The sequence below is a fragment of the Streptomyces sp. NPDC053367 genome, assembly GCF_044545925.1.
In the GTDB taxonomy this organism is placed as follows: Bacteria; Actinomycetota; Actinomycetes; order Streptomycetales; family Streptomycetaceae; genus Streptomyces.
This window is the reverse complement of the sequence record NZ_JBITYN010000001.1, coordinates 838,133-893,419: the sequence shown is the minus strand read 5'-3', so window position 1 is coordinate 893,419 and position 55,287 is coordinate 838,133. Positions and strand designations below refer to the sequence as shown.

Sequence of the window (55,287 nt, the reverse complement as noted above, 5' to 3'; positions counted from 1 at the left end):
ACGACCGGCAGGGAGCGCCTGCCCGCGCCGCGCGCGACCGCAGTCAGCGGTACGGCGATCACCAGCAGCCCGGCCGCGAGCACCGCGCCCATCACCGGGAAGCCCGCCTGCGCGGAGAGCAGGCTGCCGGCGATCGGGCCGGCGGCCGTGCCCAGTGAGGACGCCGAGCCGGCGAGGACGGCCCAGCGTCCGCGGGCCGGGTCCAGCGAGGCGGCGAGGCCGATCAGGTACGAAAGGACGATCGGGTAGCAGGCGTTCCAGGCGATCTCGCCGCCCGCGAAGGTCGCCAGGTCGGTGGCGGACGCGCTCAGCACGATGCACCCGGCGATGAGCGCCGTACCGGCCCCGACGGGCAGGGCGCGGCCGAGCCGCGGTCCGAGCGCCCCCGCGCCGAGCACGCCGAGGAGCCCGGCGCCGAGCGCGACGGCGAACACCACGCCGACGACCGCCTCGGTGAGGTGGGCCTGGGTCAGGCCGATCCGGCCGCTGACGCCCCACAGCGCGTTCTGCGCGAGCGACCAGCACGGCATGGCGGCGACGAGGACGAGCCCGGCGCGCGGGTGGGGGAGCGGGGTGCGCTCGCGCCGGGTGTGCGGGGCCGCGCCGGCGGCGGGCAGCCGGCCGGTGAGCGGCCAGACGGCGAGCGCGGTCAGGGCGATGGCGGCGAGCGGCAGCCCGTGCCCCGGGCCGAGGTGGGGGACCGTCAGGTAGACCGCGCCCGCGAGCGCCGAGACGCCCAGCAGCCCCAGCGTGGAGGTCCGGTGCGGGTCCTTCTCGGCCGCGATGCGGGTCGCGGCGACCGCGGTGACGGTGCCGGAGCCGAACCCGCCGACGACCGAGCCCGCGACCACGGCCGGTACGGCGTGCACGAGCGCGGCGCCCCCGTATCCGGCGAAGGCCAGCGCCAGCCCCGCGCGGGCGAGTCGGCGGGCGCCGATCCGCTCGACGAACGAGGCCAGCAGGAAGCCGGCCGTGGCCGAACTCAGCAGCAGGGCACTGCCGATGGCGCCCGCCTGGGTGGCGGTGACGGGCAGATACGCGTCCAGCCGGCCGACGACGGTCGGCAGCAGGTACGGGGCGAGGTACCCGGCCGTGAAGAGGGCGAGGACGGGCCAGGGCAGGGAGGTGCGGGGGGAGGACACGGGCGTTCCCAGGGCATGCGAAAGAAGCGGCACAAAAGGGGGATTGGGCGACGACTGTCGACGGACAGGAACGCGCGGGCAATTTGTATCAAGTGGGGGCGGGCGCACGGGAGGCCGGGTGGTGTGATCTGGGCCACGTCTTGGTTTGGTGGAAGGGTGGCCGGGTAGGAGGGCGATCGTTTTTCATCCATTCGACCAGTGTTCTGATATGTGAACACCCTGGAGGCGCCCCGTGACCCACGCCCCGACCATCGCCGAGGTCCGGCTGACGCCCGTCCTGGTCGCCGACCCGCCCCTGCTCAACACCCAGGGCGTCCACCAGCCCTACACACCCCGCCTGATCGTCGAGATCGTCACGGACGACGGCACCACCGGCGTCGGGGAGACCTACGGCGACACCAAGTACCTGGAACTGGCCCGGCCGCTCGCCGCCCGGCTCCCCGGGCGCAGGCTCGACGACCTCAACGGGCTGTTCACGCTCGTGGACGAGGTCGGAGTAGACGCCTCACGCGTCGAGAACGCCGTCGACGTCGGCGGGCTGCGGGGCGTCCAGACCGCGGACAAGCTGCGGCTCTCCGTCGTCTCCGCCTTCGAGGTCGCCTGCCTCGACGCGCTCGGCAAGGCGCTCGGCCTTCCCGTGCACGCCCTGCTCGGCGGCAAGCTGCGCGACTCGGTCGAGTACAGCGCGTACCTCTTCTACAAGTGGGCCGCGCACCCCGGCGCCGACCCCGACGGCTGGGGCGCGGCCCTCGACCCCGCCGGAGTCGTCGAGCAGGCCCGCCGCCTCACCGAGCGGCACGGCTTCGGCTCCTTCAAGCTCAAGGGCGGTGTCTTCCCGCCCGAGGAGGAGATCGCCGCCGTACGCGCCCTCGCGGAGGCATTCCCCGGGCGGCCGCTGCGGCTCGACCCCAACGGGGCCTGGTCGGTGGAGACTTCCGTGAAGGTCGCCGACGCGCTCGGGGACGTCCTCGAGTACCTGGAGGACCCGGCCCTCGGCACCGACGCGATGGCCGAGGTCGCCGCCCGCACCGACGTGCCGCTCGCCACCAACATGTGCGTGACGACCTTCGCCGAGATACCCGAGGCGTTCACCCGCGGGGCCGTGCGGATCGTCCTCTCCGACCACCACTACTGGGGCGGGCTGCGCAACACCCAGCACCTGGCCGCCGTGTGCCGCACCTTCGGCGTCGGCGTCTCCATGCACTCCAACACCCACCTCGGCATCAGCCTGGCCGCCATGACCCAGGTCGCGGCGACCGTGCCCGGACTGCGGCACGCCTGCGACTCCCACTACCCCTGGCAGTCCGAGGACGTCCTCACCGAGCGCGTCCCCTTCACCGGCGGCCGCGTCATCGTGTCCGACGCCCCCGGCCTCGGCGTCGAGCTGGACCGCGACCGCCTCGCCTTCCTGCACCGGCGGTGGCGCGAGGACGACGGCCGGTTCCACGACCGCGACGACGCGGCGGCCATGCGGGTCGCCGAGCCGGGATGGACGACACCGGCCGTTCCGCGCTGGTAGCGGCGGCACACCGGCTCCCCGCCGTGGGCGTCGGCGTCCCCCGAGCGAGGTGGTGCACACTGGCCTGATCCGCACCATGCGTCAGGGAGCGCCATCGTGATCGCGTCCGAGGTGTCCATCGCAGGGGAGCCGCACCGCCGGTCCCAGGTCGACCCGCTCGCCGGGCTGCGCACGCCCGCCGATCCGCCCTGGGACGTCTACCTCACCGGCACCGTCTTCCTCGACATCATCTTCACCGGCCTCGACTCCGCGCCCGTGCGCGGCACCGAGTCCTGGGCCCGCGGCATGGGCTCCAGCCCCGGCGGCGTCGCCAACATGGCCACCGCCCTGGCCCGGCTCGGCCTGCGCACCTCCCTCGCGGCCGCCTTCGGCGACGACCACTACGGCGAGTACTGCTGGGACGCCCTCGCGACCGGCGAGGGCATCGACCTCGGCCCCTCGCGCACCGTGCCCGGCTGGCACTCCCCGGTCACCGTCTCCATGGCCTACGAGGGCGAGCGCACCATGGTCTCCCACGGCCACGAGCCCCCGCCCGAGGAACCCGCCCCCGACTGCCCGCCCCGCGCCCGGGCCGCGATCGCCTCCCTCACCCCGGGCCGGCGCGCCCCCTGGATCGCCCAGGCCGCAGCGAAGGGCACCCGCCTGTTCGCCGACGTCGGCTGGGACGACACCGGCGCCTGGGACCTCGCCGGGCTGGCCGACCTCGAACACTGCGAGGCCTTCCTGCCCAACGCCGAGGAGGCCATGCGCTACACCCGCACCAGCTGCCCCCGGGCAGCCGCCCACGCCCTGACCTCGTGCGTCCCGGTCGCGGTGGTGACGCTCGGGGCGGAGGGGGCGTACGCCGTGGACGGGCGGACGGGGGAGACGGCGGAGGTCCCCGCGATCGCCGTCGAGGCGCTGGACCCCACCGGGGCGGGCGACGTCTTCGTCGCGGGCTACGTCACCGGCACCCTGGCCGGCTGGCCGCTGGCGGACCGGCTGGCCTTCGCGGGCCTGACCGCCGCCCTGTCCGTCCAGGAGTTCGGCGGCTCCCTCTCGGCGCCCGGCTGGAGCGAGGTCGCCGCATGGTGGCGCAAGGTCCAGTCCGTCCAGGCCCAGGACCCCACGGCGCTCCAGCGGTACGCGTTCCTCGAGACGCTGGTCCCCGACGAGTGCGTACGGCCCTGGCCGCTGCGCCGGGCGGTCCCGACGATCGGCTTCGGCAGGTCGGCGTAGACGTGCCGGACGCGGGGGCCGCGACCGGCCGTCCGCGGCCCCCGCGAGGCCCCGGCCGAAAAGTCCTACGGCCTTCCCCGCACCCCGTCGTACCCTGGAAGCGCGAGGCCGCCCTCAGCCACGCGGCCGTGAAGAGGAGGAAACGCAGGCCTTCAGAGCCGGCCCATGACTCAGACACCCACAGCTCACAGCCCTGCGCAGGGGCAGGCACGAGCGCAGTTCACCGTCCCCGCCCAGCACCCGATGGTCACCGTGCTGGGGTCCGGCGACTCCCTGTTGCGCGTGATCGAGAAGGCCTTCCCGGCGGCCGACATCCACGTCCGGGGCAACGAGATCAGCGCGGTCGGCGACCCGGCGGAAGTCGCCCTGATACAGCGCCTGTTCGACGAGATGATGCTGGTGCTCCGCACCGGGCAGCCGATGACGGAGGACGCAGTGGAACGCTCGATCGCCATGCTGAGGGCGAGCGGGAACGGCGAAGGCCAGGAAGAGACCCCGGCCTCGGTGCTCACGCAGAACATCCTGTCCTCGCGCGGTCGCACCATCCGCCCGAAGACGCTCAACCAGAAACGGTACGTCGACGCGATCGACAAGCACACGATCGTCTTCGGCATCGGCCCCGCCGGCACCGGCAAGACGTACCTGGCCATGGCCAAGGCGGTGCAGGCCCTGCAGTCCAAGCAGGTCAACCGCATCATCCTGACCCGTCCCGCGGTCGAGGCCGGCGAGCGCCTGGGCTTCCTGCCCGGCACGCTCTACGAGAAGATCGACCCCTACCTGCGCCCGCTCTACGACGCGCTGCACGACATGATCGACCCCGACTCCATCCCCCGCCTGATGGCCGCCGGGACGATCGAGGTCGCGCCGCTCGCCTACATGCGCGGCCGCACCCTCAACGACGCCTTCATCATTCTCGACGAGGCCCAGAACACCAGCCCCGAACAGATGAAGATGTTCCTCACCCGCCTCGGCTTCGACTCGAAGATCGTGATCACGGGTGACGTGACCCAGGTCGACCTGCCCAACGGCACCCGGTCCGGCCTGCGCCAGGTCCAGGAGATCCTGGAGGGCGTCGAGGACGTCCACTTCTCCCGGCTGTCGTCCCACGATGTCGTCCGCCACAAGCTGGTGGGCCGTATCGTCGACGCGTACGAGAAGTACGACGACCAGCACGGCACCGAGAACGGCACGCACAAGGGCGGCCGGGGCAAGGCCGGGCACAAGGGGAAGTAGACCGAGCAGCACCATGTCGATCGACGTCAACAACGAGTCCGGAACCGAGGTCGACGAGCAGGCGATCCTCGACATCGCCCGCTACGCACTCGCACGGATGCGCATCCACCCGCTCTCCGAGCTCTCGGTGATCGTCGTGGACGCCGACGCCATGGAGCAGCTCCACATCCAGTGGATGGACCTGCCCGGCCCGACCGATGTCATGTCCTTCCCGATGGACGAGCTGCGCCCGCCGTCGAAGGACGACGACGAGCCCCCGCAGGGCCTGCTCGGCGACATCGTGCTGTGCCCGGAGGTCGCCAAGAAGCAGGGCGAGGAAGCGCCGACGCAGCACACCATGGACGAGGAGCTCCAGCTGCTCACCGTCCACGGTGTGCTGCACCTGCTCGGCTACGACCACGAGGAGCCCGACGAGAAGGCGGAGATGTTCGGCCTGCAGGCGGCCATCGTGGACGGCTGGCGCGCGGAGAACGGCCTGACCGGCCCCTCCCCGGCCCCGACCGTCTCGTAGAGCGGTCATGTCTGCGCAACTCGTCCTCGGGGCGATCCTCCTGGTCGTCGTCGCCTGGCTGGCCGCCTGCGCGGAGGCCGGCATCGCCCGCGTGTCCAGCTTCCGCGCCGAGGAGGCCGTCAAGTCCGGCCGCCGCGGCAGCGCCAAGCTCGCCCAGGTGGCCGCCGACCCCACCCGCTACCTCAACATGGCGCTGCTGGTCCGCGTCGCCTGCGAGATGGCCGCCGCCGCCCTCGTCACCTACGCCTGCCTGGAGGAGTTCGCCTCCACCGCGCAGGCGCTGCTGGTCGCCATCGCCGTCATGGTCCTGGTGTCGTACGTCGCCGTCGGCGTGTCCCCGCGCACCATCGGCCGCCAGCACCCGCTGAACACCTCGACCGCGGCGGCGTACGTGCTGCTGCCGCTGGCGCGGGTGATGGGCCCGATCCCGTCGCTGCTGATCCTCATCGGCAACGCCCTCACCCCCGGCAAGGGCTTCCGCCGCGGCCCCTTCGCCTCCGAGGCGGAACTGCGCGCGCTGGTCGACCTCGCCGAGCAGGAGTCCCTCATCGAGGACGAGGAGCGCCGCATGGTGCACTCCGTCTTCGAGCTCGGCGACACCCTCGTACGGGAGGTCATGGTGCCGCGCACCGACCTCGTCGTCATCGAGCGGTACAAGACCATCCGGCAGGCCCTCACCCTCGCCCTGCGCTCCGGTTTCTCCCGGATACCGGTCACCGGCGAGAGCGAGGACGACATCGTCGGCATCGTGTACCTGAAGGACCTCGCCCGCAAGACCCACATCAGCCGCGACGCCGAGTCGGAGCTGGTGTCCACCGCGATGCGCCCCGCGTTCTTCGTGCCCGACACCAAGAACGCCGGCGACCTGCTGCGCGAGATGCAGAAGGAACGCAACCACGTCGCCGTCGTCATCGACGAGTACGGCGGCACCGCCGGCATCGTCACCATCGAGGACATCCTCGAGGAGATCGTCGGCGAGATCACCGACGAGTACGACCGCGAACTGCCGCCCGTCGAGGACCTCGGCGAGGACCGCTTCCGCGTCACCGCCCGCCTCGACATCGGCGACCTCGGCGAGCTGTACGGCCTGGAGGAGTACGACGACGAGGACGTCGAGACCGTCGGCGGCCTGCTCGCCAAGGCCCTGGGCCGCGTCCCCATCGCCGGCGCCTCCTCCATGGTGGAACTCCCCGACGGCCGCAAGCTGCGGCTGACCGCGGAGTCCTCCGCGGGCCGCCGCAACAAGATCGTCACCGTGCTGGTGGAGCCGGTCGCCCCGCCCGAGACGGAGGAGCAGGAGGACGAGTGACCCCTCAGGAACTGCGCGCCCTCTGCCTGTCCTGCAACGCCGCAGTGGAGGACTTCCCCTTCCGGCCGGAGATCTCCGTCTTCAAGGTGCTGGGCAAGATGTTCGCCCTCACGGACCTGGGCGCGCGGCCCCTGACCGTCAACCTCAAGTGCGACCCCGAGGACGCCGTCCGGCTGCGCTCCGAGCACCCGGGCCTGATCACGCCCGGCTACCACATGAACAAGCGCCACTGGAACACCGTCACCGTCGACGGCGACCTGCCGGAGCGTCTGGTCCGGGAGCTCGTCGAGGACTCCTACGACCTGGTGGTGGCCGGCCTGCCCAGGGCGGACCGGCTGCGGCTCGACCGGCCGTAGTCCCGCCGCCCCGTCCGGCCGCCCGGCCGTTCGGTGGCGCTTATGAGGGTGCCCGCGCGGCCCGACCTCACCGTCGTGCTGCACACCCCGCCGGAGGAGGCGAACACCGCGGCCGGGCCGGAACGGCCGGCCAGTCCGGAGGGGCGGCGCGGGGCGATGTACCCCGTGGCGGGGTGAGGCGGAGCCGCCCGCGCACGCCTACGTATCCTCGGAGCATGACCGACACCAACGCGCTCGATCCCGAGGACCGCAAGATCGTCACCCTGGCCCGTTCGGCCCGCGCCCGCAACGGCGTGCCGGAGGGCGCGGCCGTCCGTGACGACACCGGCCGTACCTATGTCGCCGGGACGGTCGCGCTGGACTCCCTCCGGCTCAGTGCGCTGCAGACCGCGGTGGCCATGGCGGTGGCGTCCGGGGCGCGGTCGCTGGAGGCCGCGGCCGTGGTGACCGAGACGGAGTCGGTGCCCGAGCCGGACCTGGCCGCCGTGCGGGATCTCGGCGGCGCCGGGACGCCTGTGCTGGTGGCCGGGCCCGACGGTGCGGTGCGGGTGACGCTCACCGCGGGATGAGCGGCCCCGGCGGGGGTTTCGCGGGCGTGGCCGCCGGTGCCTACAGCGCGTCGGGACCGCGCTCGCCCGTCCTCACCCGTACGACGGTGTCGACCGGCAGCGCCCACACCTTGCCGTCGCCGATCTTGCCGGTCTGGGCGGCCTTGACGACGGCCTCGATGACCGCCTCGGAGTCGGCGTCCTCGACGACGACCTCGATGCGGACCTTCGGGACGAGGTCGATCTGGTACTCGGCGCCGCGGTAGACCTCGGTGTGGCCGCGCTGGCGGCCGTACCCGCTGGCCTCGCTGACGGTCAGGCCCTGGATGCCGAGTTCCTGAAGGGCGTTCTTCACCTCGTCGAGGCGGTACGGCTTGACGATCGCGGTGATGAGCTTCATGCCTGGGGCCTGACCTTCTGGGCGGTGGGGACGACGGAGTGGGCGACCGGGGCGCCGTGGCCCAGGACGCCGTGATCGTATGCGGTCTCCGCGTGCACCGTAAGGTCGAGACCGGTGTGCTCCTGCTCCTCGCTCGCCCGGAAGCCCAGCGTCTTGTCGATGAGCTTGCCGAGGCCGTAGGTGACGGCGAAGGCGTACGCCCCGACCGCCACGACGGCCACCAGCTGCTTGCCGAGCTGGCCCGGGCCGCCGCCGTACAGCAGGCCCTCCGTGCCGCCGGTCATGGACTCCACGGCGAAGACGCCGATGAGGAGCGTGCCGACGACGCCGCCGACCAGGTGGACGCCGACGACGTCGAGGGAGTCGTCGTAGTTCAGCTTGAACTTCCAGCTCACGGCGTACGAGCAGACGACACCGGCGGCGAGGCCGACGACGAGCGCGCCCAGCAGGGACACCGAGCCGCAGGACGGGGTGATGGCGACCAGGCCCGCCACCGCGCCGGAGGCGGCGCCCAGGGTGGTGGGGTGGCCGTCACGCCGCTGCTCGACGAACAGCCAGCCCAGCAGGCCGGTGCAGCCGGCCGCGAGGGTGTTGAGGAACGCGGCGGCGGCGAGGCCGTTCGCGCCGAGGGCCGAGCCCGCGTTGAAGCCGAACCAGCCGAACCAGAGCAGACCGGCGCCGAGCACCACCATGGGCAGGTTGTGCGGGCGCATGGCGTCCTTCTTGAAGCCCAGGCGCGGGCCCAGCACCAGGCACAGGGCGAGACCTGAGGCACCCGAGGTGATCTCGACCGGCAGGCCGCCCGCGAAGTCCAGCGCGCCCAGCCTGTCGAGGATCCAGCCGCCCGGGCCCCACACCCAGTGGGTGACGGGAACGTATACGAGCAGCGCCCACACCGGCACGAACAGCAGCCACGCCCCGAACTTCGCCCGGTCCGCGATCGCGCCGCTGATCAGCGCGGCCGTGATGATCGCGAAGGTGAGCTGGAAGGTGGCGAACAGAACGGTGGGGACCGTGCCCTGGACGCTGTCCGGGCCGATGCCGGACATGCCCAGGTGGTCCAGCCCGCCGATGAGCCCGCCGGCCGCGTCCTCGCCGAACGCGAGCGAGTAGCCGGCCGCCAGCCAGACGACGGTGACCAGGGCGATCGACACGAAACTCATCATCAGCATGTTGAGGACGCTCTTCGTGCGGACCATGCCGCCGTAGAACAGGGCAAGGCCCGGGGTCATCAGCAGGACGAGTGCGGTCGCGGCGAGCAGCCAGGCGGTGTCGCCGGTGTCGACGCGCTCCGCGGCGAGGGGCGCGGCCAGGGGCGCGGCAAGGGTCACGGTCGTCACGTGGTCTCCAACGCAGGGGGCTTGCGTCCGAGACTCACGGGTGTCGGTTTCCGCTCGCGTACGGGTGTGTTTCCGTGACGTTTCGTTGCGTACGGGTTTCCTGAAGCTCACCGTGGACCGCTTGGTACGGCGCGTGTCCCGGGATCAGGGAGAATGGGCGCATGAGCGTTCGCACCCAGTCATCCGAGCAGTCCTCCGAAGGCGTCCACCGGGCCGGCTTCGCCTGCTTCGTGGGCCGCCCCAACGCGGGCAAGTCCACCCTCACGAACGCTCTGGTCGGGCAGAAGGTGGCGATCACCGCCAACCAGCCGCAGACGACCCGGCACACCGTGCGGGGCATCGTGCACCGGCCGGACGCCCAGCTGATCCTGGTCGACACCCCCGGCCTGCACAAGCCGCGCACCCTGCTGGGCGAGCGGCTGAACGACGTCGTGCGGACCACCTGGGCCGAGGTCGACGTCATCGGCTTCTGCCTCCCGGCGAACGAGAAGATCGGTCCCGGCGACCGCTTCATCGCCAAGGAGCTGGCGGGGATCAAGAAGTCCCCGAAGGTCGCCATCGTCACCAAGACCGACCTCGTCGACTCCAAGGCCCTCGCCGAGCAGCTGATCGCGATCGACCAGCTGGGCAAGGAGCTGGGCATCGAGTGGGCGCAGATCGTCCCGGTGTCGGCGACCGCGAACAAGCAGGTCGACCTGCTGGCGGACCTGCTGATCCCGATGCTGCCCGAGGGCCCGGCCCTCTACCCCGAGGGCGACCTCACCGACGAGCCCGAGCAGGTCATGATCGCGGAGCTGATCCGCGAGGCGGCCCTGGAGGGCGTACGCGACGAGCTGCCGCACTCCATCGCGGTGGTCGTGGAGGAGATGCTCCCGCGCGAGGACCGCCCCGCCGACAAGCCCCTCCTCGACATCCACGCCAACGTCTACATCGAGCGCCCCTCCCAGAAGGGCATCATCATCGGCCCCAAGGGCAAGCGCCTGAAGGAGGTCGGCATCAAGTCCCGCAAGCAGATCGAGGCCCTGCTCGGCACGCCCGTCTTCTTGGACCTGCACGTGAAGGTCGCCAAGGACTGGCAGCGGGACCCGAAGCAGTTGCGCAAGCTGGGGTTCTGACCCGTCAGGGCCCGTCGGCCGTCATGCCCTGGAGGCCGACCACGCCCAGCAGGCGCAGCCCGGTCGTGGCGTTGTGAGTCAGTGCTTCAGCGACATCAACAGGTTCCTGAACCAGGCGTACGACGCCTTCGGAGTCCTCTGCCGGGTTTCGAAGTCCACGTGCACCAGGCCGAACCGCCGCGCATAGCCCTCCGCCCACTCGAAGTTGTCCAGCAGCGACCACACGAAGTAGCCGCGTACGTCCACGCCCGCCTCGATCGCGCGGTGCAGGGCGCGGATGTGGCCGTCCAGGTAGGCGATGCGGTCCTGGTCGTCGAGGCCGTCGTAGGAGCAGCCGTTCTCGGTGATGACGACGGGCGGGAGGCGGTCGCCGTAGCGGTCCCGGAAGTCCGTCAGCAGCTCCGTCAGGCCCTGCGGGACCACCGGCCAGCCGAAGTCCGTGAGCGGTACGCCGTCGATCTGCCGGACCGAGAAGGGGAGTTCGGCGGGCATGCGGACACCGCCGAAGTCGATCTCCGTGCCCTGGGGGGCGCCGACCTCGGTGGGGGCGTAGTAGTTGACGCCGTACCAGTCGAGGGGCTCGGCGATGACCTTCAGGTCGGCCGCCACGTCCCCCGGCATCAACTCGCCGACGCCGTCCGGGTACGCGCCCAGCAGCAGCGGGTCGGCGAACAGCCGGTTCAGCAGCAGGTCGTAGAAGTCGGCCGCCTCCACGTCGGCCTGTTCCCGCGAGGCCGGCCAGGTCGGGCCGTGGGAGTTGGCGATGCCGATGTCCGTCGCGCCGGCCGCGCGCAGGGCCCGGACGGCGAGGCCGTGGGCGAGGAGCTGGTGGTGGGCGACGGGGAGGGCGTCGAAGAGGAGCTGTCTGCCGGGGGCGTGGATGCCGAGGGCGTGGCCCAGCAGGGTGTGTTCGGCGGGCTCGTTGAGGGTGATCCACTTCCGCACGCGGTCGCCGAGGCGCCCGGCCACCACCGACACGTAATCGGCGAACCGCGCGGCCGTGTCACGCTCCAGCCAGTCCAGGGACGCGGGGAGGTCCCAGTGGAAGAGGGTCGGCACCGGGCGGACGCCCGCAGCGCACAGGTCGTCCACCAGACGGTCGTAGAAGTCCAGGCCGCCCTCGGTGAGCACTCGCGGCCAGGAGACCGAGAAGCGGTACGCGTCCACGCCCAGGTCCGCCAGCAGGGCCACGTCCTCACGGTGGCGGTGGACGTGGTCGCAGGCCACCGCCGCCGTGGAGCCGTCCTTGATCCGGCCCGGCTCGGCCGTGAAGACGTCCCAGACCGACGGCTCGCGCTCGTTCGCCGCGCCCTCGATCTGGTGGGCCGAGGTCGACACGCCCCACAGGAAGCCGGGCGGGAACTGGGGTATCGCGTTGGTCGCCATGCGCCGGATCATCCGTACCGGCGGTAACGGAAGTCAACGGGCAGGCGGCAGAAGGGCGTTACGCGCCCTCCTTGAGCACCCTCGTGATCAGCGTGCGCTGGTCGTCGGTCAGCCGTGGGTCCGCGCAGTACACCGTCCTGCCGTCGACCGTGATCTCGTAGCTGAACCCGTCCGGCACCCCGGCCGGGGGCGCGCCCCGGCCGGACGCGAGCGCGCGCTCGGCCAGGGCCTGCCAGTCCTGGGCGTCGGAGCGGCCCGAGGTGTCCACCTCGGCGTGCCGCTCGATGCCCGCGAAACCTCCCGTGCGCCTCACCTGAATCCGCATGGGTCCCTGTCTAGTACGGAACTACAGCGTGCGCACGCCGACCTGTTCCCAGGCCTTGGTGACGGCGGTGAGTTCGTCGCCCGTGCCGTAGCGGGCCCGGGCCGCCTTCACGGTGAGCGTGGCGAAGTCCGTGAACAGGGCGTCCTCGTGGAGCTCGCCGCCGGTCAGCACGTCGTACCAGATGCGTCCCGCCCGCTCCCAGGCGTGGCCGCCGAGGGCGGTCGCGGCGAGGTAGAAGGCGTGGTTGGGGATGCCGGAGTTGATGTGCACGCCGCCGTTGTCGCGGCCGGTGTGGACGTAGTCCTCCATCGTCGCGGGCTGCGGGTCCTTGCCGAGGACGTCGTCGTCGTACGCCGTGCCCGGCTCCTTCATCGAGCGCAGGGCCGTGCCCGTGACGCGCGGCGCGAGCAGGCCCGCGCCGATCAGCCAGTCGGCCTCGGCGGCGGTCTGGCCGAGGGTGTGCTGCTTGATCAGCGAGCCGAAGACGTCCGACAGCGACTCGTTGAGCGCGCCGGACTGGCCGAAGTAGGCCAGGTTCGCCGTGTACTGGGTGACGCCGTGGGCGAGTTCGTGGCCGATGACGTCGATGGGGATCGTGAAGTCGAGGAAGATCTCGCCGTCCCCGTCGCCGAACACCATCTGCTCGCCGTTCCAGAAGGCGTTGTTGTAGTCCTCCTCGTAGTGGACGGTCGCGTTCAGCGGGAGGCCCGAGCCGTCGATCGAGTCGCGCCCGAAGGCGCCGAGGAACAGTTCGTACGTCGCCCCCAGCCCGGCGTACGCGCGGTTGACGGTGGCGTCCCTGCCGGGCTCCTCGCCCTCGGCGCGGACCTTCCTGCCGGGCAGGGCGGTCCGGTGCCGGGCGTCGTAGATCGTGCGGTGCGGTCTGCCGGGCTCGGCTCCCGCGGGCGGGGCGGCGGCGGGTGCGCCGATCACCGTGGTCAGGCGGCGCTGGGTGCGCTCGAAGGCGTCACGCTGGAGGGTGCGGCGGGCGGGGCCGGAGAGTGCGGGGTCGTCCGCCCGGGCGAGTCTGTCGAGGACATGGGGCGGAACGATGGTGCAGAAGACGGACGTCATGCCGGGACCATCGCACCGTGCTACCGCTCTGTCACTACCTGCCACCATGATTGGTGAATTGTGAGGGTCCGGTCACCGTGTGTGGTCATGATGTGGTAGATACTGCCGGTTTTGTGTGGTTCATCGCGCGGTTCCCGCCGCCCCCGGGATGCCGCGGTCCCGCATACTGAAACGGAAAGGCCGCATGCGGAAGCGCTCGGCTAGCATGCTGCGCATCATGCGTTTCGGGCTGCTTCTCCTTAGCTGCCGCGGCGAGGGCCTGTAGTCCAGGTCGACTCCCTCCCCGCGGAGCTTGGCGTTGCGTCGTCGGCCGTCCTTCCGGACATCCTGAGGAGCCTTACGCATCATGGCGAACCGCCAGCAGCCCACCTCCATGCCGATCCACAAGTACGGCCGCTACGAGCAGGTCGACATCCCCGACCGCACCTGGCCGAACCAGCGGATCACCGCCGCCCCCCGCTGGCTGTCCACGGACCTGCGCGACGGCAACCAGGCCCTGATCGACCCGATGTCGCCCGAGCGCAAGCGCCGGATGTTCGACCAGCTGGTCAAGATGGGCTACAAGGAGATCGAGGTCGGCTTCCCCGCCTCCGGCCAGACCGACTTCGACTTCGTACGGTCGATCATCGAGGAGCCGGGCGCCGTCCCGGACGACGTCACCATCTCCGTACTGACCCAGGCCCGTGAGGACCTGATCGAGCGGACCGTGGAGTCCCTGAAGGGCGCCAGGCGGGCCACCGTCCACCTGTACAACGCCACCGCCCCGGTCTTCCGCCGGGTCGTCTTCCGCGGCTCCAAGGACGACATCAAGCAGATCGCCGTCGACGGCACCCGCCTGGTGATGGAGTACGCCGAGAAGCTGCTGGGCCCGGAGACGGAGTTCGGCTACCAGTACTCGCCGGAGATCTTCACCGACACCGAGCTGGACTTCGCGCTGGAGGTCTGCGAGGCGGTCATGGACGTCTACCAGCCCGGCCCGGGCCGCGAGATCATCCTCAACCTGCCCGCCACCGTGGAGCGTTCGACGCCGTCCACGCACGCGGACCGGTTCGAGTGGATGCACCGCAACCTGTCCCGCCGCGAGTACGTCTGCCTGTCCGTCCACCCGCACAACGACCGCGGGACCGCCGTCGCCGCCGCCGAGCTGGCGCTGATGGCCGGCGCCGACCGCGTCGAGGGCTGCCTGTTCGGCCAGGGCGAGCGCACCGGCAACGTCGACCTGGTCACCCTGGGCATGAACCTCTTCTCCCAGGGCGTCGACCCGCAGATCGACTTCTCCGACATCGACGAGATCCGTCGCACGTGGGAGTACTGCAACCAGATGGAGGTCCACCCGCGCCACCCGTACGTGGGCGACCTGGTCTACACGTCCTTCTCCGGCTCCCACCAGGACGCCATCAAGAAGGGCTTCGACGCCATGGAGGCCGAGGCCGCCGCCAAGGGCGTCACCGTTGACGACATCGAGTGGGCCGTCCCGTACCTGCCGATCGACCCCAAGGACGTCGGCCGCTCCTACGAGGCCGTCATCCGCGTCAACTCGCAGTCCGGCAAGGGCGGTGTCGCGTACGTCCTGAAGAACGACCACAAGCTGGACCTGCCGCGCCGCATGCAGATCGAGTTCTCCAGGCTGATCCAGGCCAAGACCGACGCCGAGGGCGGCGAGGTCACGCCGAAGGACATCTGGGCCGTCTTCCAGGACGAGTACCTGCCGAACCCGGACAACCCGTGGGGCCGCATCCAGCTGAAGGCCGGCCAGTCCACCACCGACAAGGACGGCGTGGACACGCTGACCGTGGAGGCCGAGGTCGACGGCAGGGAGGTCACGCTGGTCGGCACCGGCAACGGTCCGATCTCCGCCTTCTTCCACGCGCTGCAGGGCATCGGCGTCGACGCCCGCCTGCTGGACTACCAGGAGCACACGATGAGCGAGGGCGCCTCCGCGCAGGCCGCCTCGTACATCGAGTGCGCCATCGACGACAAGGTCCTGTGGGGCATCGGCATCGACGCCAACACCACCCGCGCCTCGCTGAAGGCGGTCGTCTCCGCCGTGAACCGCGCGGCCCGCTGACCCCTCCCACCCGGAGCCGTGGGCCCCGTCCGCCGTACGCACGGCGGGCGGGGCACCGTCGTATACCGGCCAAATGATCTCCGAGGTCACGGAAAGGTCTCGTCCGGGGTGCTGACTAGGCCCGCGTGATGTGGCTAACATCACGCCAGCGCGGCGATGTTGCCGCGGGGTGACGGAGGTGCGACGTGCTGCCTGGACGGGGACGAGACGGCCGAGCCGACAAGGCTGCCCGCATCCTGGGCACCCGCATCGCGTGGACCGCCGTCGGCGACGGGCAGTTCTTCTGCCCCGGCTGCGGCGGCGACCGCAACTACCAGCGGCTCACCGGACGCCGCCGTTTCACCCTGCTGGGCGTCCCCGTGCTGCGGCGCGGCGAGACCGGGCCGGCCGTGGAGTGCGCCGACTGCGGGCGCCGCTACGGCACGGACGTCCTCGACCACCCCACCACCAGCCGTTTCTCGGCGATGCTCCGGGATGCCGTGCACACCGTCGCCCTCGCGGTGCTGGCCGCCGGGAGCGGACCCCGGGCGCGGCTCGCCCTGACCGCGGCGGCCGGCGCGGTGCGCCGGGCCGGGTTCGACGACTGCACGGAGGACCAGCTCAACGCGCTGGTCGAGGCGCTGGAGGCGGACACCGGACGGGTGTACGGGGCCCCGTGCGGACCCGGCCTCGCGATAGAACTGCACGAGGCACTGGACCCGCTCGCCCCGCACCTCGCCCCGGCCGGACGGGAGGCGATCCTGCTGCAGGGCGCGCGGATCGCCCTCGCGGACGGGCCCTACACACCGGCCGAGCGTGAGGTCCTCGCGACGGTGGGGTCCGCCCTGACCCTCGCGGCGGACGAGGTGACCCGGCTGCTGACGGCCGCGGGTACGCCGTCCTGAGCGCCCGGGGTTACTCCCCGAGGAGTAGTCCCGCCCCCGCGCCACCCCTCGCAGTACCCCTCGGCTCGGCCCCGCGCCCGACGAATCGCCGGTTCCCGGACGGGAGTCTGGAGGCACATCCAGACAACCTTGCCGGAGGGAGGCCCGATCCATGGGGGCCGCAAAGACACGGACGCAGGCGCGGCGCAGAGCCGTGCCCTGGCTGGTGCTCGCGCTGTGGGTCGGCGTGCTGGCCGTCGCGTCGCCGTTCGCCGCGAAGCTCGCGGACGTACAGCGTGACCGCGTCACCGACTACCTGCCCGCGAGCGCCGACTCCACGCAGGTGGCCGAGCTGCAGGAGCAACTGCCGGGCGGCGAGACCACCCAGCTCGTCCTCGTCTACCACCGCGACGGCGGCCTCACCGAGGCCGACCGGCGCACGGCCGACCGGCAGGTCGCGGCGATCGACGGCGAACACGCGCTGACCGCCACCCCGCAGGGCGTGCCTTCCAAGGACGGCGCGACGCTGATGTACCCGGTCGGCAGCAACGAACCCGGGGACGACGAGGACCTGCGCGACGCGTTCGTCAACGACGTCCGCGACACCGTCCACGGCGGGGACGGCCTGACCGTCGACGTCGGCGGCCCCGGCGCGCTGCTCACCGACTCCGCGGAGGTCTACAACTCCCTCGGCGGACCCCTGCTCTACACCACCGCCGGTGTCGTGGCCCTGCTGCTGATCCTCATCTACCGCAGCCCCGTGCTGTGGCTGCTGCCGCTCGTCGTCGCCGGCGTCGCCGACTACCTGTCCATGGCCGTCGCCTACGGCGTCAACCAGACGTTCGGCACCGCCGTGTCCGGCGCGAGCTCCGGCATCATGACCATCCTCGTCTTCGGCGCCGGCACCGACTACGCCCTGCTCCTGGTCTCCCGCTACCGCGAGGAACTGCGCCGCATCGAGCGCCCCTACGACGCCATGCTGGCCGCGCTGCGCGGCTGCGGCCCCGCCGTGCTCGCCTCCTCCGGCACCGTCGCCGCGGGCCTGCTGTGCCTGCTCGCCGCCGACCTGAACTCCAACCGCGGCATGGGCCCCCTCGGCACCGTCGGCGTGCTGTGCGCCCTCGTCGCGATGCTGAGCCTGCTGCCCGCGATCCTGGTCCTGCTCGGCCGGCGCGTGTTCTGGCCGCTCGTGCCCGCCTTCGGCAGCACCCCCAAGGCCCGCCGCTCGCTGTTCGCCGCGATGGGCGGCTCCGCCGGACGCCGCCCCGTCGCGGTCCTCGTCTCCGGCGCCGTCGCGCTCGGCGCGCTCGCCCTCGGCGCCCTCAACCTGCCGGGCACGCTCAAGCAGGAGGACTCCTTCGTCGACCGGCCGGAGTCCGTCACCGCCATGCTGGCCCTCGCCGAGGCCTACCCCGAGAGGTCCAGCCAGCCCATCACCGTCATGACCCCCGCCGACCGCGCCGCCGCCACCCTCGCCGCGGCGCGCACCACCGAAGGCGTCGACAGCGCCCGCCTCGGCCGTACCGGAAACGGCTGGACCGAGGTGTCCGTCACCGCCTCCGCGCCGCCCCAGACGCCCGCCGAGACCCGCACCATCGAGGCCCTGCGCGAGAAGCTCGACGGCTCCTACGTCGGCGGGCCCAGCGCCCAGCAGCTCGACCTGAAGGACGCCAGCGCCCGCGACCAGAAGGTCGTCGTCCCGATCGTCCTCGTCTCCGTCCTGCTCATCCTCATCGCCCTGCTGCGCTCCCTGGTCGCCCCGCTGATGCTGGTGGCCGCCGTGGTCGCCGTGTGGGGCGCGGCCCTCGGCATCGGCGGGCTGGTGTTCGGGCCGCTGCTCGGCTTCGAGGGCACCGACCCCGGGCTCGGGCTGCTGTCCTTCGTGTTCCTCGTCGCCCTGGGCGTCGACTACGGCATCTTCCTCATGCACCGCATGCGCGAGGAGTCCCTCGGCGGCGCCGAACCCGCCGCGGCCGCGCTCACCGCGCTGCGCACCACCGGAGGGGTCATCGCCTCCGCGGGCCTGGTCCTCGCCGCGACCTTCGCCGTGCTGATGAACATGGGCCTCGTCCAGCTCGTCGAACTCGGCTTCGTCATCGCCGTCGGCGTGCTGCTCGACACCTTCCTCGTGCGCACCTATCTGGTCACCAGCGCGAGCGTCGCCCTCGGCCGCACGGTGTGGTGGCCCGGCCGGATGTCCCGGGTGCCGCGGCCCGAGCCGGTGGCCCGGGAGCCCGAACGCGTCTGAACCCGCAAAGGCGCCCCTGCCTGCCGGAGGGGCGCCTTCCTCACGGAAGATGAGGCCGTGCCCGAAGCAGCCCCCAAGCCCCGCGCCGGTGAGCGGATCATGGCGGTGATCAACCGCGACCCGCGGACCGCCCCGCACGCCCGCCGCAACGACCTCCTGCTCGTCCTCGCCACCACCGCCCACGCGGTCGTCGTCGCCCTGGTCACCGACCCGGCCCGGCGCCCCGACGCGCTCGGCTGGACCCTGCTGATCGCCGGGCAGCTGCCCAACCTGTGGCGGCGCAGCCATCCGCTGCTCGTGCTGGCCGCGGTCATCGGGACGCTGCTGCCCTACCACGCCCTCGACTACAACCACACCGCGCCCGTCCCGGCGTCCTACGTCGCGCTGTACACCGTCGCCGTCACCTGCCGGCCCCTCTACACGCTGCTCACCAGCGGCACGGCCCTGACCGTGGCGATGAGCATCATGGTGTTCGTCAACAAGCACCAGGCCGCGGAGCTGCTGCGGATCTTCGGCTGGGTGATCGCCGTGGTCTTCGCCGGCCTGAACGTCCGCTACTACCGCCAGTACGTCGCCGCCATCGTCGAGCGCGCCGAGCGCGCCGAACGCACCCGCGAGGAGGAGGCCCGCCGCCGGGTCGCCGAGGAACGCCTGCGCATCGCCCGCGACCTGCACGACCTGCTCGCGCACAGCATCACCCTGATCGGCGTGCAGACCTCGGTCGCCGCGCACGTCCTGAACGCCGACCCCGACCGGCTGGACCGGGCGACCGTCGCCAAGGCCCTCGACGACATCGCCGAGACCTGCCGCTCCGCGCGCGGCGAACTGCGCACCACCCTGGAGGTGCTGCGCGAGCACGGCACGGCCGACGCCCGCGGCCCGCTGCCCGACCTGCACGCCCTGGACGGCCTCGCCGAGGCCGCGCGGGCCGCCGGCGCCAAGGTCGACCTGTCCGTCATGGCCGGGGACGTGCCGCCCGCCGTCGGCGCCGCCGCCTACCGGATCGTGCAGGAGGCCCTCACCAACGCCGTACGCCACGGCGGCCGGGACGACCTCGGCATCCGCGTCGGGGTGCACACCGGGCCGGACGCCCTGCGGGTCACCGTCACCGACGACGGGGCCGGCTCCGGCGGCGGCACCCCCGGGTTCGGGCTCGTCGGCATGCGCGAGCGGGCCCGCAGCGTCGGCGGCACCCTGGACGCGGGTCCGCTGCCCGGCCAGGGCTTCGAGGTCAGCGCCGTACTGCCCCTGGGAGGAACCCCGTGACCATCCGCGTCCTGCTCGCCGACGACCAGACCCTCGTACGGGCCGCGTTCGCGATGCTCGTCGAGTCCGCCAAGGACATGGCCGTCGTCGGCGAGGCCGGCACCGGCCGCGAGGCCGTCGAACTGGCCCGCGGGGAGCGCGCCGACGTGGTGGTGATGGACATCCGCATGCCCGACCTCGACGGCATCGAGGCGACCCGGCTGATCGCCGCCGACGAGGACCTCGCCGGGGTGAAGGTGCTGGTGCTCACCACGTACGACACCGACGAGCACATCGTCGAGGCGCTGCGCGCCGGGGCCTCCGGCTTCCTCGTCAAGGACACCCGCCCCGCCGAACTCCTCGACGCGATCCGCACCGTGGCCGGCGGCGAGGCCCTGCTGTCGCCCGGGCCGACCTCCCGGCTCATCGCCCGCTTCCTGCGCAGCCCCGTCACGGCGCCGGCCGAAAGCGCCGGACCGGAGTGCCTGTCGGAGCGCGAGCGCGAGGTGCTCACCCTGGTCGCGCGCGGCCTGAACAACACCGAGATCGGCGAGGCCCTCGGCCTCAGCCCGCTCACCGCGAAGACCCATGTCAGCCGCATCATGGGCAAACTGGGGGCACGGGACCGGGCGCAACTGGTGATCGTGGCCTACGAGTCGGGGCTGGTGACCCCGGGGACGGTGGGAGGGACCTGATGGCGGAGGTGTGGGAGGCGGGCGCACCGGGGGTGCTGCGCCTGCCGTCGGGGCGGCTCGTGCGGGGCAGGGGGCTGCGCCGGCCGCTGGACGCCGACGCGCCCCCGCCGGCGTACGGCGTGTACCTGCTGGGCCGCAGGCCGCCGGCCGTCCCCTGGGAGAGCCGCTGGCTGCGCTGGCCCGACTTCCGGCTCCCGGCCGACCGCGAGGCCGCCCGCACGGTGCTGGCCGAGGCGTGGCGGCGGGCCGCCGCCGAGCGCGTGGAACTCGCCTGCGGCGGCGGCCGCGGCCGCACCGGGACGGCCCTGGCCTGCCTCGCCGTCCTGGACGGCGTCCCGGCCGAGGAGGCCGTGGCCTACGTGCGCGCCCATTACGACCGCCGGGCCGTGGAGACGCCCTGGCAGCGGCGGTACGTGGAGCGCTTCGGCGGGTGACCGGGCCGGGGCACCTGTGACGCCGGTCTCGCCGTAGCGGGGACCGGGCGGGTTCCGGTGCGGGAGAATGGGCGGCATGAGTCTGTTCCGCGATGACGGCATTGTGCTGCGCACCCAGAAGCTGGGTGAGGCGGACCGGATCATCACGCTGCTCACGCGGGGGCACGGGCGGGTGCGGGCCGTGGCGCGCGGGGTGCGGCGGACCAAGTCGAAGTTCGGGGCCCGGCTGGAGCCGTTCTCGCACGTCGACGTGCAGTTCTTCGCGCGCGGCAGTGAGCTGGTGGGGCGGGGGCTGCCGCTGTGCACACAGAGCGAGACCATCGCGCCGTACGGCGGCGGGATCGTCACCGACTACGCCCGCTACACCGCCGGCACGGCCATGCTGGAGACCGCCGAGCGGTTCACCGATCACGAGGGGGAGCCGGCCGTGCAGCAGTATCTGCTGCTGGTCGGGGCCCTGCGCACGCTCGCGCGCGGTGAGCACGCCCCCCACCTGGTGCTCGACGCCTTCCTGTTGCGCTCCCTCGCCGTCAACGGCTACGCGCCCAGCTTCGGTGACTGCGCGAAGTGCGGGATGCCCGGCCCCAACCGGTTCTTCTCCGTGGCCTCGGGCGGCTCCGTGTGTGTCGACTGCCGGGTGCCCGGTAGCGTCGTACCGTCGCCGCAGACGCTCGAACTGCTCGGCGCGCTGCTCACGGGTGACTGGGAGACCGCCGACGCGTGCGAGCCGCGGTACGTGCGGGAGGGCAGCGGGCTGGTGTCCGCCTATCTGCACTGGCACCTGGAGCGCGGGCTGCGCTCCCTGCGGTACGTCGAGAAGTAACACCCACAGCACCAGACAGCACCACACAGCCACAGCACGAGGGAGACGAGACACCCATGGTCGTACGCGGGTTCCTGGGGCGCCAGCGCCGCGAGTACAGGACGCCGGAGCCGCACCCGTCCGGCGCGCGGCCGCCGAAGCTCCCCGGTGAGCTGGTCCCGAACCACGTCGCGATCGTCATGGACGGCAACGGACGCTGGGCCAAGGAGCGCGGTCTGCCCCGCACCGAGGGCCACAAGGTCGGCGCCGAGCGCGTGCTCGACGTGCTGCAGGGCGCCGTCGAGATGGGCGTCGGCGCGATCTCCCTGTACGCCTTCTCCACCGAGAACTGGAAGCGGTCCCCCGACGAGGTGCGCTTCCTGATGAACTTCAACCGCGACTTCATCCGCAAGACCCGGGACCAGCTGGACGAGCTGGGCATCCGGGTGCGCTGGGTCGGCCGTATGCCCAAGCTGTGGAAGTCGGTGGCCAAGGAGCTGCAGATCGCCCAGGAGCAGACCAAGGACAACGACCGGCTGACCCTGTACTTCTGCATGAACTACGGCGGGCGGGCCGAGATCGCCGACGCGGCCAAGGCGCTCGCGGAGGACGTGAGGGCGGGCCGGCTGGACCCCGCGAAGGTCACCGAGAAGACGCTCCAGAAGTACATGTACTACCCGGACATGCCGGACGTGGACCTGTTCCTGCGGCCGAGCGGTGAGCAGCGCACGTCCAACTACCTGCTCTGGCAGAGCGCGTACGCCGAGATGGTCTTCCAGGACGTGCTGTGGCCGGACTTCGACCGGCGTGATCTGTGGCGGGCCTGCCTGGAGTTCGCCTCCCGCGACCGGCGGTTCGGCGGGGCCGTCCCGAACGAGGAGCTGCTCGCCATGGAGGGCCGGCAGGAGTAGCGGCCGGGGGGCGCCCAGGCGCCCCCTCGTCGTCTCTCAGGGCTTGGCCGCGCAGTCCGCGCAGGTGCCGAAGATCTCCACCGTGTGGGCCACGTTCACGAAGCCGTGTTCCGCGGCGATGGCCTCCGCCCAGGTCTCGACGGCCGGGCCCTCGACCTCGACGGCCTTGCCGCAGGCGCGGCAGACGAGATGGTGGTGGTGGTCGCCGGTGGAGCAGCGGCGGTAGACCGACTCGCCGTCGGAGGTGCGCAGGACGTCGACCTCGCCGGCCTCGGCGAGGGACTGCAGGGTGCGGTAGACCGTGGTGAGGCCGACGGAGTCGCCCTTGTGCTTGAGCATGTCGTGCAGTTCCTGCGCGCTGCGGAACTCGTCGACCTCGTCGAGGGCGGCCGCCACCGCGGCACGCTGCCGGGTGGCGCGGCCCTTCACGGGCGGTCCAGCGGTCGTCACCGGTTGCCTCCTCACGTCTCGCCTTGCCGGGCCATTGTGCCAGCCCCGGCCGGGGGCGGTCAGACGCCGACTTCCTTCCCGGGGCCCCGGCTGGCCGGAATCGCGCACTCCGCCGGGTCTCCGGTGGGCACCGCGGCGGCCGCGGCCCGGGCCCTGCGGCGGGCCAGCGGGGCGGCGAGGGCGGTGAGCGCGATGAAGGCGCCGATGGCGAGCAGCACGATCGTCGCTCCGGGCGGCACGTCCTGGTAGTAGGAGGTCACCGTGCCGCCGGTGGTCACCGTGACGCCCAGCGCGACCGCGATGGCGAAGGTCGCGGCGAAGCTGCGGCTGATCTGCTGCGCGGCGGCCACCGGGACCACCATCAGGGCCGAGACCAGCAGCAGGCCGACCACGCGCATGGCGACCGTGACGGTCACCGCGGCCGTGACCGCGACGAGCAGGTTCAGCGCGCGCACCGGGAGCCCGGTGACCCGCGCGAACTCCTCGTCCTGGCTGACGGCGAACAGCTGGCGGCGCAGCAGCAGCGTGGTGAGGATCACGAACGCGGCCAGGACGCAGATGGCCGTCACGTCCGACTCGGACACCGTGGACAGGGAGCCGAAGAGGAAGGAGAGCAGGTTGGCGTTGGCGCCGCCGGGCGCGAGGTTGATCAGCATCACGCCGCCGGCCATGCCGCCGTAGAAGAGCATGGCGAGGGCGATGTCCCCGCGGGTCCTGCCGTACCAGCGGATCAGCTCCATCAGGACCGCGCCGGCGACGGAGACCAGGGTGGCCATCCACACCGGGGACCAGGACAGCATGAAGCCGAGGCCGACGCCGGTCATGGCGACATGGCCGATGCCGTCGCCCATGAGGGCCTGGCGGCGCTGGACGAGGTAGATGCCGATCGCGGGCGCGGTGATGCCGACGAGGACCGCGGCGATCAGGGCCCGCTGCATGAAGGCGTAGTTCAGGAATTCCATCAGCTCAGCAGTCCTGTGCGGAGCGGCTCGGCATCGTGGGCCGCGTGCGGGTGTACGTGGTCGTGGCCGGGCAGCGCGTGCTGGCCGACCGCCTCGGGCGGCGGGCCGTCGTGCAGGACGCAGCCGTCGCGCAGGACGACCGCCCGGTCGATGAGGGGCTCCAGCGGGCCCAGCTCGTGCAGCACCAGCAGCACCGTCGCGCCCGCGGAGACCTGGGTGCGCAGGGTCTGCGCCAGCACCTCCTGGCTGGCCAGGTCCACGCCCGCCATCGGCTCGTCCATGATGAGCAGCTCGGGCTCGGAGGCGAGCGCGCGGGCGATCAGCACACGCTGGTGCTGGCCGCCGGAGAGGGCGTCGACGGAGTCCTTGGCGCGGTCCGCCATGCCGACGAGCTCCAGGGCGCGGCGTACGGCCGCGTGGTCGGCCTTGCGCAGGACGCCGAGGCGGGCGCGGGACAGGCGGCCCGCGGAGACGACCTCGGTGACGGTGGCGGGCACGCCGCCCGCGGCGGTGGTGCGCTGCGGCACGTAGCCGACGCGCGCCCAGTCGCGGAAGCGGCGGCGCGGGGTGCCGAACAGCTCGATCTCGCCGGCCGACACCGGCACCTGGCCGATGACGCTGCGTACGGCGGTGGACTTGCCCGAGCCGTTCGCGCCGAGCAGCGCGACGACCTCACCGCGGCGCACGGTGAGGTCGATGCCGCGCAGGACGGTGCGCGAACCCAGCTCGGCGCGTACGCCCCGCAGGGATATGACGGGTTCGCTCATGGCGTCCTCCGTGGAGATCATTTGCTGCCCAGGGCCTTCTGGAGCGCCTGGAGGTTGGCCTGCATGACCTGGATGTAGTCGTCGCCTCGGGACTGGTCCGAGATGCCCTCGACCGGATCGAGGACGTCCGTCCTGAGGCCGGCGTCGGCGGCGAGGGTCTTCGCGGTCTTGTCGGAGACAAGTGTCTCGTAGAAGACGGTGGTCACGCCGTCGGCCTTGGCCTCCTCCTGGAGTTCCTTGATCCGGGCGGGGCTGGGCTCGCTCTCCGGGTCGAGGCCGGAGATGGCCTCCTGGGTGAGGCCGTAGCGCTCGGCGAGGTAGCCGAAGGCGGCGTGGTTGGTGAAGAAGACCTTGCTCTCGGTGTTCTTCAGGCCCTCGGCGAAGGAGGTGTTCAGTTCGCCGAGCTCCTCGACCAGGGCGGCGGTGTTCTTCCTGTAGTCGGCGGCGTGGTCGGGGTCGGCCTTCTCGAAGGCCTTGCCGACGCCCTCGGCGATCTCCGCGTACTTGACCGGGTCGAGCCAGACGTGCGGGTCGAGGGCGTGCTCCTCCGCGGAGCCCTCCTCCTCGCCGCCGTGGTCGTGGCCGTCCTCGACGCCGAGGTCCTCCAGCTCGGTGAGCTTCGCCGCGTCGATCTTGTTCGCGGTGCCGGCCTGCTGCATCGCCTCGTCGACGGCGGGCTGGAGGCCGGAGAGGTAGAGGGCCGCGTCGGACTCCTCCAGCTGTGCGCGCTGCTGGGCGCTGACGTCCAGATCGTGCGGTTCCTGGCCGGGCTCGGTGAGCGTGGTCACATGGACGTGGTCCCCGCCGATCCGCTCCGCGAGGAACTCCATCGGGTAGAACGACGCGACGACGTCGAACTTGTCCGTGTTGCCCGCAGCCGAGCTGTCGGAGGAGCAGGCGGACAGGGTCCCGAGACCGACGGCGGCCGCCGCCGCGATCGCGATCCGGGATATGTGGGGTCGTCGTACGTTCATGACACTCATTTTCAGCAAAGATGGAAACCATTGTCAACAAAGCTGCTGAACGGCCCGAAGGCCGGACCGATTTGGTCGAGGGGCAGCCTGCGCCGGTAATCTGAAGCATTCGCTGGAAGCACCTCGCTTCGTCGCCCGTCGTCGTAATGAAGAGAGCACCGTGGCCGCCGACAAGATCGACACCATCGTCAGCCTGAGCAAGCGCCGTGGCTTCGTTTTCCCCTGCAGTGAGATCTACGGCGGTCAGCGCGCCGCCTGGGACTACGGGCCGCTGGGTGTCGAGCTCAAGGAGAACATCAAGCGCCAGTGGTGGCGCTACATGGTGACCTCGCGCGAGGACGTCGTCGGTATCGACTCCTCCGTGATCCTCGCCCCCGAGGTCTGGGTCGCCTCCGGCCACGTCGCCACGTTCACCGACCCCCTCACCGAGTGCACCTCCTGTCACAAGCGGTTCCGCGCGGACCACCTGGAGGAGGCGTACGAGGAGAAGAAGGGCCGCGCCCCCGAGAACGGCCTGGCCGACATCAACTGCCCCAACTGCGGCACCAAGGGCCAGTTCACCGAGCCCAAGCAGTTCTCCGGCCTGCTCTCCACCCACCTCGGCCCGACCCAGGACTCCGGCTCCGTCGCCTACCTGCGTCCCGAGACCGCCCAGGGCATCTTCACCAACTTCGCCCAGGTGCAGACCACTTCGCGCCGCAAGCCGCCGTTCGGCATCGCGCAGATGGGCAAGTCCTTCCGCAACGAGATCACGCCCGGCAACTTCATCTTCCGCACCCGCGAGTTCGAGCAGATGGAGATGGAGTTCTTCGTCAAGCCGGGCGAGGACGAGAAGTGGCAGGAGTACTGGATGGAGCAGCGCTGGAACTGGTACACCGGCCTGGGCCTGCGTGAAGAGAACATGCGCTGGTACGAGCACCCGCAGGAGAAGCTCTCCCACTACTCCAAGCGCACCGCCGACATCGAGTACCGCTTCCAGTTCGGCGGCAGCGAGTGGGGCGAGCTGGAGGGTGTCGCCAACCGCACCGACTACGACCTCGGCGCCCACGCCAAGGCCTCCGGCCAGGACCTCTCCTACTACGACCAGGAGGCCGGCGAGCGCTGGACGCCGTACGTCATCGAGCCCGCGGCCGGTGTCGGCCGTACGATGCTGGCGTTCCTGCTCGACGCGTACATCGAGGACGAGGCGCCCAACGCCAAGGGCAAGATGGAGAAGCGCACCGTGCTGCGCCTCGACCACCGCCTCGCCCCGGTGAAGGTCGCCGTCCTGCCGCTGTCCCGCAACCCGGAGCTGTCGCCGAAGGCCAAGGGCCTCGCGCAGGCGCTGCGGCAGAACTGGAACATCGAGTTCGACGACGCCGGTGCGATCGGGCGCCGCTACCGTCGCCAGGACGAGATCGGGACGCCGTTCTGTGTCACGGTCGACTTCGACACGCTGGACGACAACGCGGTGACCGTGCGGGAGCGGGACACCATGAAGCAGGAGCGCGTGTCGCTGGACCAGATCGAGGGCTACCTCGCCTCGCGTCTGATCGGCTGCTGAGCCACGCTGCTGTACCGGTACCAGGGGGCTCCGCCCCCTGGACCCCCGGCCTCTGCCCACCCTCCGCCCGTCACGACCGGGCTGGAGGGTGGGCCTCTTCGGTCCTCAGCGGTGGACCACTGTGATCAGGTGCTCGCCTCCCGGCCTCTCCAGCTCGTCCACCACCGCCACCGCCAGGTCCTCCGCGCTGATCCACGACCTGCCGTCGGAGCCGGTGAGCAGGGTGTCCGTGCCGCGGAGGTAGGCGCCCGTGCGCCCGCCCGGTTCCAGGAGGGCCGGTGGGGCCAGGTAGGTCCAGTCGGGGTTCGGGTGGGCGCGGCAGGCGGCGAGCTGGGCCAGGCCGGCCGCGGCGACGGGCCTGATGCCGGGCGGGACGTAGGCCGGGTTGTCGGCGACCAGCAGGCCCGGATCGGCCGGGCTGCGCAGGACGCCCGCGCCGCCCACCACCAGGACGGGCAGGCCCAGGTCGAGGACCGCGACCGTCGTGCCTACGAGGAAGGGCTCGTCGACGGGGTTCGTGCGGACCGCCACCACGACCGCGCCGGCGCCCGCCACCGCCTCCCGGAGGGCGTTCGTGTCCGTCGCGTCGACCGGGACCGGGGTGACGTTCGGATGGTCACCGGCGGGCTTGCGGGACAGGGCGCGGATCCGGTGTCCGCGGCTGGTCGCCTCCGTGACCACTCGGCTGCCGACCATGCCGGTCGCGCCGAGGACGGCGATCGTCGGGGGTGTCGTCATGGGATGCGTTCTCCTTCGTGTGCGGGTTCCTCCCGCGCCGGCCCGGCGCGTTGAACTGCGCGGCGAGCAGGGAGGCGAGGGCGAGGACGAAGCCGAGGACCTGGAGCAGGCCGAGGGTCTCGCCGAGGGCCAGTCCGACGAGGGTCGCGACCAGCGGGGACAGCAGCACCAGCGGGGCGGAGGCGGCCACCGGGAGCCTGCCGAGGCCGCGGAACCAGAGCGTGAACGAGATCAGCCCGCCCATGCTGCCGAGCCAGAGGTAGCCGGCGACGGCGTCCGTGTCGATCGGCGGTGGCGCGCCCTCCGCGGCGAGGGTGAGGGGCAGCAGCACCAGACCGCCCACGGTGAGCTGCCAGCCGGCGAGGGTCATCGCGCCGACCCCGGCCGGGCGGCCCCAGCGCCGGGTCAGGACCACGCCGGTGGCCATCCCCGCGGTGCCGCCGAGGCCGGCGAGCACGCCGACCGCGTCCAGCCGGGCGTCAGGACCGAGCACCACGAGGCCGACACCCAGCACGCCGATCAGGCCCCAGCTCCAGGTCCAGGCCGTCGGCCGGGTGTGCAGCACCGCGATGGCCAGCCCGGCGACCAGCAGCGGCTGGACGGCGCCGAGGGTGCCGGCGACACCGCCGGGCAGGCGTTCCGCGGCCACGAACAGCAGCGGGAACAGCGCGCCGATGTTGAGGGTGCCGAGCACGGCGGCCTTCCACCACCAGTCGCCGCGCGGCAGCGTCCGGGTGAGCGCGAGGGCCAGCAGCCCGGCGGGCAGGGCGCGCATCACCGCGCCGAACAGCGGGTGCCCGGGCGGCAGCAGCTCGGTGGTGACGGCGTACGTGGTGCCCCAGGAGGCGGGGGCGAGGGCGGTCAGGGCGACGGTCGCCGCACGCGGTGCGTACGAGGTCGAGGTCTGCATGCGAGCGAGTCTCGGGCCGCCCCGCCCATCGTTCCAAAGCATGGTTGCGATGGCAGTCATGGCCGACGACCATGCATCGCATGGATCTCCAGCAGATGCGGTACGTCGTCGCCGTCGCCGAGACCCGCAACTTCACGCGGGCCGCAGAGCGGTGCTCCGTGGTGCAGTCGTCCCTGAGCCACCGGATCGCCGGTCTCGAACGGGAGCTGGGGGTACGGCTGTTCGCGCGGTCCAGCCGCCGGGTGGAGCCGACGCCGGCGGGGGAGGCGTTCGTGCTGCGGGCCCGGGAGTGCCTGGAGGCGGCCGACCGGGCGGTGGCGGACGCCTCCGCGGCGGCGGGGGTGGTGCGGGGCAGACTGGCCGTCGGGGTGATCGTCACCGCGGCCGCCGTCGACGTACCCGAACTGCTCCAGCGGTACCGGGCGCGCTATCCCGAGGTGCGGGTCGTGCTGCGGTCGGGGCGCAGTGACGATCTGGTGGCGGCTATCCGGGACGGCGAGCTGGACATCGCCTTCCTGGGGCTGCCGGAGGGGGAACTGCCGTCCGGGGTGCAGACGTTGGTCCTCGACCACGACGAGCATGTGCTGGTGGTGCCGGCCGGGCACCGGCTCGCCGGGGCGTCGCGGGTGGCGTTGCGGGACATCGCCGGGGAGACGTTCGTGGACTTCATGCTGGGCACGCCCGCGCGGGCCCAGTCCGACCGGGCGTTCGCGGCGGCCGGGCTGGCGCGGGACGTGGCGTACGAGGTTGGGGTGGTGGAGATGATCACGCGGCTGACCGCGCGCGGGCTCGGGGTGGCGCTGCTGCCGTCGGCGTTCATCCGGCCGCTGGCCGCGGCAGACCCCGAGCTGGCGCTGGTGCCGGTGGTGGACGGGCCGCACCGGCTGGAGTGTCTGGCGTGGAGCCGGTTCAACCCGAGCCCGGCGACCCGGGCGATGCTGCGGGTGCTCGGGGTGCCCGCCCAGGTCAACGTCCCTGCAGCGCCCTGACGTTGTCGCCGAAGGTCCAGCCGCGCGAGCCGTCCCAGTTGACCGACCAGGTCATCAGCCCCTTGAGGGACGTGCCGTAGTGCCGCCACGCCTGGGAGACCAGGCTGGGGGACATGTAGCCGCCGCCCGCACCCGGCTGGGCCGGAAGTCCCGGGACCTGCTTGTCGTACGGGACCCGGATCGTGGTGCCCTGCACGACCAGGCCCCGGTTCAGGCAGTCGGTCTGGGCGACGAAGCCGGCGACGGTGCCCGCGGAGTAGGAGTCGCCGGAGCAGCCGTACATGCTGCCGTTGTAGTACTGCATGTTCAGCCACCACAGGCGGCCGTTGTCGGCGTACTTCTTGATGACCGGCAGGTAGGCGCCCCAGATGGAGCCGTAGACGATGCTGCCGCCGGTGACGTACGCCGTCTCGGGCGCCATGGTGAGGCCGAAGCCGGCCGGCATACGGGCCAGGACGCCGTCGATGATCCGGATCAGGTTGGCCTGGGACGTGGACAGCTGGGTGATGCTGCCGCTGCCGACCAGGCCGGTCTCGATGTCGATGTCGATGCCGTCGAAGTTGTACTTCTGGAGGACCGGGACGATCGTCGCGACGAAACGGTCGGCCACCGCCGTGGAGTTGAGGTCGATGCCGGCCGTGGCGCCGCCGATGGACAGCAGGATCGTCTGCCCGGCCGCCTTCGCCGCGCACATCTCGGCGGGGGTGGCCACCTTCACGCCGCTGTCCATGCCGTCCTCCCACAGCGCGGTGCCGTCGGAGCGGATGACGGGGAAGGCCGCGTTGATCACGTTGTAGCCGTGAGCGGGGATGCGGGAGTCCGTGATCGGGGTCCAGCCGAAGGGCGGGTGGACGCCGTTCGCGGCGCCGTCCCAGTTCTCCCAGTAGCCCTGGAGGACCTTGCCGGTGGGACGGGGCTTCAGGGCGCAGGTCTCCGCGGCAGGGGCGGCGGAGACGGCGGAGGCGGCGGGAGCGGTGGCGAGTCCGAGGGGGACGAGGAGCGCCGCGGTGAGCGCGCCGGAGAGCAGACGTCCGAACATGCGGGGCCTCCCGGTGGGGGTGCGGTGAGGTGCCGTAGACATGACAGACAGTGCTCTGGTCCAGACCTTTCGTCAATAGGTCTGGACCAACGTCCGGCCCTGGAAGCATGGCTGACAAGTATGGAGTGACAGATATTGAAATCTGTCAGCCGTCATGGCAGGGTGGACGCCATGACCATCCAGACACGCACCCTCGGCACCACCGGTCCCCAGGTCTCCGCCCTCGGCCTCGGCTGCATGGGCATGTCCGCGCTGTACGGCGAGGCCGACCGGGCCGAGTCCGTCGCGACCGTCCACGCCGCCCTGGAGGCCGGCGTGACCCTGCTCGACACCGGCGACTTCTACGGCATGGGCCACAACGAACTGCTGATCGGCGAGGCACTGCGCGGCGCGCCCGCGGCCCGGCGCGAACAGGCCCTGGTCAGCGTGAAGTTCGGCGCCCTGCGCGACCCCGACGGCGGCTGGAGCGGCTACGACGGGCGCCCGGCCGCGGTGAAGAACTTCGCCGCCTACTCCCTCCAGCGCCTGGGCGTCGACCACATCGACGTCTACCGCATCGCCCGCCTCGACCCCGACGTCCCGATCGAGGAGACCGTCGGCGCCATCGCCGAGCTGGTCGAGAAGGGCTACGTCCGGCACATCGGCCTCAGCGAGGTCGGCGCCGACACCGTCCGCAGGGCCGCCGCCACCGCCCCGATCTCCGACCTCCAGATCGAGTACTCGCTCATCTCCCGCGGCATCGAGGACGAGATCCTGCCCGTCACCCGCGAGCTCGGCATCGCCGTCACCGCGTACGGCGTGCTCTCCCGCGGCCTGATCTCCGGCCACTTCACGGCCGACCGGCAGCTCGGCGCGGGCGACTTCCGGGCCATGTCGCCCCGCTTCCAGGGCGACAACCTCCGCCACAACCTGAACCTCGTCGAGGCGCTGCGCAAGATCGCCGCGGAGAAGGGCGTCAGCGTCGCGCAGATCGCCATCGCCTGGGTGCTCGGCCGCGGCGAGGACATCGTCCCGCTGGTCGGCGCCCGCACCCGTGAGCGGCTGGCCGAGTCCCTGGGCGCCCTGGACGTCACCCTGGACGCCGCCGACCTCACCGCGATCGAGGAGGCCGTACCGGCCGGCGCGGCGGCGGGCGAGCGCTACCCGGCCGCGCAGATGGCTCACCTCGGGAGCGAGTGACGGCGACGGCCACCGTCCGGGGCGACGGGTACCGTCTAGGGCATGGCAGCGACCACCGAGACCCTGACCGCCGAGCGCATCCTCGAAGCCACCGAGGAGGTGCTGCGCCGCCACGGCCCGGCGAAGGCCACCGTGGTCGACGTGGCCCGGGCGCTCGGGGTCAGCCACGGCAGCGTCTACCGGCACTTCCGCACCAAGGCGGCGCTGCGCGAGGCGGTCACCAAGCGGTGGCTGGACCGCACCGCCGAGACGCTGTCCGTGATCGTGGCCGAGGAGCGCGACCCGCGGGCCCGGCTGCGGGACTGGCTCGCGGCGCTGTTCGAGGCCAAGCGCCGCAAGGCCGGGGACGACCCCGAGCTGTTCGCCACCTACATGGTGCTCACCGGGGAGAACACCGCCGCGGTCGGCGAGCACATCACCGACCTGGCCGGCCAGCTCACCCGGATCATCGAGGCGGGCGTCGCCGACGGCACCTTCACCGCCGCCGACCCGGCCGCCACGGCCCTCGCCGTGTTCCAGGCGACCGGCCGCTTCCACGACCCGTACTACGCCAAGGAGTGGGAACGGCCCGGCATCGACGCCGAGTTCACGGCCGTGGCCGACCTGGTGCTGCGGGGGCTGCGCGCCTGAGACGGCGTTCGGACGCGTAGCCCGCGCCGACCCCGAGCAGGGCGGCGGAGACGGCGAGGACGGGGACCGCGCGGTTCGCCACGCCGTAGTACGGGTCCGACGTGTAGACGCTGCCGTCCTCGCGGACGCAGTCGAAGGCCAGCGGCAGATACGACGCCCGGTGGTGGGACAGCCCCTCGACGGTCTCCGGCGGGATGTCGTCGTCGCGGCAGGCCGGGGCGGGGACCGAGTCGGCGCCGTCACCGAAGGCGCTCTCCGAGGCCGCCACCCCGAAGGCCCCCCACAGGTAGAGGGCCGCGGCCGCCGTGGCGGCCAGCCAGGCGGCCCGCCGCACCAGCAGTCGGCGCCAGTTCCCGGGCCGGCCGGGCAGAGCGGCGCCGAGGACCGCGACGACGGCGAGGACCACGCCGACGGCGGCGGCGAGGAAGGCGGGGCCGGCCAGCAGAATCATCATGGTCCGGCTTCCTCCCGGTGAGCGGACGTGCCTGTGCCCACCCGACCAGTCACCCTCACCCCAGGGCTGTGACGGAAGCCACTCCTCCGGTCACAGCCCTGTCACAGGCACCGTCAGGCGATCGTCCGCGGCAGCCGCAGGCTCAGCAGCCCCGTCACCACGATCCCCGCCAGCTGCACCAGCAGCGTGACCACCAGCGCGTCCCGCATGCCCATGGACGGGACGAGCGAGAGGAACAGCGAGCCGAGCGTGGCCACGCCCAGCGCCAGCGCCGACTGCTGGGTCGTGTTCATCACCCCGCTGCCGACCCCGGCGCGCTCCGGCGGCACCTCGGACATCACGATCCGGTAGACGACGGGCAGTTGCATCGCCTGCCCCGCCCCCGCGATCGCCCCGCCCGGCAGCAGCGTCAGCACGTCCGGGTCCGGCCAGCTGCGCCGGAAGGCCAGCGCCAGCAGCCCGATGCCCACCGCCTGGAGCACCGCGCCGGCGGTCACCACGCGGGTGCCGAACCGCGCCACCAGCCGCGGCCCGGCCAGCGACAGGAAGAAGAACGCCACCGCCAGCGGCGCCAGCGCCAGCCCCGCCGCCACCGGGCCGAGCCCCGCCCCCCGCTGGAGCGCGACCGCGACCACGAACATGAACCCGCTGAAGCCGACCGAGAACGGCAGGATCATCACCAGCCCGCGCCGCAGCGACGTCACCGCGAACAGGCTCGGCGGCACCAGCGGCGTACGCCCCGCCCGGTCCGCCCGCCGCTCCACCGCGTAGAACCCGGCCGCGGCGAACGGGAACGCGGCCAGCGACAGCCACGTCCACAGCGGCCAGTCGGCCGCCCGGCCCTCGGTGAGCGGGGCCAGCAGCGTCAGCAGGGACACCGCCAGCAGGACCGTGCCCGGGCCGTCCAGCGGCTCCGGGCGCGGCGAGCGCGTCTCCGGCAGCGCCCGCACGGCCAGCACCAGACCGGCCAGCACGACCGGCACGTTCACCAGGAACACCGCCCGCCAGCCGATGCCCGCCACGTCCGCGGCGACCAGCAGTCCGCCCAGGATCTGCCCCGCCACCATCGACAGGCCGGCCGTGGCGCCGTACAGGCTCATCGCGCGGGCCCGGCGCGGACCGGTCGTCGTCGCCTGCACGGTGGCCAGCACCTGCGGCAGCATCACGGCGGCCGCCGCGCCCTGCGCGATCCGCGCCGCGACCAGGCTCCACGCGCCCGGCGCGAGCCCGCACGCCAGCGAGGTCAGCCCGAAGGCCGCCATACCGGCCAGGAACAGCCTGCGCCGCCCGAACTGGTCGCCCAGCCGGCCGCCGAGGACCAGCAGCACCGCGTACGCGACCCCGTACCCGGCCACCACCAGCTCCAGGAGAGACTCGTCCGCCGCGAGGTCACGGCCGATGTCGGGCAGGGCCACATTGACGATGAAGAAGTCGACGAGGGGCAGTGCCGCTCCGAGCAGCACGGTGAACAGTCCGAGGCCGCCGAGCACGGGCCGCACCGGCGAGCGGACCTGGCGTGAAGTCATGGTTTCGGTCACGCCGTCGAGCCTGCGCCGCCGCCCAGACGGGTACCAGAGTGTCCTTGTCCTGGTACAAGGACTACCTGGCAACAGGGTCGGGGGCCCGGCACGATGGGACCATGACGACCATGGCTGCCCAGGAGACCCCGGCCGCGGAGCAGGCGGCCTCGCGCCCGGCGGTCGCCGAGATCCGCCGCCACGAACTCGCCGCCTTCCTGCGCCACCGCCGTGAGCACATCGGCCCCGAGCAGGTGGGCCTGCCACGCGGCCGCCGGCGCCGCACACCGGGCCTGCGCCGCGAGGAGGTGGCCCAGCTCTCCGCGGTCGGCGTCACCTGGTACACATGGCTGGAGCAGGCGCGGCCCATCCAGGTCTCCGTGCAGGTCCTCGACGCCCTCGCCCGCACCCTCCTGCTCGACCCGGTCGAGCGCGCCCACCTCTTCCGGCTCGCCGGGGCCGTCGACCCGACCCCGGCGACGGCCTGCCCCTCGGTGACACCCGCGCTGCGGGCCGTCCTCGCGCAACTGGAGCCGTTCCCCGCCTGTCTGCAGAACAGCCGGTACGACATCCTCGCCTACAACCGCACCTACGGAATGCTGCTCTGCGACCTGGACCGGGTGCCGGCCGAGGACCGCAACTGCATGATCCTCTCCTACACGAACGAGGAGTGGCGCTCCTCGATCGTCCATCTCGCCGACGCCCAGCGCCTGATGGCCGCCCGCTTCCGCGCCGCCATGGCCGGGCATCTCGGCGACCCCGCCTGGAAGATGCTCCTCAAGCGGCTCCGCGCCGAGTCCCCGGACTTCTGCGAGGAGTGGGACCGGCACGAGGTCGTCGCCCACCGCACCAAGCGCAAGGAGTTCCTCAACCGCCATGTCGGCCTGATCGTCGTCGACCACACCGACCTGTGGCTGGGCCCCGAGACGGGGCCCCGCATGGTGACGTACGCACCGGCGGACGAGGTGAGCCGCGAACGGCTGGTGCGGCTGCACGGGATCGCGCTGGAGCGCGCCGGCTGAGGATCAGGTCTGCGGTACGAGCCGGACCCGGATGTCCTTCCCGTACGGCAGCACGATCGTCTGGTCCCGGCCGTGCCTCCAGCCGGGCGACACCAGGAACAGCCGGCCGCCGGACGCCAGCAGCAGCCGGAATCCGCTGTAGCGGTGGCGGTACGCGCCGTCCCCGCGGAGCCGCGTCCCCGTCACACCCGGCGGCAGGTCGTCGAGCGGCTCCTTGGCGTCGACGACGACCTCCGGGCGGTCGCCGAGCCCGGCCGCGTCCTGCTCGCCCCGGCCGGTCCCGTACGCCCACGCCAGCTGGGTGGACCCCCAGAACAGCCCGGCGACGCCCAGGGCGACGGCGCACAGCACGCCGTTCCTGGCCAGGTTCTGCGGCAGCAGGGGGCTCCCGCGCCGCTGCCCCTCGATCCAGACGCCGTACGCCACCGCCGCCGGGCCGAGGGCCAGGGCGAGCGGAGTGACGCCGAAGACCACGCTGGTCTCGGGGCCCTGGAGGAAGATGCCGATGATCGCCCGGGCGATCAGCAGGACACCGACCAGTACGAAGCCGTACGCCAGATAGGCGTTCGCGTCGCTCTCGCGGGAGAGCAGGCACCGGACGAGGGCGTGCACCCCCACGATCAGGAGCACACCGAGGAAGATCATCGCCGCCGGGACGAAGACGACCTCCAGGCCGTCCAGCATCATGTCCTGGTTCGACCGGCCGGTCAGGTCCACCGGCACGCCGAAGTACTCGTAGCGTGCGCGGGTGGCCACATAGCCGAAGTACACCAGCAGCGCCGTCGCCAGCGTCGCCGGGCCCAGCGCCTCCGCGATCCGCCGCAGCCGTGCCGAGACGGCCTGCTCACCGGCGGGTTCGGGAGGCGGCGGGCCCGCGTCCGTCATTCCGGCTCCTCCGGGTCCTCCGGCGCCGAGTCCTCGGACACCGGCGGACTGTCCGGCTCGGGCGGGCTGTCGGGTTCGGGCGGGCTGTCGGGTTCCGGCGGGGAGTCGGGCTGCGGCGGGCTGACCGGCTCGGACGGGGCGACGGGCTTGGAGGTGGTGGCGCCGGGGACGGTGATGGTCGTGTGCAGGGGCGCATCCGTAGGACTCGTGCCGACGATGGTCACGGGGTTCTGCGACGTCGGCGTCGCGCCCTGCCAGTCCCGCACCATCGCACACGGAGCGGTCGTGGTGTTCTCGCACCGGAAGGTGGCCTCGGCGATTCCGTCGATGGAGTAGGTGCCCGGTTTGGCGCCCTGCGCGAGAACCACTCCCGCCACACACCCGTCTCCCGCCGCCACTGTGGCGCCCTCGCAGAAGTCGGCGGAGTACCCCTCGGCCGTGCAGTGGGCGCCGTTGTCGGAGCTGACCGCCGGTCTCGGGGCCGGTCCACCGGTGACCCTGAAGGAGATGCCCGTGATGGTGGCGGCGCTGCCCGTCTGATTGAGGGCCACGAGGCAACCGTTCTCACCGGAGCCGTTGATCTGCACGCCGTTCACGTGAAGGGACTTCCGGCCGCCGTCCCCATCCCCATCCCCGTCCCCGTCCGCGTCCCCCGTACGGCCACCGGTGGAGCCCGTCCCCGTGTCTGTGTCGGAGTCGGTGCCGGAGTCCGAGTCACCACCGCCCGGCGTCTCCGCGGAGCCGGTCGTCGTTCCCTCGCCGGAGGTCTTCTCACCGTCGGTCGTGGCGCTGTCGACCAGCCAGACGACCCCGAGCACCGCGATGAGACCGAGGACGCCGGCCATGACCAGACTGCGCACGCGTGAAGGTGGCATATTCCGACGGTAAGGGGGTTGATCGGCCCTTTCCTCCGGGACTACTCCATCCTCGGCATCACGCGCCCACGGTCTCGCGGGCCTCCGCCCCCTCCAGCCGGCCGGCGGCCCGTTCCGCCGTCCGCCGGGCCCAGCCGCCGCTGCTCGCCGGCCCCACCAGCAGGACCGCCGCACCGCAGCCCACCAGCACCCACCAGCCCGCCCCCGACGCCAGGACCGCGCCCACCACCGCCACGCCGAGGGTCTGGCCCAGCTGGCGGCTGGTGGAGGCCACCGCGGCGGCCACGCCGGCCTGGGCGCGGGGCATGCCCGACACGGCCGTGTCGGTGATCGGCGCGTTCACGAAGCCGAAGCCGATCCCGAACAGCAGGTAGCCCGTGAACAGCCCGGCCGTGGACGACTGGGCCCCGGCGGCGAACATGACCGCGCTCGCCGTCATGGCGAGGCCCGCGATCACTGTTCAATAGTGCGCCTAACTAAAGACTTTCCCAAGCCTGCCGCACGGCACAATGGAGGCATGTCCACGGCCACCTCCACGCCCGCGTCCACGCTCACGATCGGCCCCCACCGCGTCCAGCCGCCCGTCGTCCTGGCCCCCATGGCCGGGATCACGAACGCGCCCTTCCGCACCCTGTGCAGGGAGTTCTCCGGCGGCAAGGGCCTGTTCGTCAGCGAGATGATCACCACCCGGGCGCTGGTCGAGCGCAACGACAAGACCATGCAGCTGATCCACTTCGACGCGACGGAGAAGCCGCGCTCGATCCAGCTGTACGGCGTCGACCCGGTCACCGTCGGCAAGGCCGTCCGCATGATCGTCGAGGAGGACCTCGCCGACCACATCGACCTGAACTTCGGCTGCCCGGTCCCCAAGGTGACCCGCAAGGGCGGCGGCTCGGCCCTGCCGTACAAGCGCAACCTGCTGCGGGCCATCCTGCGCGAGGCCGTCGGCGGCGCCGGCGACCTGCCCGTCACCATGAAGATGCGCAAGGGCATCGACGACGACCACCTCACCTACCTCGACGCCGGCCGGATCGCCGTCGAGGAGGGCGTCACCGCCATCGCCCTGCACGGCCGCACCACCGCCCAGCACTACGGCGGCACCGCCGACTGGGACGCCATCGCCCGTCTCAAGGAGCATGTGCCGGAGATCCCCGTGCTCGGCAACGGCGACATCTGGTCCGCCGAGGACGCCCTGCGGATGGTGCGCGAGACCGGCTGCGACGGCGTCGTCGTCGGGCGCGGATGCCTGGGCCGGCCGTGGCTGTTCGCCGACCTCGTCGCCGCCTTCGAGGGACGGACCGACGACATCGCGCGGCCGTCGCTGCGCGAGGTCGCCGACGTCATGGTCCGGCACGCCACCCTGCTCGGCGAGTGGATCGGGGACGAGTCGCGCGGGGTCATCGACTTCCGCAAGCACGTGGCCTGGTACCTCAAGGGCTTCTCGGTCGGCTCCGAGATGCGCAAGCGGCTCGCCGTCACCTCCTCCCTGGAGGAGCTGCGCGCCGGGCTCGACGAGCTGGACCTCGACCAGGCCTGGCCCGCCGGCGCCGACGGGCCCCGCGGCCGTACGTCCGGCAACAACCGCGTGGTGCTGCCCGACGGCTGGCTCAAGGACCCCTACGACTGCGCGGGCGTCGGCGAGGACGCCGAGCTGGACACCTCCGGCGGCTGAGCGGCGTACGCGCGGGGCGGGGTACGTCCGGCGGCTGACCGGCGTACGCGCGGGGCGGGGTACGTCCGGCGGCCGGTCGGCGCGGGCGCCGGGCGGGGCACTTCCGGTGGCCGTCCGGCAGGGGGCCGTCGGGATGGGCGTCACCGTGGCCGACCGGGGCGGGCGCCCGGCCGTCCGCCTGCTCCGGACACCTCGCCGGCCCATTCCGCCTACTCCGCCGCCTCCGGCTGACCGGCGAGGCCGACCGGCCGTGCGCCTTCCCGGATGCTCTCCGGGACGTCGCGCCGACCTCCGACTCCCGACTCCCCCCAGGCCGGACCCCGGGCCGACCCCGGCCCGCTCCCGTTCAGTCCTTCGTCGGCCGCGGGACGGACCCGTACGCCCTCAGGAAACGGTCGCGGAAGGCGCTCATCTTCCACACCGGAGCCGTGCGCGCGGGCCGCAGGCCCCGTGTCCAGCCCCAGTCGTCGATCGCGGCCAGCACCTTCGGGTCGCGGGCGACGACCGACACCGGCACATCGCGGCTCGCGTGGTCGCCGCTGACCCGGGCGATCGGCTGGTGGTCGCCGAGGAAGACCAGCACCGTGTCGTCGGTGCCGTAGCGCTGGAGCCACTGGGTCAGGCTGGTCACCGAGTACTGCACCGACCTGCCGTACTCCCGCTTCGAGCGCGCCGAGTCGGCGATGACGTCCTCCGGGTCCAGGCCCGCCTTCTCGATGCCGTCGAAGATCCGGCCGTCGCCCAGCTCGTCCCAGCCGACCGTGCGCGGGATCGGCGCCCACGGCTGGTGACTGGACGTCAGGATGACCTCCGCCATCAGCGGCTTGTCGTGCCGCCGGCCGTGCTCCAGGCGCTGGAACGCCTCCAGCGCGAACTGGTCCGGCATCGTCGACCAGCTGAACTTCGGACCCCGGTAGCCGAGGTGGTGGGCGTCGTAGACATGGTCGAGGCCGTAGAACCGCGCCTCCGGCCAGCCCTTGCGCACCCCGGGCACGATGCCGACCGTGCGCCAGGCGCCCGTCTTGCGGAACGCCTTGGTGAGGGTGAGGTGGTCGCCGGTGGTGACCGTGCGGTAGCGGGCCTGGTTGGCGATCCACAGGCCCGACAGGAAGGTGGAGTGCCCCAGCCAGCTGCCGCCGCCGTACGTCGCCGAGGTCAGCCAGCCGCTGCGCGCCTGGAAGCCGGCCCTGCGCAGGGCCTCGGTGCGCGCGTCCAGCGTGGCCGTCACCCCGGGCGCGATCGCCGGGTCCTCGATCGCGCTGCGGCCGTAGCTCTCGACGAACGCGAAGATCACGTCCTTGCCCCGCAGGTCCGGCACCAGCTGTGCGGGCGGGGTCGCGCCGAACGCGTCGGCCTTCGCCTCCCGGGCGAACTGCGCCTCGTCCCGCAGCGTCACCTGCACGCGCCGCGCCTGGCTCAGCGCCGCCTGGGCCGCCCGGTCGGCCGCGAACGGCACGCCGCCGATCTGCAGGCCGAGCGCGGCGCAGGTCACCCACACCGTCCCGGCGACCAGCACCCCGAGGGAGGCCCGGGAGCGGTGCCGGTCCAGGGCGCCGGCCAGCCGGACGGTGGCCCACACCAGTACCGCGAACAGGGCGCCGACCCCCGCGAGGGTGCCGGCCACCGCGGCCAGCGCGGCCGAACCGCCGAGGGTGTCGCGCAGATAGCCGTACGCGTCGTCCAGCAGCTCCCAGTCCAGTACGGGGTTGAAGCCGCGGCCCAGGTACTGCAGGAAGCCGATGTCCAGCACGTTCAGGACCGTCAGCGCGGCCAGACCGAGACCGCCGGCCACCGCCAGCGGGGTCCTGGCGCGGCGCGGGACGGCGAGCAGCACGATCGCCCCGATCACCGCCTCGCCGGGCAGCCGCAGAAAGCGGACCGGACGCAGCGCGGCGACCGCGTTCGGCAGCAGCAGGGCCGCCAGCACCAGCAGCGAGCACAAAACCGTGACCACGGCACGCCGGACCCCGCCGCCCCCCGGCCAGAGGTTCTTGGGCCGCAGGCCCTTCACCCCGAGGCTTCTCACCCCGGGGTCTTTCACCCCGAGGCCCTTCACCCCTAGGCCCTTAAACCCGAGGTCCTTCAACCCGAGGTTCTTCAACCCGAGGTCCCTCACCCCAACGTCCCTCCGTACGACGACGGCGGGCCCGGCACGGGGGCCGGACCCGCCGCCCTGTCGTACGGGGCGGCCGAGGGCAGCGTTCACGCCCTTGACGCAGCTTTTGCTACGCCCCTCCCACCGCGGTCAGCAGCGCCAGCGGGGCCGCGGCCGCGCGGGACTCGCGGACGCACGCGTACGGGAAGGGCACCGGCTCGGCGTGGGCCGCGCGGGAGTAGCCGGCGAGCACCTCCGGCAGCCGGTTGCCGGTGGCGGCGGCCGCCTCGACCAGGGCGCCCGCGACCGTACGGGCCTCGTCGTGCAGGCCGTAGCGGGCCAGGCCCAGGGCGATGAGCGCGTTGTCGTGCGGCCACACCGAGCCGCGGTGGTAGGAGAGCGGGTGGTAGGCGGGCTGCCCCGCGGCCAGGGTGCGCACGCCCCAGCCGGAGAAGAAGTCCGGCTCCAGCAGCCGCCGGCCGACCAGCTCGCCGTACTCCTTGTCCAGCAGCCCCGACCACAGCAGGTGCCCGGCGTCCGAGGCGAGCGCGTCGACCTGGCGGCCCTCGCCGTCCAGGGCGAGCGCGGGGAAGGAGCGGTCCGGCATCCAGAAGTCCCGCTGGAAGCGGTCGCGCAGATCGGCGGCGGACTGCTCCAGCAGCGCCGCGTACGTCGGGTCCTCCCACACCGTGCGGGCCAGCCACGCCGTGCGGCGCAGGGCGTCGTAGGCGTAGCCCTGGGCGCCCGCGGCCATCACGGGGCCGGTGGGGCGGGTGCCGTCGGCCCAGCAGATGGCGCCGGGGGAGTCCTTCCAGTTCTGGTTGGCGAGCCCGCCCCGGTCGGCGCGGTAGACCAGATACCCGCGCGAGGTCAGTCCGCCGTGGTCGAGCATCCAGCCGACCGCGGCCCGCGCGTGGGACCGCAGGCGCCGGGCGAGCGAGGTGTCGCCGGTGTGCTCGGTGTACGCGCCGAGCAGGACCAGGAACAGCGGGGTGGCGTCGACCGAGCCGTAGTAGCGGCCGTACGGCACCTGGTGGAAGTAGGCCAGCTCGCCGTGGCGCACCTCGTGCACGATCTTCCCGGGCTGCGCCACCGACTCCGGGCCGCTGTGCTCACCGGCCTGGGTGGCGGCGAGCGCGGGCAGGGTCGCGGCGGCCAGCTGCGGCCGGTACGGCAGCGCGAACAGGGACGTGAGCAGCGCGTCGCGGCCCAGCAGGGTGAGGAACCAGGGCGCGCCCGCGGCCGGGACGCGCAGCTCCTCGCCGTCCGGGCCACGCGCCGGGACCTGGAGCGCGGCGAGGTCGGCGAGACCCCGCTCGCAGGCCGCGGCCAGTTCCGGCCACCCGGTCGGGAAGGCGACGCCCTCCGCGAAACGGGCCTCCAGCGACCGCAGTTGCCCGTCCACCGCGGCCGGGGAGGCCGGCACCCGCAGGGCCCGCTGCTCGCCGTGCGGGCGGGCCATCACCCGCAGGGTCACCTCCGCGGTGCCGTACGGCTCCAGGTCGAGCGTCCAGGTGAGGCGCCGGGCGCCCGTGCCGGTCTCCTCCACGCCGTCCGGGGCGGGCTCGGAGCTGACCGTCGTACGGGAGAGCCATTTGCCGCGCTGGTAGGTGAACTCCACGCCGTGGTCCAGGGCCTGGCGGTGGCGGACCGCGCCGGGCTTGGCGTAGGTGCGGTGGTCGGAGCGCAGCTCGAACTGGTCGGCGAAGTCGGCGTCGGCGGTGATCGCCAGGCGCAGGGTGGTCGGCACCGGGCGGTTGCTGGTGATGCGCACCACCTCCACGAACGAGCTGTCGGCGACGGCCTGTTCACGGAACAGCGTGTACGCGGCCGGCTCCAGGCGGCCGCCGCGCGGCACCAGCACACAGCGGGCCGTGTCGCCGTCGGCGACCGGGGTGAGCGTGTCGGGCACGGCCCCGTCGACCGTGAGCTGCCAGCGGCTCAGATGCCGGGCGTCCCGCACGAACAGCCCGTCGGGGAAACTCCCGCCCCGCACTCCGCTGATGTCGCCGCCGTCACCCACGGCGGCGAACGTCCCGCCGTACACGAGCAGATGCTGCCGATCGGTCATGCCCGGTCCCCTCCCATGTCCCTCAACTCGGACGTCTGCGTGCCCGTCGCGGGCGTGTCCCCGGTGTGCAGCAGGTCGAGCGCGAGCGCGGCGGTCCAGCCGAAGCCGGTCGCCCCGCAGGCCGCGCCGGTGTACGGGTCGACGTACTCGGCGAAGCCGCTCCGGCCGGCGGTGTCCAGCAGCGCGCGGCGCAGGGCGTCGGCGTGCGCCCGCTCCCCGTGGGCGCGCAGGCCGCGCTCCAGCAGCCAGTTGGTGTTGAACCAGGCCGGCCCGCGCCAGTACCGGTGCCGGTCGAAGGCCTCGCCGAGCAGGTCGTAGCTCGGCGCGAGCCGGGTCGCCGTGCCCAGGCCGAAGTGGGGTCCGGTCAGGGTGCGCACCAGCTGTACGACGGTGTCGTGCGGCAGCGTCGGCAGGATCAGCGGGACCAGCCCCGACACCCCCCGCTCGGGCAGGAGTCCGCCGCCGCGCAGGTCCCGGCACAGGAACTGGCCCGCCGCCGGGTCCCACAGCCGGTCGATCAGCGCCGCGGTGAGGCGCTCGGCGCGGGCGTGCCGGGCCGTGCCGGCGGCTCCCAGCTCGTGCGCGATCCGGGCGAGGGCGTGCTCGGAGGCGATGAGGAGCGCGTTGAAGGAGGGGTCCTCGACGGCGAAGCCGCTGGGGCCGTCGGCGTAGCCGCGGTCGCGGTAGTCCGCCGCCAGCCGCACATATCTGCCGTAGTCCAGGTCCGTCGGACGGTCCTCCGGGGCGCCGTGGGCGAGATCGGCGCGGCGGAAGGAGCGGGCCGGGGCAGGGGTGACACGGGCGAGGGGCGCGTCCCAGCTGGGGGCGTTGTCCATGCCCTGCTCCCAGGGGTGCACCACACAGGCGAGGCCGGCTCCGCCGAGGTCGCGGCGGTGCAGGAGGTAGCGGTGCCAGGCGGCGAGGCGCGGATACAGGCGGGTCAGGAAGCCGCGGGCGCGGGAGAGTTCGGGGTCGGCGAGGTGCACCAGCCAGGCGGCGAGCGCGTGCACCGGAGGCTGCACGATCCCGGAGGTCTCCACCCCGCGCGGGGCGCCCGCAGCGCGGCCCGCGCGGGAGGAGCGCCAGAAGTCCGGGCTCGGGAAGTAGGCGTCGAGCGGCACGGACGGGTTGAACACGATGTGCGGGACGCGCCCGTCGGCCCACTGGGCGGCCAGCAGCGTCTCCAGCTCGGTCTGCGCCCGTAACGCGGACAGATGGCGCAGCCCGATCGCGATGAACGCCGAGTCCCACGACCACTGGTGCGGGTAGAGGGACCGCGAGGGCACCGTGGAGGTCCCGGTCCAGTTCTCCTCCAGCACCCGCGCCGCGCCGACGCGCAACGGGTGGGCGTGGACGGCCGGATCGTATGCAACAGGCATTTCGGTCCGGTGGGCGACGAGCTGGGCAGTGCGATCCACTCGGGGCTCCCGCAAGAATGGCACGGGCGGCACTGACGACCGGTTCGGCAGTGGCTACCGCAGGGTTACGCCTATTTAACACGCAAAACTCAATATGTAATGCAAACTTGAGGAACACAAGGGGGTGTGCATGACTGCCAGGAGTCAGGCGAGCGCGGGCGAGCTGCTCGAGCTGGTGCGCAGCGGCCGCGCCACCACGCGCGGAGCGCTCCAGCAGGCGACCGGGCTGTCCCGGGCCACCGTCGGGCAGCGCCTGGACCGGCTGTTCCGCGCGGGCTGGCTGCGCGAGGGGGCGGGCGGTCCGGTGGACTCCCCGCTCGGCGGACGCCCCTCCATCACGCTGGAGTTCGACGACGAGCACGCGGTGGTGCTGGCCGCCGACCTGGACACCCGGCACGCGCGCGTGGCCCTGCTGTCGCTGACCGGCGAGATCCGTGCCGAGCGCAGTGGCATCCTGCTGGTCGAGGACGGCCCGGACGCGGTGCTCGACGCGCTGGGCCGCTGGTTCGCCGAGCTGCTGCCGAGGGCGGGGCACCGGCCCGAGGAGGTGTGCGGGATCGGGCTCGCGGTGCCGGGCCCGGTGGACAGGGAGACCGGCCGGGTGGTGCAGCCGCCGATCATGCCGGGCTGGCACGGCTACGACATAAGAGGCCGGCTGGCCAGGGCGTTCACCGAGTACACCGGCGCCGGGCAGGTGCCGGTCCTGGTCGACAACGACGCCAACCTGATGGCGTACGGCGAACAGCGCACGGCCCACCCGGACTGCTCGGCGTTCGTCCTGGTGAAGGTCTCCACCGGTATCGGCGCGGGCGTGGTGGTGGACGGCTCGGTCTACCGGGGCATCGACGGCGGCGCCGGGGACATCGGGCACATCCGGGTGCCGGAGGGCGCGCAGGCGCTGTGCCGGTGCGGTTCCTACGGCTGTCTCGCGGCGGTCGCCAGCGGTGGCGCGGTGGCCCGTCGGCTGGCCGAGGCGGGCGTGCCGGCGGCCTCCGGCTCAGATGTGCGCGGACTGCTCGCGGCCGGGCACCCGGAGGCGGTGGGTCTCGCCCGGGAGGCGGGGCGGCTGGTCGGGGAGGTGCTGGCGACCGTGGTGACGCTGCTGAACCCCGGGGTGCTGATGATCGCCGGAGATCTGGCCGGAACTCCCTTCCTGACCGGCGTACGGGAGCTGCTGTACCAGCGGGCGCTGTCGCGTTCCACCGCTCACCTGGACATCGTCACCTCGCGGCTGGGGGAGCGGGCGGGGCTGGTGGGGGCCGGGGCGCTGGTGGTGGAGCACCTCTACGCACCCGATCGGGCGGAGGAGCGGCTGCGCGCGCTCGGGGTGTGAGGCAGGCTGGTGACAAGCGGGTTTCCGGTCCGGACAGCGGTCCGCATGGTGATATCCGGGTCCCTGTGAGAGCGTGATTCTCGCCACCCATGATAAGGGTTGCGCTCAGATGAGCGGATCGAGCGCGACTGCACTTCCTCAAGGGGTGGCACTGAGTGCCACCCCTTGATCGTTCATCGATCGAAATCAGACGTGCCGAAGAGTGCTCATTTGAGCGAGATGGTCAGTCTCCGAGTGGTCTTGTGTTCAAGAGTTGAAAACAGTGCGGCTCGTTCGCTTACCCACCTTTGACTTTCGATCCGGTGGCGGACGACTGGTTACAGGCGCATGACGCGCAAGTGGACCTCCCCAGGTGCCTTCGATCTGGGTATGTTCCTCGACGTCAGGGCAGCCACCGCGTCCTCCAGGAGTTGGGACCCGTGTCGGAAAATCAAAAGTTCGTTTACGACTTCACCGAGGGCAACAAGGACCTCAAGGATCTTCTCGGCGGAAAAGGTGCAAACCTCGCCGAGATGACCAACCTTGGTCTTCCCGTCCCGCCGGGCTTCACCATCACCACCGAGGCATGCAAGGTCTACCTCGAGAGCGGCGCGGAGCCGGTGGCACTGCGTGACGAGGTGAGTGCGCACCTCGACGCGCTGGAGCAGCGCATGGGCAAGAAGCTCGGCCAGGCCGACGACCCGCTGCTGGTGTCGGTCCGCTCGGGCGCCAAGTTCTCCATGCCCGGCATGATGGACACGGTCCTGAACATCGGCCTCTCCGACAAGTCGGTGCAGGGCCTGGCCAAGCAGGCCGGCGACGACCGGTTCGCCTGGGACTCCTACCGCCGCCTGATCCAGATGTTCGGCAAGACCGTCCTCGGCGTCGACGGCGAACTCTTCGAGGAGGCGCTGGAGAAGGCCAAGGAGGCCAAGAAGGTCACGGTCGACACCGATCTGGAGGCCGCCGACCTCAAGAAGCTGGTCACCACCTTCAAGAAGATCGTCAAGAAGGAGACCGGCCGGGACTTCCCGCAGGACCCGCGCGAGCAGATGGACCTCGCGATCAAGGCGGTCTTCGACTCCTGGAACGGCGACCGCGCCAAGCTCTACCGCCGCCAGGAGCGCATCCCGCACGACCTGGGCACCGCGGTCAACGTCTGCTCCATGGTCTTCGGCAACCTCGGCCCCGACTCCGGCACCGGCGTCGCCTTCACCCGCGACCCCGCCTCCGGCCACCAGGGCGTGTACGGCGACTACCTGCAGAACGCGCAGGGCGAGGACGTCGTCGCGGGCATCCGCAACACGGTCCCGCTCGCGGAGCTCGAGTCGATCGACAAGAAGTCGTACGACCAGCTGATGCAGATCATGGAGACCCTGGAGAACCACTACAAGGATCTCTGCGACATCGAGTTCACCATCGAGCGCGGCCAGCTCTGGATGCTCCAGACGCGCGTCGGCAAGCGCACGGCGGGCGCGGCCTTCCGCATCGCCACCCAGCTGGTGGACCAGGGCCTGATCGACGAGGCCGAGGCGCTGCAGCGCGTCACCGGCGCCCAGCTCGCCCAGCTGATGTTCCCCCGCTTCGACGAGAAGGCGAAGGTCGAGCAGGTCGGCCGGGGCATCGCCGCCTCGCCGGGCGCCGCGGTCGGCAAGGCCGTCTTCGACTCCTACACGGCGGTGAAGTGGTCCCGCTCGGGCGAGAAGGTCATCCTGATCCGCCGCGAGACCAACCCCGACGACCTCGACGGCATGATCGCCGCCGAGGGCATCCTGACCTCCCGCGGCGGCAAGACCTCCCACGCGGCCGTCGTCGCCCGCGGCATGGGCAAGACCTGTGTCTGCGGTGCCGAGGAACTGGAGGTCGACACCAAGCGCCGCCGGATGACCGTGCCCGGCGGGCACGTCGTCGAGGAAGGCGACCTGATCTCCATCGACGGCTCCTCCGGCAAGGTCTACCTGGGCGAGGTCCCGGTCGTGCCGTCCCCGGTCGTGGAGTACTTCGAGGGCCGGATGCACCCCGGCGCCGACGACGCCGACGAGCTGGTCCAGGCCGTGCACCGCATCATGGCCTTCGCCGACCGCAAGCGCCGTCTGCGCGTACGCGCCAACGCCGACAACGCCGAGGACGCGCTGCGCGCCCGCCGGTTCGGCGCCCAGGGCATCGGCCTGTGCCGCACCGAGCACATGTTCCTCGGCGACCGGCGCGAGCTGGTCGAGCGGCTGATCCTGGCCGACACCGAGGACGAGCGCGAGGAGGCCCTCGCCCAGCTGCTGCCGCTGCAGAAGAAGGACTTCGTGGAGCTGTTCTCCGCGATGGACGGCCTGCCGGTGACGGTCCGCCTCCTGGACCCGCCGCTGCACGAGTTCCTGCCCGACATCACCGAGCTGTCGGTCCGCGTGGCCCTCGCCGAGTCCCGGCAGGAGCCGCACGAGAACGAGCTGCGCCTGCTCCAGGCGGTCCACCGGCTGCACGAGCAGAACCCGATGCTGGGCCTGCGCGGCGTACGCCTCGGCCTGGTGATCCCCGGCCTGTTCACCATGCAGGTCCGCGCGATCGCCGAGGCCGCCGCCGAGCGCAAGAACGCCAAGGGCGACCCGCGCGCCGAGATCATGATCCCGCTCGTGGGCACCGTCCAGGAGCTGGAGATCGTCCGCGAGGAGGCCGACCAGGTCATCGCGGAGGTCGAGGCCGCGACGGGCACGCAGCTGAAGCTCTCGATCGGCACGATGATCGAGCTGCCCCGCGCCGCGGTGACCGCCGGCCAGATCGCCGAGGCCGCGGAGTTCTTCTCCTTCGGCACGAACGACCTGACCCAGACGGTGTGGGGCTTCAGCCGCGACGACGTGGAGGCTTCGTTCTTCACGGCGTACCTGGAGAAGGGCATCTTCGGGGTGTCGCCGTTCGAGACGATCGACAAGGACGGCGTCGGCGCCCTGGTGAAGCAGGCCGCCAAGGCGGGCCGCGAAACCCGCCCCGACATCAAGCTCGGCGTCTGCGGCGAGCACGGCGGCGACCCCGAGTCGGTCCACTTCTTCCACGAGGTCGGCCTCGACTACGTCTCCTGCTCCCCGTTCCGCATCCCGGTCGCCCGCCTCGAGGCCGGCCGCGCGGCGTCCCAGTCGGAGGGCAGCGACCACCGCTGACCTCCCCTCCCGGAGGCCCAGCGCCCGCGCTGACCTCCCAGACCCCGGAGCCGCCGCCGGTCCCCGACCCTCAAGACCGATCGGCGGCGGCCCCGGCCCACGAAGAAGAGGCGGCACCCGTGCGGGGGTGCCGCCTCTTCGTGCGTCAACTGCGGGGAAAGTCAAGCAGCTTCGCTGACCAGCGAAAAGGCCCAGGAGAGCGGGTACGTCCTCCGCCGCTGCGGGGCGGAGGTACTCAGTCCGTGCTGACTTCATAGAGGTGCCGCCCCTTCGTCGTGCTGCGGGCAGCGGTCGCGTGTGCGTCCTGACTCGTCGGCGGGGCACCTCGGTAGTGCAGGGGGCACTTCAGCCGCGGGCCGCTCCCTCGGGCCACACCACGTCCACCGGCAGCCCAGCCTCGCGAGCTTCGAGCACGGTGTCAGTGGTGCCTCCGCCCTTCCCGCTCGGGGGAGCCCCGTCCCATACGGCGGTGAGACGGTCGGCACGACGAAGGAGTTCGCGGTTGGCTGCTTCGTAGGCCGCGCGGTTCGCGGTCTCGTTGTCGAGCACGATCACTTCGTGGGCGGCTTCGGTGAGCCGGTCGAACGTCGCTGCGTGGCCGGGCTTGACCTTGTTCGTCCTGTAGTCCTTCGACGGGATGATCGCGACGAGGTGTCCCCCCAGCTCCAGGACCACTTCGGCGAACAAGGAGTCAGCCCCTTCGGCGATGCACGAGACGCCTGTGAGGTCGCCGGAGTAGGGCTTGAGCGTCTCCCGCAGGGTGTCGCGCACCAGAGGCACGCTGCTGTCGGTCAGGTCCATGTGCCCGGTCACGGCGATCGTGGTCACGTTGCTCCTTCAGCTCGACAGGACTTCGCGGATTTTGGCCCGCGCCTCGCTGACGGTACGCGAGGCGGATCGGCCCACCGTGTACGGGTACAGCTGCCCGAGCTGTGCGCGGACCCGGCTGGACCGGGTGCGCGCGGCTGCGTCGACTGCGCGGTGCGTGTGGCTTACCGCGACCGTGACGTCGCCCAGGAGAAAGTGGCACTCGGCGAGGCCGATCAGGTCGAGGGCGTGGCTCCGGCCGGCCTCGGCCCCCCTCCTGGTGAGGGCGTCGTGGATGTTCCGCGCTGCCGCGTCCGCGTGGCCGCGGGGGTCCTGGCGGGCCATGTCTAGAAGGCGTCCGCCAGTGACTCCAGCCAGCTCGGCCTCGTCGAAGTAGGCGATCCAGTAGGGCTCGTCGTGCGCCCCGGCTTCAGCAAGGGCTTCAGCTGCCTCCGCGGTCGCCCGCTTGAAGGCTGCCGGCCGCTCCATCGCCGCGTACGTCCAGGCCTCTCGTGTATGAAGCATGGCGCGCAGCCGGGGTCCGGCGTTCCTGCCCACGCCCTTCTGGGCAAGGTGTACGAGTTCCAGCGCGTCTTGGGGGCGGTCGCGGTACAACATCTGCCGTGCCATGCCGGCCAGGACGTTGGCGCCGAACGCCGCGTCGCGGCCCGAGTGGGCGGCGCGCAGGGCCAGAAGGTAGTAGCTCTGGGCTTGCTTCTGGAGGCCGGAGTCCCACGCTATCGTCGCTGCGGTGCCTCCTAGGTAGGCCAGCACCCGGAACAGGCCACGCTCGATGTCGGGGGATTGGTGGTCCTCCAGGTGGCCGGCGACCTCGTTGAGCTGACCGACGACGGCCTTTCGGCGCAGGCCTCCACCGAACCGATGGTCCCACGCGCGGAACGCGCGAGCCGTTGCTTCCAGTTCCTGTACCTCTTGTCGCCCGATCCGGCCTCTGCGCTGTGCCGGCCCCGGAGCCGGTGCCGGTTCGAGCCAGCCGTCCAGGGAGTCGAGCAGAGGGGCACCAGTCAGGGCGGCGCCGGCTAGGGCGCGCGTCGCGGCGCGGCGGTCCATCACGAGGTCGCTCCTGGTCAGTTCACCGGCCAGATGCACGGCCGCGGCGGGGATCCAGGGTGCGTCCTCGCTGGGTGACCGTGCGGCCGGTGGCGCGGGTGGGTCGGGGGCGTCGGCCGGGCTTTCCCAGGGCCGATCGGCGAGGCCGATCATGCGCCCGGGGATGCGCAGCCCGTCGGAGATACGGCAGATCACCGCGAAGTTCGTGATCTGCTGTTGGCCGCTGATGATCGTGGAGACCTTGCCGGGGGTGAGCTGACAGGCGGCCGCGATGCGGTTCTGTGACAGGCCACCCCACTTCTTGATGAGGGAGAAGGCAGCGGCAAAGTCGTGCTCTGCCAGGGCTTGCTTCAGGTCGTCTCGTTCGAGGACTTCGGGGGCGAGCGGGCCGGGGGTGGTGGCGTCCATGGGGCCAACTTTCACAGTGAGCGTATGCACGTCATTGCGCCGTTCCGAACCAAGAACGAGTGTATTGCCGCCTCGGCAACCCCCGCTGGTCATACCGCAGTTGCTTGCCATTGGCGACGCTCGATGCACAGCAACACGAACCCCGGCGACCGCTGCTGACGGCCCCGGGGCATGGCCAACGCTCATACCAGAGAGGGAGCGTCGACATGAGGAAAGTTACCGCCTCGACCGGGCAGCGCACACCGTCGTCCGGGATGACCCTCCGCGTATACACCGTGGACCGCCACGGCACCGTCACCAGCGACCGCGGCACCATCGTGGTGCCGCCGACCGTCCCTCTTCCGCCGGGCGACGTGATGCCTCGCTGCGCGTGCCAGCACTGCCGGGCCGGAGAGCAGGTGAGCCGGTGAACGCCGTCATGGACACGAGCGGTGCAACCGCCCTCGTGGACCTCGAGGCGATGCGAGAGACCATCGGCATCGTCCTCTGCCTTGCCGAGGCCCCTCACGCGCTCCTCGACGACGCGGAGGAGCTGGATACGCTCACAGCGATGCTGAGCGGGCACCTGGAGATGCTCATCCCTGAGGTCGAACGCCTGGTCAGGAGCCTGCCCATGGGCAGCGTGCAGCGGTACTGCGGCCTTGCCTGCCTGGGCGATGCCCGGCAGCGGCTGCGGAGCGTGCCGAGCCACCACTACGGCGGCCCGCCCGGGCATGCCCGGCGCCTGGCCCGTGCGCTGCATGCGCTCTGCGAGCACTACACCGACTCCGTCTAGGCGTGCAGCGGCGAAGCCCATCACCAGCCTGCTCCTGTACGTCGCGGCCGTCACGACCCCTGTCCTCGCCGTGGTGCCGGCGCGGACGTCTGCCTGACGCACCCCCATGGCGACCGCAGGGTCAGGGTCGCAACCATCAGACGCCTCCCCGGCGGGGGCTCACCACCTTTCAGGAAGGACCACTCGTGACGACTGTCGCGCACCCGCGGGAGGCATTCCCGCTCACGCCCGAAGGCGGGCGCATCCTCCACAGCACCGAGGCGCCGGGCCCTGCGGCCACACGCCCGTATGTTCTCCGCTTCGCCCGCATCCCGGACTCTGCCGGCGCCCTGCGGGTGCCGGCCCACGTCTACGACCACGGTCGGCAGGTCAACCTCGCCGACGACGGTGGCCTGTTGACCTGCATGGGGAACACGCACAAGCCGACGGTGCCGGACGGCTCGACGAAGAACCCTCCACCACTGGACGAGGGGCCGAAGGACTGATGAGCGCGCCCGTACTGATCATCGCCGCGGCAGACGACTGGCCCACGGACCGGGTCGTGGTGGAGCTGGAGGAGCGGGGAGCCGAGGTGTTCCGCATGGACACCGCCGACTTCCCGCAGCGCCTCAGCCTGGCCGCTCGCATCGACCTGGGGCGGGCGTGGGCGGGCGACCTCGCCACCGAGTACCGGACCGTGGATCTGTGCCGGGTGGGCGGGGCCTACTACCGCGCCCCCGGTGCCTTCCGGTTCCCCGAAGGGATGTCCGGGCCGGAGGCCAGGTTTGCCGCCGCCCAGGCGCGGGCGGGCCTGGGCGGTGTCCTGTCCGCTGTGAGGTGCCGTTGGGTGAACCACCCGACCGCGATGGCGCGTGCGGAGTTCAAGCCCGTGCAACTCGCGGCAGCGCGCGCATCCGGCCTGCATATCCCGGCCACGTTGGTCACCAACCGGCCCGAGGACGTACAGGATTTCGTCCGGGACCATGCCGACGTCGTGTGCAAGCCCGTGGCCTCGCCCGTCCTCATCGAGGACGGTCGGCTCAAGTCCGTGTACACGCGGCGGCTGACCGCCGACGACCTGCGGGATCTGCGAGGCGTCGACACCACCGCCCCCCTCTTCCAGGCCTGGGTTCCCAAGGATCACGAGGTCCGGCTTACTGTCGTCGGCCGGCGTATGTTCGCCGCCGCGATCCATGCCGGAAGCGGTGCCGCGTACGAAGACTGGCGCAGCGACTACCGCGCGCTGACGTACACGACGGTGGAGGTCCCCGCCGAGGTGCGCGCCGGAATGCTCCACCTGATGACCCGCCTTCGCCTCACCTACGGCGCCGCGGACTTCGTGGTTGCCCCGTCGGGGCGGTGGTGGTTCCTCGAGGTGAACCCGTGCGGGCAATGGGACTGGATCCAGGGCGAGACCGGCCTGCCCATCGCCGAAGCCATCGCCGACGGGCTGCAGGGAGTCACTGCATGACCGACAACGCCTGCCCTCTGATGACGGCGCTCGCCGACGAACTCGTGAAGGCCGAGGCGATCCGGACCCCGCCATGGCGCGAGGCGTTCGCCACCGTCCCGCGCCACGTCTTCGTCCCCGAGTGGTTCGAGCAGGAGACGGACGACCGCGGTATCGCCGTGTGGCGGCAACGGACCGCCGAGCAGGACCTGGCCGCCGTCTATCGTGACGTCACCCTCGTCACGGCACTGGATCCGGCCACCGCCGAACGGGTCGACGAGACAGCATGGACAGGCATTCCCACGTCGTCCGGCACGCTGCCGAGCCTCATGGCCGGGATGCTGGAATCCCTGACGGTGCAGGACGGCCACAGGGTCCTGGAGATCGGCACGGGCACCGGCTACAACGCTGCTCTGCTCTGCGCGCGACTGGGCGACGCCGACGTGTCCTCGGTCGACGTCGACGCGGCGCTCGTCGATGCGGCCCGGGCACGACTGGCCAACCTCGGCTACGAGCCTCACCTGCTGGCCTGCGACGGCACCCAGGGGTATCCCGGGCAGCAGGCGTCCTTCGACCGGATCATCGCGACCTGCTCGGTGCCTCACGTGCCCACCGCGTGGCTCGAACAGCTCGGGCCCGGCGGCATCCTCCTCACGGACGTGTCGCTCGGGATCGAAGGCGGCCTGGTACGGCTCTCCGCGCGGGGTGACGGTCGGGCGCGTGGGTTCTTCACCACCGTCTCGGGCCGCTTCATGCCGGCGCGGGCCGATGCGCAGGGGTACCCGGCGCAGGAGTGCCAGGAACGCGCGCCGACGACCGGGAGCCGGTCAACGGTGCTCACCGCGGCTGCGATCCGAGCGCATTACCCGCTGCGCCTGGCCCTGGCGTTCCACCTGCCCCGCGTCGAGCTGGTGTACTACGCCGACGAGGCCGGTACGGCGCTTCAGCTCCAGCGGGGCGACGGCTCGTGGGCACGTGTTCCGCTCGCTGGGGACGACACGGGCGTCGTGACGTACGGCGGCGGCGACGACGAGCTCTGGAAGCAGGCGGAGGCGGCCTGGGAGTGGTGGAACTCCGCAGGCCGCCCCGATCAGGACCGGTTCGGCTACGCCCGGGAGTCCGACGGCGGTGCGTACGTGTGGCACATCCCGGACGGTGCCGCCTGGCGCCTCCCCGTGTGACGTGCCGCACCCGGCGGGCTCGTGGACGCCCGGCCCCCGGGAAACGGGGACCGGGCGTGGCCGGGAGGGTGGGGTTACGAGCGGAACGGCCCCGTCACCTCGTACGTGATGCCCCCCGAGGAGGAGCCGGTCGTGCCTCGCTGGCTGGAGAAGTAGAGGCGGCGGCCGTCGGGGGAGAAGGCGGGGCCGGTGATCTCGGAGGAGGACTGGCCGTCGATGCGGAGGA

52 protein-coding genes and 2 pseudogenes (2 of these 54 only partly in view) are annotated in these 55,287 nt (G+C 72.2%); 30 read left to right on the top strand and 24 right to left on the bottom strand.

Annotated elements, in window-relative coordinates; all coding sequences use genetic code 11:
* Window positions 1-1,142 carry the 5' portion of an MFS transporter gene (locus ACIGXJ_RS04145; RefSeq protein WP_399641383.1) on the bottom strand. The gene continues 49 nt to the left of window position 1, outside the view, so 1,142 of the gene's 1,191 nt are visible here — the first part of the coding sequence; it begins with the start codon at window positions 1,140-1,142; the stop codon falls past the left edge of the window.
* A gap of 232 nt (window positions 1,143-1,374) precedes the next feature.
* On the opposite strand from ACIGXJ_RS04145, the gene ACIGXJ_RS04140 reads away from it, so the two are divergent.
* The 8 genes and pseudogenes from ACIGXJ_RS04140 to ACIGXJ_RS04105 all read left to right on the top strand — a co-directional run bounded on the left by ACIGXJ_RS04140 (window position 1,375) and on the right by ACIGXJ_RS04105 (window position 7,857).
* A complete protein-coding gene (locus ACIGXJ_RS04140) occupies window positions 1,375-2,661 on the top strand; it encodes a glucarate dehydratase family protein (protein ID WP_399641381.1) in 1,287 nt (428 codons plus the stop codon).
* A gap of 93 nt (window positions 2,662-2,754) precedes the next feature.
* Window positions 2,755-3,879 carry a carbohydrate kinase family protein gene (locus ACIGXJ_RS04135; RefSeq protein WP_399642138.1) on the top strand — a complete coding sequence of 375 codons (1,125 nt, stop codon included), beginning with the start codon at window positions 2,755-2,757 and terminating at the stop codon, window positions 3,877-3,879.
* Window positions 3,880-4,044: 165 nt separating this feature from the next.
* On the top strand, window positions 4,045-5,112 hold the full coding sequence (locus ACIGXJ_RS04130) for a PhoH family protein (protein WP_399641379.1): 1,068 nt from the start codon (window positions 4,045-4,047) through the stop codon (window positions 5,110-5,112).
* A gap of 13 nt (window positions 5,113-5,125) precedes the next feature.
* Complete coding sequence (gene ybeY / locus ACIGXJ_RS04125; RefSeq protein WP_399641377.1) at window positions 5,126-5,623, top strand: rRNA maturation RNase YbeY; 498 nt, start codon at window positions 5,126-5,128, stop codon at window positions 5,621-5,623.
* A 7-nt stretch (window positions 5,624-5,630) separates the two neighbouring features.
* Window positions 5,631-6,932, top strand: coding sequence for a hemolysin family protein (locus ACIGXJ_RS04120; protein WP_399641375.1), 1,302 nt, complete (start codon window positions 5,631-5,633; stop codon window positions 6,930-6,932).
* Window positions 6,929-7,288, top strand: coding sequence for an MmcQ/YjbR family DNA-binding protein (locus tag ACIGXJ_RS04115; RefSeq protein ID WP_399641373.1), 360 nt, complete (start codon window positions 6,929-6,931; stop codon window positions 7,286-7,288). The genes ACIGXJ_RS04120 and ACIGXJ_RS04115 overlap by 4 nt, the downstream gene beginning before the upstream one ends.
* A 42-nt stretch (window positions 7,289-7,330) precedes the next feature.
* A pseudogene (locus tag ACIGXJ_RS04110) lies at window positions 7,331-7,465 on the top strand (XRE family transcriptional regulator); the annotation flags it as partial.
* A gap of 38 nt (window positions 7,466-7,503) precedes the next feature.
* Window positions 7,504-7,857: a cytidine deaminase gene (locus tag ACIGXJ_RS04105; protein WP_399641371.1), complete on the top strand. Its 354-nt coding sequence runs from the start codon at window positions 7,504-7,506 to the stop codon at window positions 7,855-7,857.
* A gap of 40 nt (window positions 7,858-7,897) precedes the next feature.
* On the opposite strand, the gene ACIGXJ_RS04100 is transcribed toward ACIGXJ_RS04105, so the two are convergent.
* The gene (locus ACIGXJ_RS04100) at window positions 7,898-8,236 is read right to left on the bottom strand and encodes a P-II family nitrogen regulator (protein WP_399641369.1); all 339 of its coding nucleotides are present in this window, start codon (window positions 8,234-8,236) and stop codon (window positions 7,898-7,900) included.
* On the bottom strand, window positions 8,233-9,567 hold the full coding sequence (locus ACIGXJ_RS04095) for an ammonium transporter (protein WP_399642137.1): 1,335 nt from the start codon (window positions 9,565-9,567) through the stop codon (window positions 8,233-8,235). Before ACIGXJ_RS04095 ends, ACIGXJ_RS04100 begins: the two co-directional genes overlap by 4 nt.
* Before the next feature lie 170 nt (window positions 9,568-9,737).
* Between ACIGXJ_RS04095 and era the strand changes: the two genes are divergently transcribed.
* The gene (gene era, locus ACIGXJ_RS04090; RefSeq protein ID WP_399641367.1) at window positions 9,738-10,691 is read left to right on the top strand and encodes a GTPase Era; all 954 of its coding nucleotides are present in this window, start codon (window positions 9,738-9,740) and stop codon (window positions 10,689-10,691) included.
* Between the two features lie 78 nt (window positions 10,692-10,769).
* On the opposite strand, the gene ACIGXJ_RS04085 is transcribed toward era, so the two are convergent.
* Genes ACIGXJ_RS04085 through ACIGXJ_RS04075 form a run of 3 tightly spaced genes read right to left on the bottom strand, consistent with a single transcriptional unit; the run spans window position 10,770 to window position 13,524 of the window.
* Window positions 10,770-12,089: a GH1 family beta-glucosidase gene (locus tag ACIGXJ_RS04085; RefSeq protein ID WP_399641365.1), complete on the bottom strand. Its 1,320-nt coding sequence runs from the start codon at window positions 12,087-12,089 to the stop codon at window positions 10,770-10,772.
* Window positions 12,090-12,135: 46 nt separating this feature from the next.
* Window positions 12,136-12,402 carry a protealysin inhibitor emfourin gene (locus ACIGXJ_RS04080; protein WP_399641364.1) on the bottom strand — a complete coding sequence of 89 codons (267 nt, stop codon included), beginning with the start codon at window positions 12,400-12,402 and terminating at the stop codon, window positions 12,136-12,138.
* Between the two features lie 21 nt (window positions 12,403-12,423).
* Window positions 12,424-13,524 (bottom strand): M4 family metallopeptidase, encoded by a 1,101-nt coding sequence (locus ACIGXJ_RS04075; protein ID WP_399641362.1) that lies wholly within the window; start codon window positions 13,522-13,524, stop codon window positions 12,424-12,426.
* A 298-nt stretch (window positions 13,525-13,822) separates the two neighbouring features.
* Here ACIGXJ_RS04075 and leuA point away from each other — a divergent pair, with 298 nt between their 5' ends.
* The 8 genes from leuA to ACIGXJ_RS04035 all read left to right on the top strand — a co-directional run bounded on the left by leuA (window position 13,823) and on the right by ACIGXJ_RS04035 (window position 22,742).
* Entirely contained in the window at window positions 13,823-15,544 is a 1,722-nt protein-coding gene (leuA, locus tag ACIGXJ_RS04070; RefSeq protein ID WP_399641360.1) for a 2-isopropylmalate synthase, read from the top strand.
* 185 nt (window positions 15,545-15,729) lie between these two features.
* Window positions 15,730-16,428, top strand: coding sequence for a TerB family tellurite resistance protein (locus ACIGXJ_RS04065; RefSeq protein WP_399641357.1), 699 nt, complete (start codon window positions 15,730-15,732; stop codon window positions 16,426-16,428).
* Between the two features lie 151 nt (window positions 16,429-16,579).
* Complete coding sequence (locus ACIGXJ_RS04060; RefSeq protein ID WP_399641354.1) at window positions 16,580-18,655, top strand: MMPL family transporter; 2,076 nt, start codon at window positions 16,580-16,582, stop codon at window positions 18,653-18,655.
* A gap of 99 nt (window positions 18,656-18,754) precedes the next feature.
* Window positions 18,755-19,921, top strand: a complete 1,167-nt coding sequence (locus ACIGXJ_RS04055) for a histidine kinase (RefSeq protein ID WP_399642136.1) — start codon at window positions 18,755-18,757, stop codon at window positions 19,919-19,921.
* Window positions 19,918-20,595 (top strand): response regulator, encoded by a 678-nt coding sequence (locus tag ACIGXJ_RS04050; RefSeq protein ID WP_399641351.1) that lies wholly within the window; start codon window positions 19,918-19,920, stop codon window positions 20,593-20,595. Before ACIGXJ_RS04055 ends, ACIGXJ_RS04050 begins: the two co-directional genes overlap by 4 nt.
* Window positions 20,595-21,029 carry a protein phosphatase gene (locus ACIGXJ_RS04045; protein WP_399641348.1) on the top strand — a complete coding sequence of 145 codons (435 nt, stop codon included), beginning with the start codon at window positions 20,595-20,597 and terminating at the stop codon, window positions 21,027-21,029. Before ACIGXJ_RS04050 ends, ACIGXJ_RS04045 begins: the two co-directional genes overlap by 1 nt.
* 76 nt (window positions 21,030-21,105) lie before the next feature.
* Entirely contained in the window at window positions 21,106-21,852 is a 747-nt protein-coding gene (recO, locus tag ACIGXJ_RS04040; protein WP_196462843.1) for a DNA repair protein RecO, read from the top strand.
* 56 nt (window positions 21,853-21,908) lie between these two features.
* A complete protein-coding gene (locus ACIGXJ_RS04035; RefSeq protein WP_399641344.1) occupies window positions 21,909-22,742 on the top strand; it encodes an isoprenyl transferase in 834 nt (277 codons plus the stop codon).
* A gap of 36 nt (window positions 22,743-22,778) precedes the next feature.
* Here the strand turns inward: ACIGXJ_RS04035 and ACIGXJ_RS04030 are convergent, their stop codons facing one another.
* Genes ACIGXJ_RS04030 through ACIGXJ_RS04015 form a run of 4 tightly spaced genes read right to left on the bottom strand, consistent with a single transcriptional unit; the run spans window position 22,779 to window position 25,895 of the window.
* Window positions 22,779-23,192, bottom strand: a complete 414-nt coding sequence (locus ACIGXJ_RS04030) for a Fur family transcriptional regulator (RefSeq protein ID WP_399641341.1) — start codon at window positions 23,190-23,192, stop codon at window positions 22,779-22,781.
* Between the two features lie 59 nt (window positions 23,193-23,251).
* Entirely contained in the window at window positions 23,252-24,154 is a 903-nt protein-coding gene (locus ACIGXJ_RS04025) for a metal ABC transporter permease (RefSeq protein ID WP_399641339.1), read from the bottom strand.
* Window positions 24,154-24,921 carry a metal ABC transporter ATP-binding protein gene (locus ACIGXJ_RS04020; RefSeq protein WP_399641337.1) on the bottom strand — a complete coding sequence of 256 codons (768 nt, stop codon included), beginning with the start codon at window positions 24,919-24,921 and terminating at the stop codon, window positions 24,154-24,156. The genes ACIGXJ_RS04025 and ACIGXJ_RS04020 overlap by 1 nt, the downstream gene beginning before the upstream one ends.
* Window positions 24,922-24,938: 17 nt before the next feature.
* Window positions 24,939-25,895: a metal ABC transporter substrate-binding protein gene (locus ACIGXJ_RS04015; protein WP_399641334.1), complete on the bottom strand. Its 957-nt coding sequence runs from the start codon at window positions 25,893-25,895 to the stop codon at window positions 24,939-24,941.
* A gap of 160 nt (window positions 25,896-26,055) precedes the next feature.
* On the opposite strand from ACIGXJ_RS04015, the gene ACIGXJ_RS04010 reads away from it, so the two are divergent.
* Window positions 26,056-27,438, top strand: coding sequence for a glycine--tRNA ligase (locus ACIGXJ_RS04010; protein WP_399641331.1), 1,383 nt, complete (start codon window positions 26,056-26,058; stop codon window positions 27,436-27,438).
* Between the two features lie 105 nt (window positions 27,439-27,543).
* Here the strand turns inward: ACIGXJ_RS04010 and ACIGXJ_RS04005 are convergent, their stop codons facing one another.
* Both ACIGXJ_RS04005 and ACIGXJ_RS04000 read right to left on the bottom strand, forming a co-directional pair.
* Window positions 27,544-28,134 (bottom strand): NAD(P)-dependent oxidoreductase, encoded by a 591-nt coding sequence (locus ACIGXJ_RS04005; protein ID WP_399642135.1) that lies wholly within the window; start codon window positions 28,132-28,134, stop codon window positions 27,544-27,546.
* Window positions 28,055-29,086 carry an EamA family transporter gene (locus ACIGXJ_RS04000; RefSeq protein WP_399641328.1) on the bottom strand — a complete coding sequence of 344 codons (1,032 nt, stop codon included), beginning with the start codon at window positions 29,084-29,086 and terminating at the stop codon, window positions 28,055-28,057. Before ACIGXJ_RS04000 ends, ACIGXJ_RS04005 begins: the two co-directional genes overlap by 80 nt.
* A gap of 80 nt (window positions 29,087-29,166) precedes the next feature.
* Between ACIGXJ_RS04000 and ACIGXJ_RS03995 the strand changes: the two genes are divergently transcribed.
* On the top strand, window positions 29,167-30,075 hold the full coding sequence (locus tag ACIGXJ_RS03995) for a LysR family transcriptional regulator (protein WP_399641325.1): 909 nt from the start codon (window positions 29,167-29,169) through the stop codon (window positions 30,073-30,075).
* Here ACIGXJ_RS03995 and ACIGXJ_RS03990 read toward each other — a convergent pair.
* Entirely contained in the window at window positions 30,053-31,114 is a 1,062-nt protein-coding gene (locus ACIGXJ_RS03990; protein ID WP_399641323.1) for a chitinase, read from the bottom strand. The genes ACIGXJ_RS03995 and ACIGXJ_RS03990 overlap by 23 nt on opposite strands.
* 171 nt (window positions 31,115-31,285) lie before the next feature.
* Here ACIGXJ_RS03990 and ACIGXJ_RS03985 point away from each other — a divergent pair, with 171 nt between their 5' ends.
* On the top strand, window positions 31,286-32,293 hold the full coding sequence (locus ACIGXJ_RS03985; RefSeq protein WP_399641321.1) for an aldo/keto reductase: 1,008 nt from the start codon (window positions 31,286-31,288) through the stop codon (window positions 32,291-32,293).
* A 42-nt stretch (window positions 32,294-32,335) separates the two neighbouring features.
* A complete protein-coding gene (locus tag ACIGXJ_RS03980; protein ID WP_399641318.1) occupies window positions 32,336-32,923 on the top strand; it encodes a TetR/AcrR family transcriptional regulator in 588 nt (195 codons plus the stop codon).
* Here ACIGXJ_RS03980 and ACIGXJ_RS03975 read toward each other — a convergent pair.
* Window positions 32,880-33,377, bottom strand: coding sequence for a hypothetical protein (locus ACIGXJ_RS03975; RefSeq protein WP_399641316.1), 498 nt, complete (start codon window positions 33,375-33,377; stop codon window positions 32,880-32,882). The two genes, ACIGXJ_RS03980 and ACIGXJ_RS03975, sit on opposite strands and share 44 nt — an antisense overlap.
* A gap of 113 nt (window positions 33,378-33,490) precedes the next feature.
* Complete coding sequence (locus ACIGXJ_RS03970) at window positions 33,491-34,915, bottom strand: MFS transporter (protein WP_399641314.1); 1,425 nt, start codon at window positions 34,913-34,915, stop codon at window positions 33,491-33,493.
* Window positions 34,916-35,016: 101 nt separating this feature from the next.
* Between ACIGXJ_RS03970 and ACIGXJ_RS03965 the strand changes: the two genes are divergently transcribed.
* Complete coding sequence (locus ACIGXJ_RS03965) at window positions 35,017-35,916, top strand: helix-turn-helix transcriptional regulator (RefSeq protein ID WP_399641312.1); 900 nt, start codon at window positions 35,017-35,019, stop codon at window positions 35,914-35,916.
* A gap of 3 nt (window positions 35,917-35,919) precedes the next feature.
* On the opposite strand, the gene ACIGXJ_RS03960 is transcribed toward ACIGXJ_RS03965, so the two are convergent.
* From ACIGXJ_RS03960 to ACIGXJ_RS03950, 3 genes and pseudogenes are all read right to left on the bottom strand, one after another.
* Window positions 35,920-36,801 carry a hypothetical protein gene (locus ACIGXJ_RS03960; RefSeq protein ID WP_399641309.1) on the bottom strand — a complete coding sequence of 294 codons (882 nt, stop codon included), beginning with the start codon at window positions 36,799-36,801 and terminating at the stop codon, window positions 35,920-35,922.
* Window positions 36,798-37,676: a hypothetical protein gene (locus tag ACIGXJ_RS03955; protein ID WP_399641307.1), complete on the bottom strand. Its 879-nt coding sequence runs from the start codon at window positions 37,674-37,676 to the stop codon at window positions 36,798-36,800. The genes ACIGXJ_RS03960 and ACIGXJ_RS03955 overlap by 4 nt, the downstream gene beginning before the upstream one ends.
* Window positions 37,677-37,734: 58 nt before the next feature.
* Window positions 37,735-38,133, bottom strand: a pseudogene (locus tag ACIGXJ_RS03950) (MFS transporter); the annotation flags it as partial.
* A gap of 60 nt (window positions 38,134-38,193) precedes the next feature.
* Between ACIGXJ_RS03950 and dusB the strand changes: the two are divergent.
* Complete coding sequence (gene dusB / locus ACIGXJ_RS03945) at window positions 38,194-39,348, top strand: tRNA dihydrouridine synthase DusB (protein ID WP_399641305.1); 1,155 nt, start codon at window positions 38,194-38,196, stop codon at window positions 39,346-39,348.
* A gap of 346 nt (window positions 39,349-39,694) precedes the next feature.
* Here the strand turns inward: dusB and ACIGXJ_RS03940 are convergent, their stop codons facing one another.
* From ACIGXJ_RS03940 to ACIGXJ_RS03930, 3 genes are all read right to left on the bottom strand, one after another.
* Window positions 39,695-41,374 (bottom strand): CDP-alcohol phosphatidyltransferase, encoded by a 1,680-nt coding sequence (locus tag ACIGXJ_RS03940; protein WP_399641301.1) that lies wholly within the window; start codon window positions 41,372-41,374, stop codon window positions 39,695-39,697.
* 199 nt (window positions 41,375-41,573) lie between these two features.
* On the bottom strand, window positions 41,574-43,514 hold the full coding sequence (locus tag ACIGXJ_RS03935) for a glycogen debranching N-terminal domain-containing protein (RefSeq protein ID WP_399641298.1): 1,941 nt from the start codon (window positions 43,512-43,514) through the stop codon (window positions 41,574-41,576).
* On the bottom strand, window positions 43,511-44,893 hold the full coding sequence (locus tag ACIGXJ_RS03930) for an MGH1-like glycoside hydrolase domain-containing protein (protein ID WP_399641295.1): 1,383 nt from the start codon (window positions 44,891-44,893) through the stop codon (window positions 43,511-43,513). Before ACIGXJ_RS03930 ends, ACIGXJ_RS03935 begins: the two co-directional genes overlap by 4 nt.
* A gap of 169 nt (window positions 44,894-45,062) precedes the next feature.
* On the opposite strand from ACIGXJ_RS03930, the gene ACIGXJ_RS03925 reads away from it, so the two are divergent.
* Together ACIGXJ_RS03925 and ppdK are read left to right on the top strand one after the other, a co-directional pair.
* Window positions 45,063-46,265, top strand: a complete 1,203-nt coding sequence (locus ACIGXJ_RS03925) for an ROK family protein (RefSeq protein ID WP_399641292.1) — start codon at window positions 45,063-45,065, stop codon at window positions 46,263-46,265.
* 410 nt (window positions 46,266-46,675) lie between these two features.
* The gene (ppdK, locus tag ACIGXJ_RS03920; RefSeq protein WP_399641289.1) at window positions 46,676-49,390 is read left to right on the top strand and encodes a pyruvate, phosphate dikinase; all 2,715 of its coding nucleotides are present in this window, start codon (window positions 46,676-46,678) and stop codon (window positions 49,388-49,390) included.
* 345 nt (window positions 49,391-49,735) lie between these two features.
* Here ppdK and ACIGXJ_RS03915 read toward each other — a convergent pair whose 3' ends face one another.
* Window positions 49,736-50,218, bottom strand: coding sequence for a hypothetical protein (locus ACIGXJ_RS03915; protein ID WP_399641287.1), 483 nt, complete (start codon window positions 50,216-50,218; stop codon window positions 49,736-49,738).
* Window positions 50,219-50,227: 9 nt separating this feature from the next.
* Window positions 50,228-51,676 carry a hypothetical protein gene (locus ACIGXJ_RS03910; protein WP_399641284.1) on the bottom strand — a complete coding sequence of 483 codons (1,449 nt, stop codon included), beginning with the start codon at window positions 51,674-51,676 and terminating at the stop codon, window positions 50,228-50,230.
* Window positions 51,677-51,930: 254 nt separating this feature from the next.
* On the opposite strand from ACIGXJ_RS03910, the gene ACIGXJ_RS03905 reads away from it, so the two are divergent.
* From ACIGXJ_RS03905 to ACIGXJ_RS03885, 5 genes are all read left to right on the top strand, one after another.
* A complete protein-coding gene (locus ACIGXJ_RS03905; protein ID WP_399641281.1) occupies window positions 51,931-52,086 on the top strand; it encodes a hypothetical protein in 156 nt (51 codons plus the stop codon).
* On the top strand, window positions 52,083-52,451 hold the full coding sequence (locus ACIGXJ_RS03900; protein WP_399641278.1) for a DUF6415 family natural product biosynthesis protein: 369 nt from the start codon (window positions 52,083-52,085) through the stop codon (window positions 52,449-52,451). The genes ACIGXJ_RS03905 and ACIGXJ_RS03900 overlap by 4 nt, the downstream gene beginning before the upstream one ends.
* A gap of 185 nt (window positions 52,452-52,636) precedes the next feature.
* Window positions 52,637-52,936, top strand: a complete 300-nt coding sequence (gene tgmA, locus ACIGXJ_RS03895; protein ID WP_399641275.1) for a putative ATP-grasp-modified RiPP — start codon at window positions 52,637-52,639, stop codon at window positions 52,934-52,936.
* Complete coding sequence (tgmB, locus tag ACIGXJ_RS03890) at window positions 52,936-53,901, top strand: ATP-grasp ribosomal peptide maturase (RefSeq protein WP_399641272.1); 966 nt, start codon at window positions 52,936-52,938, stop codon at window positions 53,899-53,901. The genes tgmA and tgmB overlap by 1 nt, the downstream gene beginning before the upstream one ends.
* Complete coding sequence (locus ACIGXJ_RS03885) at window positions 53,898-55,061, top strand: methyltransferase domain-containing protein (RefSeq protein ID WP_399641269.1); 1,164 nt, start codon at window positions 53,898-53,900, stop codon at window positions 55,059-55,061. The genes tgmB and ACIGXJ_RS03885 overlap by 4 nt, the downstream gene beginning before the upstream one ends.
* 74 nt (window positions 55,062-55,135) lie before the next feature.
* Here ACIGXJ_RS03885 and ACIGXJ_RS03880 read toward each other — a convergent pair whose 3' ends face one another.
* On the bottom strand, window positions 55,136-55,287 hold the 3' end of the coding sequence (locus ACIGXJ_RS03880; protein WP_399641267.1) for an alkaline phosphatase PhoX. It continues 1,009 nt past the right edge of the window; the window shows 152 of its 1,161 coding nt (coding positions 1,010-1,161); its start codon lies off the right edge, out of view; its stop codon occupies window positions 55,136-55,138.

Excerpts from the sequence above, each read along its gene's own strand:
- era (WP_399641367.1), top strand. The coding sequence starts at position 9,738 with ATGAGCGTTCGCACCCAGTCATCCGAGCAGTCCTCCGAAGGCGTCCAC.
- ACIGXJ_RS03990 (WP_399641323.1), bottom strand. The coding sequence starts at position 31,114 with ATGTTCGGACGTCTGCTCTCCGGCGCGCTCACCGCGGCGCTCCTCGTC.
- ACIGXJ_RS04105 (WP_399641371.1), top strand. The coding sequence starts at position 7,504 with ATGACCGACACCAACGCGCTCGATCCCGAGGACCGCAAGATCGTCACC.
- dusB (WP_399641305.1), top strand. The coding sequence starts at position 38,194 with ATGTCCACGGCCACCTCCACGCCCGCGTCCACGCTCACGATCGGCCCC.
- ACIGXJ_RS03910 (WP_399641284.1), bottom strand. The coding sequence starts at position 51,676 with ATGGACGCCACCACCCCCGGCCCGCTCGCCCCCGAAGTCCTCGAACGA.
- ACIGXJ_RS04025 (WP_399641339.1), bottom strand. The coding sequence starts at position 24,154 with ATGGAATTCCTGAACTACGCCTTCATGCAGCGGGCCCTGATCGCCGCG.
- recO (WP_196462843.1), top strand. The coding sequence starts at position 21,106 with ATGAGTCTGTTCCGCGATGACGGCATTGTGCTGCGCACCCAGAAGCTG.
- ACIGXJ_RS03960 (WP_399641309.1), bottom strand. The coding sequence starts at position 36,801 with ATGACGGACGCGGGCCCGCCGCCTCCCGAACCCGCCGGTGAGCAGGCC.
- ACIGXJ_RS03930 (WP_399641295.1), bottom strand. The coding sequence starts at position 44,893 with ATGCCTGTTGCATACGATCCGGCCGTCCACGCCCACCCGTTGCGCGTC.
- ACIGXJ_RS04120 (WP_399641375.1), top strand. The coding sequence starts at position 5,631 with ATGTCTGCGCAACTCGTCCTCGGGGCGATCCTCCTGGTCGTCGTCGCC.
- ACIGXJ_RS04035 (WP_399641344.1), top strand. The coding sequence starts at position 21,909 with ATGGTCGTACGCGGGTTCCTGGGGCGCCAGCGCCGCGAGTACAGGACG.
- ACIGXJ_RS03995 (WP_399641325.1), top strand. The coding sequence starts at position 29,167 with ATGGATCTCCAGCAGATGCGGTACGTCGTCGCCGTCGCCGAGACCCGC.
- ACIGXJ_RS03955 (WP_399641307.1), bottom strand. The coding sequence starts at position 37,676 with ATGCCACCTTCACGCGTGCGCAGTCTGGTCATGGCCGGCGTCCTCGGT.
- ACIGXJ_RS04060 (WP_399641354.1), top strand. The coding sequence starts at position 16,580 with ATGGGGGCCGCAAAGACACGGACGCAGGCGCGGCGCAGAGCCGTGCCC.
- ACIGXJ_RS04100 (WP_399641369.1), bottom strand. The coding sequence starts at position 8,236 with ATGAAGCTCATCACCGCGATCGTCAAGCCGTACCGCCTCGACGAGGTG.
- ACIGXJ_RS04020 (WP_399641337.1), bottom strand. The coding sequence starts at position 24,921 with ATGAGCGAACCCGTCATATCCCTGCGGGGCGTACGCGCCGAGCTGGGT.
- ybeY (WP_399641377.1), top strand. The coding sequence starts at position 5,126 with ATGTCGATCGACGTCAACAACGAGTCCGGAACCGAGGTCGACGAGCAG.
- ACIGXJ_RS04015 (WP_399641334.1), bottom strand. The coding sequence starts at position 25,895 with ATGAACGTACGACGACCCCACATATCCCGGATCGCGATCGCGGCGGCG.
- ACIGXJ_RS03985 (WP_399641321.1), top strand. The coding sequence starts at position 31,286 with ATGACCATCCAGACACGCACCCTCGGCACCACCGGTCCCCAGGTCTCC.
- ACIGXJ_RS03935 (WP_399641298.1), bottom strand. The coding sequence starts at position 43,514 with ATGACCGATCGGCAGCATCTGCTCGTGTACGGCGGGACGTTCGCCGCC.
- ACIGXJ_RS04005 (WP_399642135.1), bottom strand. The coding sequence starts at position 28,134 with ATGGTCGGCAGCCGAGTGGTCACGGAGGCGACCAGCCGCGGACACCGG.
- ACIGXJ_RS04085 (WP_399641365.1), bottom strand. The coding sequence starts at position 12,089 with ATGATCCGGCGCATGGCGACCAACGCGATACCCCAGTTCCCGCCCGGC.
- ACIGXJ_RS03980 (WP_399641318.1), top strand. The coding sequence starts at position 32,336 with ATGGCAGCGACCACCGAGACCCTGACCGCCGAGCGCATCCTCGAAGCC.
- ACIGXJ_RS04130 (WP_399641379.1), top strand. The coding sequence starts at position 4,045 with ATGACTCAGACACCCACAGCTCACAGCCCTGCGCAGGGGCAGGCACGA.
- ACIGXJ_RS03885 (WP_399641269.1), top strand. The coding sequence starts at position 53,898 with ATGACCGACAACGCCTGCCCTCTGATGACGGCGCTCGCCGACGAACTC.
- ACIGXJ_RS03975 (WP_399641316.1), bottom strand. The coding sequence starts at position 33,377 with ATGATGATTCTGCTGGCCGGCCCCGCCTTCCTCGCCGCCGCCGTCGGC.
- ACIGXJ_RS03925 (WP_399641292.1), top strand. The coding sequence starts at position 45,063 with ATGACTGCCAGGAGTCAGGCGAGCGCGGGCGAGCTGCTCGAGCTGGTG.
- tgmB (WP_399641272.1), top strand. The coding sequence starts at position 52,936 with ATGAGCGCGCCCGTACTGATCATCGCCGCGGCAGACGACTGGCCCACG.
- ACIGXJ_RS03905 (WP_399641281.1), top strand. The coding sequence starts at position 51,931 with ATGACCCTCCGCGTATACACCGTGGACCGCCACGGCACCGTCACCAGC.
- ACIGXJ_RS04045 (WP_399641348.1), top strand. The coding sequence starts at position 20,595 with ATGGCGGAGGTGTGGGAGGCGGGCGCACCGGGGGTGCTGCGCCTGCCG.
- ACIGXJ_RS04075 (WP_399641362.1), bottom strand. The coding sequence starts at position 13,524 with ATGGTGGCAGGTAGTGACAGAGCGGTAGCACGGTGCGATGGTCCCGGC.
- ACIGXJ_RS04055 (WP_399642136.1), top strand. The coding sequence starts at position 18,755 with ATGGCGGTGATCAACCGCGACCCGCGGACCGCCCCGCACGCCCGCCGC.
- ACIGXJ_RS04000 (WP_399641328.1), bottom strand. The coding sequence starts at position 29,086 with ATGCAGACCTCGACCTCGTACGCACCGCGTGCGGCGACCGTCGCCCTG.
- leuA (WP_399641360.1), top strand. The coding sequence starts at position 13,823 with ATGGCGAACCGCCAGCAGCCCACCTCCATGCCGATCCACAAGTACGGC.
- ACIGXJ_RS03965 (WP_399641312.1), top strand. The coding sequence starts at position 35,017 with ATGACGACCATGGCTGCCCAGGAGACCCCGGCCGCGGAGCAGGCGGCC.
- ACIGXJ_RS04080 (WP_399641364.1), bottom strand. The coding sequence starts at position 12,402 with ATGCGGATTCAGGTGAGGCGCACGGGAGGTTTCGCGGGCATCGAGCGG.